Here is a 54995-nt window from a genome sequence, read left to right on the forward strand (position 1 = left end):
TCCTATCTTGCAACCCCGCCGCTTTTGCTTTCGCGCTAGCTTTGGCCCTGAATTCAGGGGCTGGTTACTGCTCAGGTGGCTAGCAATTCGATCCGGGTAAACCCTTGATCAACATCACCAGCCAAGCCCAAGACTATAGCACGATTTTTGCAGATTGTGCAACTGGCTTTTGCCTAATTTGCTGCAATCCTTGCAATAACCGCTTGGCTCTCATTTCTGATCGCTTTGCGGCAGACCTGGCTCGTTTCTCCTTTTGGAGACCCTCGTTCGGCCTGTTGCGCTTGCCTTGCCTTCGCGGTTCAAACTGTCTGAACTGCGAAGGAGCGAGACTATAGCACGGAAATTTTCCGTGTGCGCCCAAGATGACACCCTTTTTGCAGAAAGATGAAGTTTTTAGGGGACGCACCGGAGCCGGCACCCGCAACCTCAGCCGCATTGCCTATCAGCACGCCCTTCCCACAGGGCACGCCGACGTTTGCCGGGGGTTCTTCTCCACTCTATATATAGGAGGGTGCCAATTAAGTAGGCGCTAGGTAGGCGCGCACTAAAAGTGAGGCTACTCCCCCTGCCGAAACGCATCCGTTAGGCCCGCCTTATAGACCCTCTATATATAGAGAGATGGCAAAAACCCTTCACAGCCTGAGCTCGGTGGTCTCCTTGATCTGCTGCAGCGCGAAGAAAGATCGCATGTCGATGACCGCAGGGTGGCGCATCAACGTGTCCATCGCGAATTTGGAGAAATGCGCCAAGTCAGCCACCTGAATGCGCAGCAGGTAGTCCATATCCCCCGACATGGCATAGCACTCAACCACTTCCGGCCAAAGCTGCACGTCGCGGGCAAAGTCGCTCATGGGCGCATGGCTGGAGCCGCTATGTTTGTTCAATCGGATGTTCACGTAGGCAAGCAACCCCAGCCCGACCTTTTCTGCGTCGATCAGAGCCACGTACTTCTTGATGAAGCCTTTCTCTTCCAGGCGGCGAACCCGGCGCAGACAAGGGCTGGGCGAGAGCGAAACCCGGTCAGCCAGCTCCTGGTTACTGAGCCTGCCATCCCTCTGCAACTCAGCCAAAATCCTTAGATCTGTCCGATCCAGCTCGATGTCAGACATTTTTAGCCCCAAATTACTTATTGACGGCAATATTATTGCTCAATGGCGCATGTATTGAGCCATCTTTGCAATTGTCTGCCTGAGCTTCCTTCCTACAATCTCCGTCTAGACTTGAAGAACAAGTCGTCCTGAAAAATGATGCAAGGGAGCAGACCTATGAGCAGCGCTTTCCAACCCTGGGACAACCCGATGGGCACCGCCGGGTTCGAATTCATCGAGTACGCCGCGCCGGACCCCGCCGCGCTGCGCAAGGTGTTCGAGCTGCTGGGCTTCAAAGCCATCGCCAAACATCGCCACAAGGATGTGACGCTATACCGCCAAGGCGGTGTCAACTTCCTGATCAACGCCGAACCGGATTCTTTCGCTCAACGCTTCGCGCGCCTGCATGGCCCGTCGATCTGTGCGATTGGCTTCCGCGTGCAAGACGCCAATGCCGCGTATAAGCGCGCGCTCGAACTGGGCGCCTGGGGTTTCGACTCGCATAGCGGCCCGATGGAACTGAACATTCCCGCCATCAAGGGCATTGGCGATTCGCTGATCTATCTGGTTGATCGCTGGACAGGCAAGGAAGGCCACGGCGGTATCGGCGATATCAGTATCTATGACGTCGACTTCGTGCCGGTGGACCCGGGCAACGCGCAAGCTGACCTGAACCATCGCGGCGCCGGCTTGACGCTGGTGGACCACTTGACGCACAACGTCCACAAGGGCCGCATGGCCGAGTGGTCGGAGTTCTACGAACGCCTGTTCAATTTCCGCGAAGTGCGCTATTTCGATATCGAAGGCAAGGTAACGGGCGTCAAGTCGAAGGCCATGACCTCGCCGTGCGGCAACATCCGCATTCCGATCAACGAAGAAGGCACGGAAGAGAAAGGCCAGATCCAGGAGTATCTGGACCTGTACCGCGGCGAAGGCATTCAGCACATCGCCATGGCAACGGATGACATCTACAGCACGATTGAAGCCCTGCGCGAATCGGGCGTGGTGTTCCTGGACACGCCGGAAACGTACTACGAGCTGCTGGATCGCCGCTTGCCTAACCATGGCGAAGACGTGGCGCGCTTGCAGAAGAACCGCATCCTGCTGGATGGCGCCCCCGGCGGCGGACTGCTCTTGCAGATCTTCACTGAAAATCAGATCGGGCCGATCTTCTTTGAGATCATCCAGCGCAAGGGCAACGACGGCTTTGGTGAAGGTAACTTCAAGGCGCTGTTCGAGTCGATCGAACTGGACCAGATGCGCCGCGGCGTCGTGAAGACGGTCGAGTAAGGACTTCCCCCGCCAGCGCTCGGTGCTCGGGCATCGGCGCTGGCTTTGACACCTCACCTGGTGGTGAGGTTTTTTTTGCCCGCTCGAAACCGAACGAGCAAACCGGACTCAACGCGTCAGGCGGTCCTGGAATTGCTTGCGAAACTTGGCGACCTTGGGCGCGATCACGAACTGGCAGTAGCCCTGCTCGGGATGCAGCGCGAAGTAGTTGCTGTGATAGTCCTCGGCCTGCCAGAACTTGGCGGGCGCCAGCAGCTTCGTGACGATCGGCGCGTCGTAAACCTGTTGCGCCTCGACCTCGGCAATGACCGCTTCCGCTTGCTCGCGCTGCGACTCGTTCTGCCAGAAGATCGCCGACTCGTACTGCGGGCCGATGTCATTGCCTTGACGACCCGGCGTGGTGGGGTCGTGCGTGGCGAAGAAGACCCGCAGCAGATCGCTGAACGACAACTCGGCAGGATCGAATTCCACACGGGCGACTTCGATGTGGCCGGTGTCCTTGCCGCATACCTGTTCGTAGCTGGGATTGTCGACGTGCCCGCCGCTATAGCCGGGCAGCACGCTTTTGACGCCCCGCAGATCAGTGAAGACCGCTTCAACGCACCAGAAGCAGCCGCCGCCAAGAACGGCGACTTCGTTGCCCGGAGAGGGTTGTTCTGCCATGACGATTCMTTTCTTGTAGTCGGCCGCTACCTGCGGCCGGCGCCCCGGCTTCATGCACGGGGCATAGAGAATAAGGCTACTGCTTGGGCGGTGCCAGCGACAAGATCCATTCGGCTAACAGCCGGGCGTCTTCCTGGCTGACGTGCGTCTGGGCGGGCATGGGCACGGCGCCCCACGCGCCCCGGCCGCCCCCTCGGATTTTGCCCGCCAGGTAGTCCACCATGGCGTCGCCCTGCCCTGCATAACGTTCCGCCACGCCCTTCAACGGCGGACCCACGCGCTTGATTTCCACTTGGTGGCAGGCCATACAGGCTTTGCTCTTGGCCAGATCCAGGCCAGTGGTTTGCGCATGGACCGCGCCAGCGCTCATGACGCCGGCCACTGCCAGCCACACACTAATCTTCAAATGCATCGGTTACTGCCCCACGGCTCGCGGTGCTGGCGAGCTTGCCGAATTTGGCGAGCACACCGCGTGTATAACGCGGCTTGGGCTGGACCCAGGCCTGTCGACGAGCCGCCAGGTCTTCGTCGCTGATATTGAGCTGCAACAACAGCTTGTGGGCATCGATGGTAACCGAATCGCCCTCTTGAATCAGAGCGATCGGGCCGCCAACAAATGCCTCGGGTGCGACGTGACCCACCACCATGCCCCACGTGCCGCCGGAAAAGCGGCCGTCGGTGATGAGCCCAACGGTTTCGCCCAAGCCCTGCCCCACCAGCGCCGACGTGGGCGCCAGCATTTCGCGCATGCCAGGTCCGCCCTTGGGGCCTTCATAGCGGATGACCACCACGTCGCCATCCTTGATCTGCTGGGCCATGATGGCAGTCATCGCGTCGTCTTCGGAATCAAAGACGCGCGCGGGGCCGGTCATGACGGGGTTCTTCAGCCCGGTAATCTTAGCCACACAGCCTTCGGGCGACAGATTCCCCTTAAGGATGGCCAGGTGCCCTTGCGGATACAGCGCGCGGTCGATCGGCATGATGACGTCCTGATCCGCGCGCGGTGCGTCCGGCACGTGTGCCAGGGTTTCAGCAATGGTCTTGCCGCTGATGGTGATGCAGTCGCCATGCAGCAGCCCTGCGTTGAGCAACAGCTTCATGACCTGGGGAATCCCGCCCGCGCGATGCAGATCGGTGGCGACATACTTGCCCGAGGGTTTCAAATTGCACAACACCGGCACGCGTTTGCGGATGCGTTCGAAGTCATCAATCGTCCACGGCACTTCGGCTGCATGCGCGATCGCCAGGAAGTGCAGCACGGCATTGGTGGAGCCGCCCGTGGCCATGATGACGGACACGGCGTTCTCGATGGACTCGCGCGTGATGATGTCGCGCGGCCGCAAGTTGCGCCTGACCGCGTCGACCAGCACGCGTGCCGATTCCGCGGCGGACACGACTTTCTCGTCGTCTTCGTTGGCCATCGTGCTGGAGTACGGCAAGCTCATGCCCATGGCCTCGAAGGCGGAGCTCATGGTGTTGGCGGTATACATGCCGCCACAGGAACCGGACCCCGGAATCGCGCATTTCTCGATCTGCTTGAAGTCGGCTTCGGGCATGCGGCCCATCGTGTATTCGCCCACGGCTTCGAACACCGAAACGATGGTCAGGTCATTGCCTTTGTAATGCCCGGGCTTGATGGTGCCGCCATAGACGTAGATGCCCGGCACGTTGGTGCGAGCCAGCGCGATCATGCCGCCCGGCATGTTTTTGTCGCAGCCGCCGATCACCACCACGCCGTCCATCCACTGGCCCTGCGCGGCGGTTTCAATACAGTCCGCAATGACTTCGCGCGAGACCAGCGAATATTTCATGCCCTCGGTGCCCATGGACATACCGTCCGAGATAGTCGGCGTGCCGAACACCTGAGGGTTGGCGCTGGACGCGCGGATGGCGTCGATGGCGGCGTCGGCCAGACGCTGCAAGCCGCTGTTGCACGGGGTGATGGTGGAATGGCCATTGGCCACGCCGATCATCGGGTTGTCGAAGTCGGCTTCCTTGTAGCCCAGCGCGTAGTACATGGCGCGGTTGGGCGCGCGCGCGACGCCGTGGGTGATGTGGCGGGAACGTTCGTTGTTCGGCATGGTCTGTCTCTCCTGTCGGCCGTCGGGGCGCGGACATGGCGAACGCACCCGGGAAGCTGGCTCGCTTGCATGCATGCGAATCTTCAGTGCTCGCCGGTTATTATCATTCAACTTTATTGTGTCGGGCAGAACATGCTGCAATATCCAAAATTCGACCCCGTAGCCTTGCAGATCGGGCCACTGGCCATCCACTGGTACGGGCTGATGTATCTGGCGGGATTCGCCCTGGTGTACGTGCTGGGCCGCCGTCGCATCACCAGCGGCCACACCACTTCACTGAACGTGAAGGATCTTGAAGACCTGATCTTCTATAGCGTGCTGGGCGTGGTGTTGGGCGGCCGGCTGGGCTATGTGCTGTTCTACAAGCCGTCGTATTACCTGGCCCATCCGCTGGAAGTCGCGTATTTGTGGCAAGGCGGGATGTCGTTCCATGGCGGCCTGATCGGTGTGATCGTCGTCATGCTGCTGTTCGCACGCAAGAAGAAGCTGCCCTTTTTTGCAATCAGCGATTTCATTGCGCCGCTGATTCCGCTGGGCTTGGGATTCGGCCGTCTGGGCAACTTCATCAACGGTGAACTGTGGGGCCGCCCCACCGACGTGCCGTGGGCAATGGTGTTCCCGGACAGCGGCGACGGGCTCGCGCGCCATCCGTCTCAGCTGTATGAGCTGGGCCTGGAAGGCATTGTGCTGTTTGTGCTGCTGTGGTGGTTTTCGAGCAAGCCGCGTCCGCTGGGACAAGTGAGCGGGCTTTTCCTGATGGGATACGGAACGTTCCGCTTCCTGGTGGAATTCACCCGCGAGCCCGACAACTTCCTGGGTCTGCTCGCGGGTGGTTTGAGCATGGGACAGTGGCTGTCCCTGCCGATGGTCGCCTTGGGCGCCATCATGTTCAGTCTTACTGCAAAACGATCGTCCCGTTGACGGCGATGCTGACCGTGACGTCTCCCGCTTCCAGCGGGACGTCCGGGCTGTAGCCGCCAGAGGCGTCCTTGGCCATGGCTGCGGCGCCCATCATGCGCGGCATCGGCATCGGGCCGCCCGAACCGCCGAGTTCCAATTTGGACAAGCGGTAGCCTGAAAAACCGAACGCATTGGCTGCGGCCAGTGCGCGGTCCTTGAAGGCCTGCGCGGCTTCTTTCAGCAGCTTGCGTTCTTCGGCTTCGCGCGCTTCGCGCGACAGCGAGAAGCTGATGTTCGAAATGGCGGTCTTGTCCGACAGTTTGGACGCCAGCGCGGCGGCCGCTTCGAAGTCCTTCGATTCCAGAACGATTTCGCCCTGACCACGCCAGGAGCTGATCTTCCCCTTGCTATTGGTGTTCGGCCAGACGTTGTAGCCGCCGGTGCGAACCTCCACGCCCTTGGTGTCGCGCGCGCGCTTGACGGCGTCGTCCAGTGCGGCCGTCAACTTCTTGCCTGCGGCCGGCTGATCCGGCGCCTCGACTTCCGCCGACAGCGAAATACGGACGGTGTCCTGCTTGACCTCGGACGACGCAGTCGCCTGCAACGTCATTTCGGGTGAGCGGTTCGTGGACGACTCCGTGGCGGCTGGCGCGGTGGCGGGCGTTTGCGCATAGACGGGTTGAACGGCGGCAATGGCGGCCACGGCTGCGCACGCTGCGCCGAGTTTCGTCAGCGAAAAAACAGGGTGTTTGAACATGGACTGGTCCTAGGAGGGAGGACTAAAGGAAAAAACCAGGGGGGAGGAAGAGCGGAGGGAGAGATGAGGTGCCCGGCGCGGACCTGCGCTAATGGCAGGCCCGCTGGGTAAATGCCCCGCCTGTGCCGTCAAGGCCGGCATCTCGAACCCTAGGGTAAGAGGTGGTCGCGTTCCGCGGAGCGTCGGGTTCGTCTACGAGAGACGATCACTCCAGCTCCACACTCCCGCAACCATATGCCGAAAGCATAGGTTCAGAGAATGTATGGCCTAGTCACGAACACGGCAGGGACAAACTGAAAATTCTTGAATACAGCTTATGAACGGTCAGAGCAGTTTTTCCTGACCCGACAAGGCGTCATCGAGTACTGCGTTCATGTCCTCAATTCTACGCTTGAAGTCGCCGACCGCCAAACCGCCTAGCGGACCGTCGGGTGCTTTCATGGCAAGAAGCTCGCCTGCGACCTGCAAAGCAGCCATCACGGCGATGCGTTCGTTGCTGGAAATCTTGCCGGTGCCTTGAATGCGCAACATCAGTTGATCGACGTGGCGCACGGCGGCCATCAGCGTGGGCTTCTCTTCAGCKGAGCAGGCCAGGGAATAGTCGCGCCCCAGGATGGTGACATCTACGCGTTCCATTAGTGTTGCTCTCCAGACGGTGCGCCCGGCAGACGGGCCAGCACGGCGTCGATGCGCTCGCGGGCTGCGGCGGCGGCCACGCGCAAGCGCTGTAATTCGGTGTCGCGGGATTGCAGGTTGCCCTGCAACTCGGTTTCTCGTGCCGAGAAACGCGATTCAAGCGATTGACGTTCAGTGGCTTCGCGAGCGAGCTGTTCACGCAGGGCGACTTCGGCCTGCTGTGCCTGCTCGAGCATCGCGGTGACCGCGCCGTCGTGATCTTGAAGCTTGCTTTTCAGCGTGACGATTTCAGCCTCGCGCTCGGCGGCGCGCTGCTTGAGCACGCGCTGCTCAGCTTCGAAGTCATTCAGGCGGAGGCGCAACGCGTCACGCTCTGCGTGGAGTTGGCGGGTGCGTTGCACCAGTTGCCCGATTCGGGCGGCGAGTTGGTCTAGATCTTGCAGCATGGGCGCTATCGTAAACCATCCTGAGTTGAACCGGGCCTCTTCACGCAAGGTGAGAAACCCGGCAATATTCAGTAGGAAATACGGTTGTGATTTCGGGCGGCGCGAGGCTAACCGATTACGGCCCCTGAAGAAAAGTCCCCCTCCTCCAAATTCCCCGCATCCGGCCGATCTGGCTTTCGCATTTCTTTCTATAAACTTTCACTTAGCTTTCAAAAAACCCTCAAACCCGCTGCGAGGTTACATCTGGGGGTCGGGAGTTCCCGAATTCTAGGGAAAACCCCAGCCTTTCACCGAGCTTACAGGGTTTGCAGCGTGGCAGGCGTCCATTACCATTCGCCCTTTCAAGAAACCACGCCGTCGCTTTCAGAATAACTAATGGCACCCCGAAGTGCCTTTTTTGTGCCTGTCACTCGCCTTTCGGCGGGTCCCATCCGGCTACAAACTTTTTTATCTACATGCTGTAAACAGGAGCCAACCAATCATGCAGCTACGCAATCGACAGGACTTCTGGTCTGGGGTGATGTTCATCGCCCTTGGACTGGGATTCGCCTGGCAAGCCAGCAGCTACCAAATGGGTACTGCCGCCCGAATGGGCCCAGGGTACTTTCCTTTCTGGCTAGGCATTGTTCTGGCTTTGCTGGGCGCCATCGTGCTGCTTGGCTCGCTTTCCAAGAAAGCGCACGAAACGCACGTCGACAAGTTCGACTGGCGCATTGTTTTTCTCGTCGTGGGTTCGGTGGTGTTGTACGGCTTCATCCTCAAGCCGCTGGGCATCTACCTTTCGGTATTCATCCTGGTTGTCGTAAGCAGCCTGGCCAGCCATGAGTTCAGCCTGAAGGTCGCCGTCGCCAACGCGATCTTCCTGGTGGTGTTCTCGTATCTGGCATTCGTCAAGGGGCTGGGGCTGATCTTCCCGCTGTGGCCGTCCTTTCTGGGCATGAACTAAGGAGCAACCGGTCATGGAATTGTTTGACAACCTGATGTTGGGCTTTTCGGTAGCGTTTACGCCCGAGAACTTGGCCTACGCACTGCTGGGCTGCATCCTGGGTACGCTGATTGGCGTGTTGCCGGGTATTGGCCCGGTCCCGACTATCGCGATGCTGCTTCCGATCACGTATGTGTTGCCCCCGATTGCCGGCTTGATCATGCTTGCAGGCATCTATTACGGCGCGCAATACGGCGGCTCGACCACGGCAATTCTTGTGGCGCTGCCAGGGGAAACGTCCGCGGTGGTGACCGTGCTGGACGGTCACCAGATGGCCCGTAATGGCCGTGCTGGCGCCGCGCTGGCTATCGCCGCTCTGGGCTCGTTCTTCGCCGGTTGCGTCGCCACGCTGCTGTTGGCTGCGTTTGCGCCCCCGCTGGCTGAAGTCGCCTTCAAGTTCGGCCCCGCCGAGTACTTCTCGCTGATGTGCCTGGGCCTGGTTGGCGCCGTGGTGCTGGCTTCGGGCTCGCTGCCCAAGGCGATCTCGATGATCATCCTGGGCCTGCTGCTCGGCATGGTCGGCACCGACGTCAACTCTGGCGTTGCCCGCTTCGACTTCGGCATTCCCGAACTGCAAGACGGTATCGACTTCGCCATCGTGGCCATGGGCGTGTTCGGCTTTGCCGAAATCATGACCAACCTCGAGCAGAAGGAAAACCGCGTCGACATCACCGACAAGATCGGCTCGCTGTACCCGAACAAGCAGGAATTCAAGGAAGCGTACCCGGCAGTGCTGCGCGGTACCGCCCTGGGTTCGGCCCTGGGTATCTTGCCCGGTGGTGGCGCCGTGCTGTCGTCGTTTGCTTCCTACACGCTGGAAAAGAAGATCTCGCGGAATCCGGAACGCTTCGGCAAGGGCCACCCGGCCGGCCTGGCAGGCCCGGAATCGGCGAACAACGCTGCAGCCCAAACGTCGTTCATTCCGCTGCTGACGCTCGGTATCCCGGGTAACGCCGTGATGGCGCTGATGGTTGGCGCAATGACGATTCACAACATCCAGCCCGGCCCGCAAGTCATGACGAGCCACCCGGAGCTGTTCTGGGGCCTGATCGCCTCGATGTGGATCGGCAACCTGATGCTGGTGGTGCTGAACCTGCCGCTGATCGGCCTGTGGGTCAAACTGCTGAAGGTGCCTTACCGCATCCTGTTCCCGGCGATTTTGGTGTTCTGCACGATCGGTGTGTATTCGTTGAACTACAACTCGTTCGACATCTTCACAACGGCAATCTTCGGTGTGATCGGCTACGTGTGGTCGAAGCTGAAGTGCGAAGGCGCACCGCTGCTGCTGGGCCTGGTTCTGGGCCCCATGATGGAAGAGAACTTCCGCCGTGCATTGCTGCTGTCGCGTGGCGATTTCACCACCTTCGTGACCCGTCCTCTGTCGGCTTCCCTGCTGGCCGTGGCCGCGATCCTGGTGATCCTGGTGGCTCTGCCCGCCATTCGCAAGAAGCGCGAAGAGACCTTCGTCGAAGAAGAGTAAAGCCCGATTTGCCGTCCTTGCGGCGGCAGTCCTGCTCTCAAAGAACCCCCGGCACCGTCCGGGGGTTTTTCTTTGCGCGCTCAAAATGCACACCCGCCAAAAGCTACTAATAAATTCCACTTACTACTGACTGTGTTTGATTGCGATTTATCTACGGTAAGCTACGGGTTTACCCCACGCGATGATTCGGCATGAATTTCGACTGGCACAACCCCTACTCCACCACCCGGACTCCGGTGTTCGCCCGCAACGTGGTCGCCACTTCGCAACCCTTGGCCGCCCAGGCGGGATTGCGGATACTTGCCCAAGGCGGCAATGCCGTTGATGCCGCCATCGCCGCTGCCGCGACGCTGGCATTGACCGAACCGGTCAGTAACGGACTGGGTTCCGATTGCTTCGCTATCGTCTGGGATGGTTCGAAGCTGCATGGATTGAACGCATCAGGCACCGCCCCTGCCGCCTGGAACGTCGATTACTTCCGCCGCAAGCATCAAGGCGTGATCCCGATGCGGGGATGGGACAGCGTCACCGTGCCGGGTTGCGTGGCGGGATGGGCCGCATTGCATGAAAAGTTGGGCTCGCTGGCGTTCGCGGACGTGCTGGCGCCGGCCATCGAATACGCTGAACGCGGCTACGCCGTGTCGCCCATGGTGCAAGAAAAGTGGGCGGCGCAGGCCGACGTGCTGCATCCCCAGCCCGGATTCGCGGATCACTTTCTACCCCGAGGCCGCCCGCCCCACATCGGCGAACATTTCGTGCTGCAAGGCGCCGCGGCAACCCTCAAGCGCATTGCCGCAACCGGCGGACGTGACTTCTACGAAGGCGAAACCGCGCATAAGCTCGTGGCGCACGCGCAAGCCCACGACGCCGCGCTGACGCTGGCCGACCTGCGGGACTACGCGCCGGAATGGGTCGCCCCCATCAGCCAGCMGTATCGCGGCCATACGCTGCATCAGATTCCGCCCAACGGCCAGGGCATCGCAGCGCTGATTGCCCTGGGCATCTTGCAGAACTTTGATCTGGCGGCCCGCCCGATCGACCACCCCGACACCCAGCACCTGCTGATCGAAGCCATGAAACTGGCATTCGCCGATGTCTACGCCCATGTGGCCGACGCGCGCCACATGCGCATGACGCCCGAGCAGATGCTGCGCCCCGATTATCTGGCCGAGCGCGCGGGGCTGATCGACCCCAATGTGGCTCAGGCCTTCGCCTCGGGCCATGCGCCGCAGGGCGGTACCGTCTACCTGACCGCGGCCGACAAGCGCGGCATGATGGTGAGCTTCATCCAATCGAACTACATGGGCTTCGGCTCAGGCGTGGTGGTGCCGGGTACGGGTGTCAGCCTGCAAAACCGTGGACACTGCTTCAGCACCCAGCCCGATCACCCCAATGTGGTGGCGGGCGGCAAGCGGCCCTTCCACACGATCATCCCCGGGTTCCTGATGCGTAACGGGGCGCCGGTGATGAGCTTTGGCGTCATGGGCGGCAATATGCAGCCGCAGGGGCAGGTGCAGACGCTCGTGCGCATGCTGGACTATGGCCAGCAGCCGCAGGCCGCCTGCGACGCGCCTCGCTGGAAATGGAACCATGGGCTGGCCGTAGACGCCGAAGCCGGCCTTGCGCCTGCCGTGGCCCAAGGGCTGCGCGCGCGTGGCCATGTGCTGGAAGGCATCGACGACCCCTACATGGACTTCGGATCGGGCCAATTCATCTGGCGGCTGGGCGACCCCGCTGTGGACGGGTATGTCAGCGCCAGCGATAGCCGTCGAGATGGACTCGCCGCCGGCTTTTGATTGCGTTAAGGTTACTGTCCTCAGACTGACCTTACCTACCTAGCGTGGAGTCCCCTGCATGGCAACGATCGGTACCAAGAGCTACGACGCGGTCGTAGCACAGAAAGTCGCTTTTCTCGGCTTGGGCGTCATGGGCTTGCCCATGGCCGGCCACCTGGCCCGCGCCGGGCACGACGTGACCGTCTACAACCGCACGCCCGCCAAAGCGCAAGCCTGGGTCGCCGAGTTCGGTGGCCGCCATGCCGCGACGCCGCGTGAAGCCGTTGCTGGCGCACAAATCGTCTTCGCCTGCGTGGGCAATGACGATGACCTGCGCAGCGTGGTGCTGGGACCCGACGGCGCGTTCGCTGGCATGGCGCCGGGCGCCGTGTTCGTCGACCACACCACCGCGTCCGCCGATGTTGCGCGCGAACTCTACGCTCAAGCCAAGGGCCTGGGCCTGAATTTCGTGGACGCGCCCGTCTCGGGCGGACAGGCCGGCGCCGTCAATGGCGCGCTGACCATCATGTGCGGCGGTGAACAAGCCGTGTTCGACGCCATCAAGCCGGTGGCGCAGAGCTTTGGCCGCGCAGTCACGCTGGTGGGCGCATCGGGCGCCGGACAGCTGGCCAAGATGGTCAACCAGATCTGCATCGCCGGCCTCGTGCAGGGCTTGTCCGAAGCCGTGGCCTTTGGCCAGGCGGCGGATCTGGACATGAAGCTGGTGCTGGATGTGATCAGCAAGGGCGCGGCACAAAGCTGGCAGATGGAAAACCGGGGCGGCACCATGGTCGACGACAAGTTCGACTTCGGCTTCGCGGTGGATTGGATGCGCAAGGACCTGGGCCTGGTACTGGCCGAGGCGCGCAACAACGGCGCGCGCGTGCCGGTGACGGCGCTGGTGGATCAGTTTTATGGCGACGTCCAAAAGATGGGCGGCGGCCGCTGGGATACGTCCAGCCTGATCAAGCGTTTGCGCGACTAAGCCGCGCGGCGTGTTCTTAGCCTTAGCCGCGTAGCAGCGGCCATGAAAAAGGCGAGCCCTGCGGCTCGCCTTTTTACTTTGGCACGTCGGCAGCGCAATGCTGCTTGCGCGGCACCCGATTACGCGGCCAGGTCCGCTTCTGCGGCATCCAGCAGCAGCGCGTCGATGCGTTGCTTGGCCAGCGTCACGCCTTCCAGCGCGGCCACTTCGCCCATCGCCATGCCTTCAGCGGCGATGAACGTGACGTCGTTCATGCCCAGGAAGCTCAGCATCTGGCGCAGGTACGGCGTCATCGTGTCCGACGGCGTGCCTTCAGCCTTGCCGCCGCGTGCCGTCAACACAAACACCTGTTTACCCTTGACGAGGCCTTCCGGCACGCCTTCGGGCGTATAACGGAACGTGACGCCGGCGCGGGCCAGGTAGTCCAGATAGCTCTTGAACTGGGCCGGCAGGTTGAAGTTGTAGACCGGCACGGCAAACACAATGCGGTCGGCTTCCATCACTTCGGCGACCAGCGTATCGCTAAGTTCAACAATGCGCTGTTGCTCAACGCTGCGAGCATCGGCCGGCGTGAACAGGGCGCCAGCGGTATTGCCATCGAAGTAAGGAATGGGTTGCGCGCCGATGTCGCGCACCTTCACGGCCGCGGCCGGGTTGGCGTTTTTGACGCGCGCAATCAGGTGATCGGCCAATTGCTTGCTGTTGGAACGGTCGCCGAGAATCGAGGAAAGGATAACGAGGGTTTTCATTGCAAATTTCTCCAGGGATGGTCCGCCTTGGGCGGACGGCCAGGATCTGTCAGCGCCACGCCCGATGCTTGAAAGCGTTTTGGACTAGGGCTTGACGCCGAATGGCGTTGGCAGATCCCGAATGCATGGCGTCACTGTAGATCCGTTCATTGTTCGCATAAACCCAGGTATGATGAACTGTTCGTTCCAGGAATAGAACAATCATGCAAGATCTAAACGACCTCTACTATTTCTCTCAAGTCGTCGAGCAAGGCGGCTTCAGCGCTGCGGCTCGCGCGCTGGATATTCCCAAATCCCGATTGTCACGCCGGATTTCCCATCTGGAGGAAAGCCTTGGCGTGCGCCTGCTGCAACGCACGACACGCCGGCTGCGCCTGACATCAGCGGGGGAACGTTATCTGCATTACTGCCGCGAGATGGCGGCCTCCGCGCGTGCTGCGGACGACGCCATGCGGCAATTGCAGTCAGAGCCCGCCGGCCCGGTAATCGTGAGTTGCCCCGTATCCATTGCGCAGGACGTGCTGGCGCCGCTGCTGCCGGAATTCCTGGATGCGTGGCCAGCGATATCGGTGCAGTTGCTGGTGACGAACCGGCGCGTGGACCTGATCCGCGAAGGCGTCGACCTGGCGCTGCGCGTGCGAACGAAGCTGGATACCGACGCAGAACTGGTCGTGCGTCATCTGGGCACGGCGCGTGGCACGCTCGTCGCCAGCCCCGGTTATCTGCAACGTCACGGCACGCCCGACACGCCGCAAGATCTGGCGTCGCACACGACGCTGAGCTTTTCTGATCCGCAAAACGAAGTGCGTTGGCCGTTGCGCAACGACAAGGGCGAAGAGGTGCAGATTGAGCTCAAGCCACAACTGTCCTGCAATGACTTCATCGTGCTGACGGAAGCAGCGGTACGCGGCCGGGGCATTGCGCTGCTGCCGTCAATTGCGACGCAAGAGGAATTGCGCCGCGGTCAGTTGGTGCCAGTGCTGCCGCAATGGCAATCACCAGAGGGGATCGTGCATTGCATTTATCCGTCGCGGCGGGGCATGATGCCCGCCGTCCGGACCTTGCTGGATTTTCTGTCGCAACGGCTGCCGTCGATGTACCAACGGCTGGAAAAGGCCGTGGTCCCCGTTGCAGCTGCCGCTCAGTAAACGGTTAGTAACCCCGCGTGCGTTCGACGACACCGGTGATGGCTTCGCCGCGCATCAGCTGCGCAACCTTGCCCGCGATCTGGGCGATGCTTTCATCACGCAGTGTGCGCGCTGCAATATGCGGCGTGACGTGGACGCGCGGGTCGCGCCAAAACGGGTGATCCTGGGGCAAGGGCTCGGTGTGGAACACATCAAGCGTGGCGCCCGCGATCTCGCCTTCTTCCAGCATCTGCACCAGATCGTCTTCCACCAGATGCTCGCCGCGGCCCACGTTGACCAGGTGCGCATTGGGCAGCAGTTGGGACAGCGTGTCGCGGTTCAGAATGCCACGCGTATCGGGCGTTAGCGGCAGCACATTCACCAGGAAGCGGGTCCGCGCCAGGAACGCCGGCAGCGCGGCTTCGCCAGCAAAGGATTCGACGCCGGGAATATCGCGCGGCGAACGCGACCACCCGGCAACCGGATAACCGAATTCAGCCAGCGTCTGCGCCACACGCGCACCGACCTGACCCAGCCCCAGCACGCCCACGGGCCAATCCGATTGCGCCGTGCCTTCACGCGTATCCCAATGCTGACGGGCCTGCGCCTGATCGAACGCTTCAAAATCGCGCGACACACGCAACAGCGCATACAAGGCGTACTCGGCCATCTGCACCGACATGCCCGCGTCTTCCAAGCGCACGATGCGCACGTGCTCGGGGATCTCGGGCATCTTCAACAACGCATCAACGCCCGCACCAAGGTTGAACAGGGTCGTGATGCCCGTCTCGTGCTTGAAGAGCTCCGCCGGCGGACGCCAGACCAGGGCGACTTCCGCGCCCGAAGGCGGGCCGTCAGGGTTCCATACCGAAATGCGGCAACCGGGCATGGAGGCTTCCAGGCGCGGCACCCAGACGTCGGGATCGTGATGGGGGCAGGCAAAGAGAATGTGCATGGTGTCGGGTTCAGGGCTTTCGGAAACCTCAAGCATGCAGGATGGCGACTCACAAATCAAACGGCCCGGCATGAAGCCGGGCCGTTGCCACGCAAGCGTAAGTACCGCTTAGCCAGTACCGCTTAAACCGTTTGCGGCACTTCAGGCTTGTTCTTGCCTTTGCCCTTGCCGCGGCGCAGGAACGCCCACACTTGCAGCAGGATCAGCAAGGCGCTGGCTGCGATAAACCAGGCGCTGATCGGGCGTTGCACGAACACCGCCAGATCCCCACGCGACAGCAGCAGTGCGCGGCGGAAGTTCTCTTCCACCATCGGCCCCAGCACGAAGCCGAGCAAGATGGGGGCCACCGAGAATTCCAGCGTCATCAAGACGGCGCCGATCACACCGAAGGCCAGCACTTCCCAAATCTGGAAGAGGCTGTTCTGCGTGCTGTACACGCCCACCGCGATAAAGAACAAAGCGGACGGGAACAGGTAGCGGTACGGCACTTGCAGCAGCTTGACCCACACGCCGATCAGCGGCACGTTCAGCACCATCAGCAGCACGTTACCCACCCAGAAGCTGGCGATCAGGCCCCAGAAGATGTCCGGATGCTCGGTAATCAGCTGCGGGCCTGGCTGAATGCCCTGGATCAGCAGCGCGCCCAGAATCAGCGCCATCACCGCGTCGCCGGGGATGCCCAGGCTCATCGTGGGGATGAAGTCGACCTGCGTCTTCGAGTGCGACGACGCTTCCGGCGAAGCCACGCCTGCGATCATGCCGGTGCCGAATTTTTCCGGCGTCTTCGAGATCTTGCGTTCCAACGCGTAGGCCACGAACGTGGTGATGGTCGGGCCGGTGCCGGGCATGGCGCCGAACAACGTGCCAACCGCGGTGCCGCGCACCATGGGCCAGAACGCCGTCTTCAATTCCTGCTTCGTCGGCCGCATGTCGCGAATGCGCAGCTTGGCGCCGCTGCCGATGATGGTCATGCGGTTCACGCTCATCAGGAAGTCGGCCACGCCGAACAGACCCATCGAGATCGCTACCAGCTCCAGGCCGTCGGACAAGTCCAGCAGGCCGAACGAGAAACGGATGGTGCCGGTGTTCACGTCCGTGCCCACCACGCCGCACATCAAGCCGAAGAGCGTCATCGCCACGCCCTTGAGCGGCGAGCCGCGCGACATCGTGGCGCCTGCCAGCAAGCCCAGCAGCATGATCGAGAAGATCTCGGTCGGGCCAAACTTGAACGCCACTTCGACCAGCAAGGGCGACGCGAAGATCATGACGATAATGCCGACCGATGCCGCGAAGAACGAGCAGATCATCGTGATGCCCAGCGCCGTTCCGCCCTTGCCTTGTTTGGTCAATGGATAACCATCAAGGCAGGTGACCGCGTGCGGCGGATGCGAAGGCAGGTTGAGCAAGATGGCGCCGATGGCGCCGCCGTATTGCGAACCGTAGAAAATACCGGCCAGCATCAGAATGGCAGGCACGGGCTGCATGACGTAGGTCAGCGGCAGCAGAATGGAAATCGCCGACAAGGCGCCCATGCCGGGCAGCACGCCAATGAGGTTACCCACCAGCACGCCAAAGAACGACCACATCAGGTTGTGCCACTGGAACGCGACACCGAAGCCGTACCAAAGGTCCATCAAAGATTGAGAGATCATGGCGCGTCAACCCCAACGAAACAGCGGCAGCTGCAGTTGCAGCGCCCACCAGAAAACGACGACCGCAATCGCGGACATTCCGACCGACAGCAGGATGGCTTGCTTGATGGTGTTCTTGCGGTCACCGAGTGCCGAGATGAACACGATGGCGAACGTCGCCGGCAGCAGGCCGCCGTAATGCCCCAACAGCAAGAAGGCCAGAATGCCCAGCAAGATGCAGATGCTGCCGCGCATGTCCGGCAAGCCGTGCGGATGGCCTTCGGCCGGCGCGGGCGCCGACGGTTCGCCCGACCGCGCAGAGATTGCAATCAGCACGCCCGTCAGCGCCAGCAAGCCGCCAAGTGCGGCGGGAAAAAATCCCGGGCCCATGTGGCTCAGCGACCCGATGTGATAGTCGGTGCCGCCGTATATCGCCCCCAACCCGATCAGGACCATCAGCGCGCCGCCGTAGTAGTCCTTTCTGTTGATATTTTTTTGCACTTCCATCCTCCTTCCTGGTGCAGGACCGTGCCGGCCCTTGATGCGGCGCTCGACACGAGCCTCGCCCGGCCCTTTAACAACGAGCCGGAGCGCAGATTACGGAGGGAAGCTGCTAATCCGCTTTCTATGCGCTGTCGCATTCCTGAATTCAGGGGTTATCCCTGAGTGGATGCGGCGTAAGAAAGGGGGAAAAGAGAAAAAAATTTGAAAGCCGGGGGGTGAAAGCAGCGATGTTGCCGGCATTGATGCCTGCTTTGATGCCTGCTTTGTGACCTGCTTTGTGACCTGCTTTGATGCCTGCTTTGTGGCCTGCTTTGTGGCCTGCTTTGTGACCTGCTTTGATGCCTGCTTTGTGACCTGCGTCGATGCCTGCTCTGCTGCCTGCTTTATTGCCTGCTTTGATGCTCGCTTTATTGCTCGCCTTTCAGCTCGACATCAAGCGGCCGCGGGTACTGAGACACGGTGGGTGCCAGCGGCAGCCACAGCACCGACGCCAGGCCGACTCCGCCTTGCGCATTGGGCTCGCCATCGCGCAGTTCAATGTCGCCATCATTTCGGCGCGCATAGGCGCGCGCGATGGCCAACCCCAGACCAGACCCGCTGGAGGTGACGGGTTTATCCGTGCCCACGCGTTCGAAACGGGCGAAGGCACGGCCGCGCAAGTCGGGGTCGAGGCCGGGGCCATTGTCGGATACGGACACCTCGGCGCGATGCTCCAGCCGGTTGACCGACACGGTGATGCGCGCGCCGACCGGCGCGTAATGAATGGCGTTGTGCACTAGATTGGACAGGGCTTCGTGCAGCTCGGCCTCGTTGCCCGATACCGGCGCGGCCACTTCAAGCCCCGCTTCCGAAACAGCCTGCACCCAGCCCAGATCCTGCTGCTTCTCGTGTGCCAGCGGCAAGTACTGAAGCACGACTTCGCGCGACACGGCATTCATGTCGAGCAATTGGCGCGGCAACTGATCCGCCTGGTTGGCGTGCGCCAAAGACAGCAGCTGTTCGGTCAGGCGGCGCGTGCGGCCCAACTGGTCCACGATGGCGCGCAGCCCTTCGCGGGTACGCGCCGGGTCGCGCTCACGCAGCGCGTACTGCGCCTGCGTCAACATGATGGCCAGCGGCGTGCGCAGCTGATGCGACGCGTCCGCCAGAAAATGCGACTGCTCATCCAACACGCGGCGGTAGCGGGCGATATGGTGATTGACGGCGTCGACCAGCGGCGACACCTCGCTAGGCACGCGCGAGGCGTCCAGCGGCGTCAGGTCGTCGGGACGGCGATTGCGGATATCGGCACGCAGGCGGCGCAACGGTTTCAACGCCCACGACACGCCCCACCACACCAGCACCACCACCAGCGCCAGCATTCGCGCGTCACGCAGAATTTCCTGGCGCCGCGCATTGTTCTCCGCTTCGATCCGCTTACCCGTGCTTTCCGCCACCACAACCAGCACCTGACGATGCTGGCCCTGGTAATAGAGATCGCGCACCACCGACACGACGCGCACCGGATCGTTGCGATAAACGCCGTCGTAGAAGATGGGTTGGCCGTTGGAACGCGGCCAGGTCGGGGGACGCGGCATTTCGGGCATGCCCAAGAGCGTCTTGCCCTGGTCCGTCGGCACGGGCGAACCATCCGGCAGCGGGGGATCAATCTGTTCAATGCGGAAATACTTGCGCAGGCCCGCGCGGGATTCCAGCATCACCTGCGCATACAGCGGCGTGGCCACTTGCAAGTTGCCGTCCGGCGTGAATTCGAGGCTGCTTTCCAGCACGCGCGCGGGTTCCACCAAGGCGCTGTCATACGCCTCGTTGGTGATTTCGGCCAGGGTGCGGTAATCGTTCAGGCTGTCGATGACCAGCAATACCACCACGCCGGGCAGCAGCAGGATGATCAGCAGCGCGCGGATGCCGACGCGCGGCAGCCCCGGAATCCGCAAGCTCACTTAGGATTCCGATTCGGCGGATTCGCTGGCGACACTTTCCAGCATGTAGCCCAATCCGCGCACGGTAACGATGCGCACGTCGCTGCCGGCGAGCTTCTTGCGCAGACGGTGCAGCACGACCTCGATGGCGTCGGGGTTGGCTTCGCTGTCATGCGTGAAGACTTTGCCGAACAATTGTGACTTGTCCACGGGGTAGCCACTGCGGGTCAGCAACGCGGCCAGCGCGGCATGTTCGCGGGGCGTCAGGAACAACAAGGAACCGTCCAGCGTGAAGGCGCGGCTTTCGCTGTCGTACGAGAGCGAGCCGCATTGCAGGCGCGGATGCTGGCGGCCACGGCTGCGGCGCACCAACGCGGTCAGCCGCGCTTCCAGTTCTTCCAACGCGAAAGGCTTGGTCAGGAAATCGTCCGCACCCAGATTCAGGCCACGGACCCGATCCTGCAATGCGCCCTGGGCCGTCAACAACAGCACGGGCGTGCGGTCGTCGCGGTTGCGCATTTCACGCAAGACGACCAGCCCGTGCTTGTCGGGCAGGCGCAGGTCCATGACGATGGCGTCATATTCCGTGCCTGCCATGAATGCCTCGGCCGTGCGGGCGTCTGCCGCATGGTCCGGCACAAACCCGCTCTGGGCGAGCGCGCGCATCAACCAGGACGCCATGTCCCGTTCGTCTTCAACCAACAATATGCGCATGACCGTCCGTTCCTTCGGGCAAATTCTCTGCTGCCCGCTGCCCATGCACGCGCTGGCGCAGGTAGCGGGTTTCGTGATGACGCCGAAAGAGGATCGCCGACAACTCGTTCAACGCCTGGGTATAGACGTCACGCTTGAACTCGATCACGGCGTCCAGGGGCACCCAATACTGGCTCCAGCGCCAGGCATCGAATTCCGGATGCTGCGTCGCGCGCAAGCACACATCACTGTCACGTCCTACCAGGCGCAACAAGAACCAAATCTGTTTTTGTCCTTTATAGTGGCCACGCCACTCACGCCGGACGAAGTGATCGGGCACGTTATAACGTAACCAATCGCGTGTACGCCCCAAAATACGGACATGCTCGGGCTTCAAGCCCACCTCTTCATGGAGTTCGCGATACATGGCCTGCACCGGGCTTTCGCCATATTTGATGCCGCCCTGGGGGAACTGCCATGCATGTTCCCTGATACGCTTGCCCCAAAAGACCTCGTTTCGACTGTTGACGAGAATGATGCCGACATTGGGGCGGTAGCCTTCGCGGTCAAGCATGGGCCACCCCCACCGAATTCAATACAATTACAGTCGATTATACGTATCTGCTGCCACCTTTAAACATGCGCGCATCCAACTACCACATCAACACCCTCAAAGAAGCCCCTTCCGAAGCCGAAGTCGCCAGCCACCAGCTGATGACCCGGGCCGGGATGATCCGCAAACTCGCGGGCGGCATCTACACCTACATGCCCCTGGGCCTGAAGATCATCCGCAAGGTCGAGGCTATCGTCCGCGAGGAAATGAACGCCTCGGGCGCCATCGAGCTGCTGATGCCGGTGGTGCAACCCGCCGAACTCTGGCAGGAATCGGGCCGCTGGGAGCAGTACGGCGCTGAACTGCTGCGCATCAAAGACCGCCATCAGCGCGACTTCGTGCTGCAGCCCACGTCCGAGGAAGTCATCACGGACATCGCGCGCAACGAAATCCACAGCTATCGCCAGCTGCCGCTGAATTTCTATCACATTCAGACCAAGTTCCGTGACGAACGCCGTCCGCGCTTCGGCCTGATGCGCGGCCGCGAATTCACCATGAAGGACGCCTACTCCTTCGACCGTGACGAAGCGGGCGCGCTCAAGAGCTACGACAACATGTACGCCGCGTACATGCGGATTTTCAGCCGTCTGGGCCTGGAATTCCGCGCCGTTGCGGCCGATACGGGCTCCATTGGCGGCACGCGCAGCCATGAATTCCAGGTTATCGCCGACACCGGCGAAGATCTGTTGGTCTACAACGCCGACACCGACTACGCCGCCAACATCGAGCTGGCCGAAGCCGTGGCGCTGTACCCGACCCGCGGTGACGCCACCCAAGCCATGGCCGACGTCGCCACCCCCGGCGCGGCCAAGTGCGAAGACGTGGCCAAGCTGCTGGGCCTGCCGCTGGAAAAGACGATCAAGTCGATCGTCCTGGCCACCGACGGCGACAAGGGCAAAGTCGACATCTGGCTGCTGCTCTTGCGCGGCGACCACGAACTGAACGAGATCAAGACGGGCAAGCTGCCGGGCCTGGCGGGCTTCCGCTTCGCCACCGAAAGCGAGATCGTCGAGTATTTCGGTTGCAAGCCCGGCTACCTGGGTCCGGTCAAGACGGCCAAGCCGGTGCACGTGATTGCCGACCGTACGGTTGCCAACATGGCCGATTTCGTCTGCGGCGCGAACAAAGAAGATTTCCACATCCAGGGCGTAAACTGGGGCCGCGACCTGCCCGAGCCCGAGCTCGTGGCCGATCTGCGCAACGTGGTCGCGGGCGACCCGTCGCCGGATGGCAAGGGCACGCTTTCCATCCAGCGCGGCATCGAAGTAGGACACGTTTTCTACCTGGGCAAGAAGTACTCCGAAGCCCTGAAAGCCACCTTCCTGGACGAAACCGGCAAGCCGGCCACGCTGGAAATGGGCTGCTACGGCATCGGCGTGACCCGTATCGTGGGCGCCGCCATCGAGCAGAACCACGACGCCCGCGGCATCATCTGGCCCCGCGCCATTGCCCCGTTCGAAGTGGTGATTTGCCCGGTGGGCTGGGGCAAAAGTGAAACGGTGCGTGACACTGCCCTGAAGCTCTATGAATCGCTGCTGGCGCGCGGCGTGGACGTCATTCTGGACGACCGCGATGCCCGCCCCGGCGTCATGTTTGCCGAGTGGGAACTGATTGGCGCCCCGCTGCGTGTAACAGTTGGAGAACGCGGCCTGAACGATGGTGTGGTGGAATTACAAGCGCGTCGGGAAACCGAAGCGGCCAAGATTCCGGTAGAGTCCGCGCTTGAAGCGGTGCTGACGAAACTCGACACCCTTTAAACCCCATAGTAGCTACGGACTTCCCGCGTCCCGACCCCGCTTCATTGCCTATCCGTACCGTGACCGATCCGAAGTCTGCCGAATCCCTCCTGCAAGTCCGTGTCTATTACGAAGACACGGATGCGGGCGGGGTGGTTTTCTACGCTAACTACTTGAAATTCCTGGAACGCGCACGCACCGAGTGGCTGCGCAACCTGGGAGTCAACCAGTCCAGCCTGGCCGCCAGCGAACAACGCTTATTTGTTGTCCGCTCCTTGGACATGTCTTACCGGAAACCGGCCAAGCTAGACGATTTGCTTACCATACGCAGCCGAATCACCAAACTCGGCCGCGCTTCGATACACTTCGCGCAGCGCGCGGAACGCGACGGGGAACTGCTTGCCGAAGGCAACATCCAAGTCTGCTGTGTCGACGCCATTCACATGCGGCCGGCGGAGATGCCGGCTGACGTTCGCGCAAAACTGGAATTCATTCAGGAATAACCATGCAAGTCACCAACGACATGTCGTTGCTTTCGCTGATTTCGCACGCCAGCGTGCCGGTCCAGCTGATCATGCTGATGCTGTTGGGCATTTCGATCATGTCCTGGACCTATATTTTCGCCAAACGCCTGGCCATCAAGCGCGCGCATACCCAGACGCGCCGCTTTGAAGACGACTTCTGGTCGGGCGGCGACCTGTCCATGCTGCAACAGGCCGTGGCCTCGCGCCGCGATGAACAGGGCGCCCTCGCCCGCATCTTCGATGCCGGCATGACCGAATTCCTGAAGGCCCGCCGCGGTAACTCCGCCGGTGACGCCACCGCCCTGCTCGACGGCCCGCGCCGCGCCATGCGCGCCGCCTACCAACGCGAAATGGATTCGCTGGAATCGCACCTGAACTTCCTGGCTTCGGCCGGTTCGGTGTCGCCGTACATCGGCCTGCTGGGTACGGTCTGGGGCATCATGCACGCCTTCATCGGCCTGTCGAACATGCAGCAAGCCACGCTGGCTTCGGTGGCGCCCGGTATCGCGGAAGCGCTGATCGCTACCGCCATCGGCCTGTTCGCCGCCATCCCCGCCGTGGTCGCCTACAACCGCTTCACGAATGACATCGACCGCATCTCGATCCGTTTCGACAGCTTCGTCGATGAATTCCTGAACATTCTGCAACGGCAGGTGCGCTAATGCCCTCGGTAAGCTCACGCGGCAGGTCCGGCCGCCGCATGAAGGCCGACATCAACGTGGTGCCGTACATCGACGTGATGCTGGTGCTGCTGGTCATCTTCATGGTGACCGCGCCCCTGATCACGCCGGGCCTGATCCAGTTGCCCTCGGTCGGGGCGGCCTCGGACGTGCCCGTGAAGCCGCTGGAAGTCCAGATTTCGGAAGATGGCAAGATCGCCCTGCGCATGCGCGAACCCGGCGCAACCCTGCAGGACATCGCGCGCCCCGAACTGGTGGCGCAAGTGCGTTCGCGTATTACCGCGGAAACGCCGGTGGTCATCGCCGCCGACGGCAAGGTGCCCTACGAGACGGTCGTGAAGGTGATGGACGAACTGCGCACCAACGGCATCACCCGCCTGGGCCTGCTGGTGGATCAGTCCGCCGCCGGTTCCTCCCAGCCCGCATCCGCGAAAAAACGCTAACGTGCCGCCTTCCGCCGGCATGTCCGGCACGCAACGCCCATGACGCCACCCATAATTCGACACCGCAGCGGCCCACCCGCCACCCCGCCTAACAACGACAACCGGAATGCGCTCATTCTGGCTGTGGCGGTGCACTTGCTGCTGCTGGTCGCCTTGATCTTTGGCGTGAACTGGCGCACGGAGGCCCCCGGCCCCGTCGAGGTCCAACTCTGGGCTGACGGCAATTCGCCCGTCGCCCCGCCGCCCACGCCCCAACCCGAACCGCCCAAGCCGCAACCCAAGCCCGAGCCGCAGCCGGAGCCTGAAAAGGCGCCCGAGCCGCCGCCACCGCCTCCTCCCCCTCCTCCGCCCAAGCCTGAACCCCAGGTTCAGCCGAAGACCGAGGAAGTGGACCCCGAGATCGCCATTCAGGAAGCCAAGAAGAAGCGCGAGCAGGAAGAGAAGGCTCGCCAGGCGGCGGAAGCCAAGGAAAAGGCGCGCCTCGAAGAGGAACGCAAGCAGGCTGAACTGAAAGAGAAGAAGCGCCTGGAGCAAGAACGCCAGGCTGCGGAAAAGGCTGCCGCCGAGAAAGCGGCCGAGAAGGCTGCGGCTGAAAAGGCCGCTGCTGACAAGGCTGCCGCCGAGAAGGCCGCTGCCGACAAGGCCGCTGCTGAAAAGAAGGCCAAGGACGACGCCGCCAAGAAGGCTGCCGCTGAAAAGGCGGCTACCGAAAAGGCGGCGGCAGAGAAGGCCGCTGCGGAGAAGGCTGCTGCTGAAAAAGCGGCCGCCGAGAAGGCCGCTGCCGCGAAGAAGGCGGCTGCCGACAAGGCGTTGAAGGACGCATTCCGCAACGACGCCCTGGGCGCAGCCGGCATCCCCGGCGGCACGGCTGACCGCAATCAGGCGGGCGGTGGACGCGATAACGGCTATGCCGCAAAGGTGCGCGCTTGCATCCTGCCGGGCGTGGCATATCAGCCTCCGCCGCGGGCCGGCAGCACCAATCCGACGGCACAATACCGGGTACAGTTAGGCACTGACGGGAAGGTGAACGGCGTGTCGCTGACCGAATCGTCGGGCAATCCGGCATTCGACCGCGCGGTCGAAACCGGCATCCGCCGTTGCAACCCCTTCCCGAAGCCCTCCACGGGCGGCTACGACAAGTTCATTGACGTAGTGCACAAAATGTATGATTGACAGGAGATTGATGAATATGACTCCCGCTTATAGCCGACGAGGCTCGCTCCTCGCTCTCTGGCGATCGTATGGGCTCGGCTTGCTGATGCTCGCGCTCTGCCTGATGGCAGTGAAACCCGCCCATGCGCAATTGCGTGTTGATATTTCTGGCACTGGCGCGACGCAGTATCCCGTCGCCATCGCCGATTTCGCCGTTGATGACACCCACGGCCGCGCCCTGGCCGAAGTGATCCGCGCTGACTTGACCCGCACGGGCCAGTTCCGCCTGATCAACGCCGCCGGCTCCGGCCTGAACGTCGACTCCCCCATCGCCCATGACGATTGGCGCGGTAAAGGCGCCGACTTCCTGGCTTACGGCAGCATCACCCGTGGCGCCGATGGCCGCTACGACGTGCGCTACCGCTTGGCCGACACGGTCAAGAAGGGCCAACTGGATGGCGTGGCGTTCTCGGGCACCGAGCAAGAACTGCGCCGCGTTGCCCACCAGATTGCTGACCGCATCTACGAGAAGATCACCGGCGTTCGCGGCGTGTTCTCGACGCGCATCGCCTACGTGCTGAAGAAGGGCGCGACCTACGAACTGCAAGTGGCCGACGCTGACGGGCAAAACCCGCAAGTGGCCCTGCGTTCGCGCGAGCCCATCATTTCGCCGTCCTGGTCGCCCGATGGCGCCAAGCTGGCCTACGTGAGCTTCGAGTCCGGCAAGCCGGTTGTCTACGTGCACACATTGGCCACCAGCGCCCGCGTTCCCGTTGCCAACTTCAAGGGCAACAACAGCGCCCCCGCCTGGTCGCCCGATGGCTCCAAGCTTGCCGTGGCGTTGACGCGTGATGGTTTGTCGCAAATTTACATCGTTGGCGCGTCCGACGGGTCGAATCCCACGCGAGTTACGCGTTCTCCCGGGATTGACACCGAACCGACCTTTACGCCAGACGGTGCTTCCATTATCTTTACGAGTGACCGCAGCGGCGGGCCGCAAATCTACCAGACCGGCTCGACAGGTGGCGACGCACGCCGCCTCACGTTTAATGGTGGTTACAACATATCACCCCGAATTTCCCCCGATGGATCGACGCTGCTGTACGTTGCAAGACGCGACGGCGCGTTTCGAATCGCGTCGTTGAACCTGTCCTCAGGCTCCGAATCCTTGATCACTGATGGTCGTGACGATCAGTCGCCAAGTTTCGCGCCGAATGGCATGCAAGTCCTTTACGCCGCTATCCAAAATGGCCGTAGCGTACTTGCGGGTGTCTCGAGCGATGGCCGCGTACGGCAGACGCTTTCGGTACTGAACGGGGAAATACGTGAACCGACTTGGGGCCCATTTACCCGATAACACGTGTGACTCTCTTTGCAAAGGAACTATCATGAAGTCGCGCATTGCCAAAAGCCTGACCATTGCCGCTCTGGCTGCCACGCTGGCAGCTTGCAGCTCCGTCCCTCTCGACGATAAAGCGGGTCAGGGCGGAGGCGCTGGCCAAGGATCTTCGGCCTCTGGCCAAATCCTTGATCCCTTTAACCCCCAAAGCATCCTGGCGCAACAGCGCTCGGTGTACTTTGATTTCGACAGCTACACCGTGTCGGACCAGTACCGCGGCTTGGTCGAAACCCACGCCCGCTACCTGGCTTCGCACCAGCAGCAGAAGGTCAAGATCGAAGGCAACACCGACGAACGCGGCGGTGCTGAGTACAACCTGGCCCTGGGCCAGCGTCGTGCAGACGCCGTGCGTCGCATGATGACCCTGCTGGGCGTCAGCGACAACCAGATCGAAACCATCAGCTTCGGTAAAGAAAAGCCGAAGTCGACGGGTACGTCGGAAGCCGACTTTGCTGAAAACCGCCGCGCCGATATCAACTATCTGCGTTAAGCTTTTCGCTTAGTCCAAGAGCCCTACCACGCGTCGGGACGGTCAGCCGGCCGTCCCGACGTTTGTTTTTATACCCGGGAATATTCATGCGCGATAACGTTCTGTCTCTGCGTCCTCTGATGGTGGCCACTGGCCTGGTGCTTGCGGCCCTGACGGCGCCCGCTCACGCTTTTTCCGATGACGAGGCTCGTAAGGCCATTCTGGATTTGCGTCAGCAGGTTCAGCAGCAGAACGAGCAAAGCCAGCGCGCCAAGCTGCAATTGGCCGACCAGATTCAATCCCTGCAACAGGAAGTCGCCCAATTGCGCGACCAGCTGGAACTGGTGTCCCGCCAACAGCCCAGCGCCAAGCCGGGCGCACCCAGCGGCACGAACCCGCCGGGCACCGCTGCGGGCGACCCGCAAGAACAAGCCGCCTATGACGGCGCCATGGACCTGTTCCGCAAAGGCCAGTACAAGGACGCCGCCGAATCGCTGGCCGCCTTTACCGCCCTCTACCCGAACAGCCAGCTGGCTCCCAGCGCACAGTTCTACCTGGGCAGCAGCCGCTACGGCATGAAGGACTTCAAGGGCGCCATCGAACAGCTGACCGCCATGGTGCAGAAGTCGCCCGACAACGCGCGCGCGCCGGACGCCCTGCTGATCATCGCCGGCGGCCAGATCGAACTGAACAACCGCGCCGGCGCCAAGGCGTCGCTGCAGCGCATCGTTCGCGACTACCCGAACTCGCCCGCGGCAAGCACGGCCAAGAGCCGCCTGCAACTGCTGCAGTAATGCGCCACGCCGCTAGCGCGGTCAGCGCGTACCGGCACATCCTGCGCCGCCGCGCAGGGCTTATCGCCCTGCTGCTGGCGGCGATTTTCATAGCGCTGCTGATCGACTTCACCATCGGCCCAACGGGCCTGCCTTGGCGCGAGCTGTGGCGAACGTTGAGCGCGCCGGAAGCCGCCGACGCCACCTACCGCGTCATCGTGTGGGACATCCGACTGCCTTCCGCCTTGATGGCCGCCCTGGTGGGCATGGCCTTGGGGCTGGCAGGCGCCGAAATGCAGACCATCCTGAACAACCCGCTGGCCAGCCCTTACACGCTGGGCGTGTCGTCGGCCGCCGCCTTGGGCGCGTCGCTGGCGATCGTCTTGCAATTTGGCATTCCAGGCGTGCCCAGTGGTTGGCTGATCGGAGGCAACGCCTTCGTGTTTGCAATCGGGGCGGCATTGTTGCTGGACACCGTCGCCCGATGGAGCGGCATGAACACGTCGGGCGTCGTGCTGTTCGGCATTGCGATGGTGTTCACGTTCAATGCACTGGTGTCGCTGGTGCAGTTCCTGGCCAGCGCGGAAGCGTTGCAGAGCCTGGTGTTCTGGACCATGGGCAGCCTGGCGCGGTCCAGCTGGACGAGCGTGGGCGTGATGGTGACGGCAATCGTGCTGACGCTGCCGGTGGCGATGCGCCAATCCTGGAAGCTGACCGCGCTGCGCTTGGGCGAAGACCGCGCCGCCAGTTTCGGCGTGGACGTGCGCCGGGTGCGTGTCGCGGCGCTGGCGCGCGTCAGCCTGCTGTCGGCGTTGGCCGTGGCTTTTGTCGGCACGATTGGTTTCATCGGATTGGTGGCCCCGCACATTGCGCGCCGCCTGTTCGGTGAAGACCATCGTTTTTATCTGCCGGGCAGCGCGCTGGTGGGCGCGCTGATTTTGTCCCTGGCTTCCGTCGTCTCGAAAAATCTGCTGCCAGATGTGGTCGTGCCCGTGGGCATCGTGACAGCGTTGGTCGGCATTCCCTTTTTCGTGGCGGTGGTGCTGCGCCGGCAACTGCCATGACGCGCGGAGCCCCCCTGGATATCGATCAACTAAGCGCGGGCTATGGCCGCGAGGACGTGTTGCACGCGCTATCGATTCCAGCCTTGGCGGCGGGGGAAGTCACCGCCCTGCTCGGCCCGAACGGCAGCGGCAAATCCACCTTGCTCAAGGCGCTGGCCGGGCTCGTTCGTACCCGCCACGGGCGCGTCTTGCTGAACGGCCAAGACTTGAACCGGCTGGGCGTCGGTGAACGCGCCCAGCACATGGTTTATCTGCCGCAGAGCCTGCCGGCCGCCGTGCACCTGCGCGTCTTTGAATCGGTGCTGGTCGCGGCCAATGCCAGCCACAATGCGTTGGCGCCCCCCGTGGACATGGCCGCTATCGAGCGGCTGCTGGATCGGCTGGGCATCGCGCACTTGGCGATGCATTACCTGGATGCGCTGTCAGGCGGACAGAAGCAGTTGGTCGGGCTGGCGCAAGCGCTGATCCGCCATCCGCGCGTGCTGCTGCTGGACGAACCCCTGTCTGCCCTGGACTTGAATTACCAATTCCACGTGATGCGCCTGCTGAAGCAGGAAACGCAGGAACACCGGCTGATCAGCATCATCGTGCTGCACGACTTGAACGTGGCCTTACAGCACGCCGACCGCGCCGTGATGATTCAGGCAGGCCGGCTGCACGCGCAAGGCAAGCCGGCGGACGTCATCACGCCTGCATCGCTTGCGGCCGTGTATGGCGTGCAAGCGCGGGTCGAGGCCTGCTCGCGAGGCTTGCGGCAAGTACTGATCGACGGGCTGGACGAGCACCCGCGCTGAAGCAGGCGCCCCACAAGCGCTGGGACCCGCGTGCTGGCTCAGTCGCAGAAAGTCAGCCGCTAGGGCTCAAGTACTGAATTCAGGCGCGCTGAGCCACATCCACCACCGGCGCGCCGGTCATGTCAGCCAACTGCTGCGGGGTCAGATTGAACACGGCGTGCGGATGGCCGGCCGCAGCCCACAGGCTGTCGTAATTGAACAAGTCAGCGTCCAACAGCATCACCGGTTTAACGGCATGGCCGATGGGGCAGACGCCGCCAATCGCGTAACCCGTGTTGTCGCGCACGAACTTGGCGTCGGCCTTGGCCAATGCGCCGACCTGCTCGGCGACCTTGGCCTCGTCCACGCGGTTGGCGCCGCTGGCGATGACGAGCACCGGCGCATTGTCGGCAGCGCGCCGGAAGATGATTGACTTCGCAATCTGCGCCACCTCACACCCTAGCCCCGCCGCGGCTTCCGCCGATGTCTTGCCGGTTTGCGGCAGGACCACGACGGGTTTGTCGTGACCAATTTCCAGCAACAGACGGGCCACGCGTTGGGCCGATTCGGGCAAGGCGGCAAGAGACTCAGGGGACATCGTGATGGGCTCCGTGTAAGACTGCGAACGAGTTTATCAGCGGCGGCGCGCACTGGCGTCACGCCGTGCCGGGCTAGAATGCGGACCTGGCTTTCCCCTTCCTGCCCCTCATGCGTTCCGAACCCGTCTTGCCCCTGCAAACCGCCCTGATCGGCGGCTACGCCATGTCCTACACCGAATACGGCAGCGGCGCGCCCATGGTGCTGGTGCACGGTTCCCTGTCTGACTGCCGCTACTGGAAGTCGCAGATGGCGCCGCTGGGCAAATCGTTCCGCGTGCTGGCGGTGTGCCTGCGCCGCTACTGGCCGGAATCCTGGGACGGCGAAGGCGATGGATTTTCCATCGATCAGCACGCAGACGATGTGTTGGAATTCATTGATACCGTCGCAGGCGGCCCCGCCCATCTGGTGGGCCATTCGCGCGGCGGCCGCGTGGCGCTGGAAGTGGCCTTGCGCCAGCCCGATGCGCTGCGCAGCCTGACGCTGGCCGATCCCGGCCTGCCCTTGCCCGGTGGCGATGATGCGCGGGGCGGCTTTCGCCAGCGCGCCTTGGCGTTGATCCGGCAAGGCGAAATCGAGGAAGGCCTGGCGTTGTTCGTGGACACCGTGACGGGGCCAGACACCTGGCAACGCATGGTGCCGTGGTTCAAAGAGATGGTGCGCGACAACGTGGGCACGCTCTTTGGCCAGGCCGACGAAAAGCCGGAAACCCTGACGCCGCAGCAGATCGCCACGCTGAAGTTACCCACGCTGTTGATCGGCGGCGCGCTCAGCCCCGCGCCCTACCCTGCCGTGCTGGATGCGCTGTCGCAATGGCTGCCGCACGCGCATCGGGTCACCGTCGTGGGGTCGTCGCACGGCATGAACCTGGGCAATCCGCGCGCCTTCAACGGCGCGATCCAGGAATTCCTGGGGGGCTGAACGCCCCGGTGCTCACGGTTCGACCGAAGGCGTGTGCTTCAAGCGGCGCAGCACAAATGTAGACCGGCTGTGGCGCACGCCGCGCAGCTTGTACAGGCGCTTGCGCAGGAATTCCTCGTAGCCTTCGGTACCGGCCACGGCCACCTTGATCAGGTAGTCATATTCGCCTGTGACAAGAAAGGCTTCGACCACTTCGGGCAGCCGGGTGATTTCTTCGCCGAACCGCGCCAGCGTCTCGTCGTCGTGGTGCTCCAGCGTCACTTCGATCATCACCGTATCCGGCAAGCCCAACGCTTTCTGGTTCAGCAGGGCCGCGTAGCCCTCAATCACCCCCGCCTCTTCCAACGCCTTCACGCGGTTCCAACAGGGTGTGGGCGACAAGCCCACCTGCTCGGCCAGCTTCAGGTTCGTCAGCCGGCCATCCAAGCGCAGCGCGCGCAGGATCTTGCGGTCGGTATCGTCGATTTTGGGAGGAGTGGACATGGACGGCGCACCTGCAAAGAGAATATCTCTGTAAAAATAAATTCTACAAGATAGATATTTTCCATAAAGCACCAAACTGGCGTGAATCAGGAAACCTATTTTGTTTCCCTGGCCGTAGACTTTCCAGCAAGACGGGCATCTATCCCGCCCGTCGGATTTCGGCGCTTTCGCTGCGGCACAACCCGGCAGAAGTGCCGGCAGTTCCCACGCAGCAACCCGCGCGCCGATCCGCGCGGCTGGAAACCATGTCTCACGCAGCAGCAGTCCCCGCAAGAACCGGTCTGGGCCTATCCGGCGCCGCCATGCTTTTGACCGCCCCGGCGCTATTCGCCTCGAATATGGTCGCCGCCCGCTGGGCGCACGACGCCAGCCTTCCCCCTGTTTTCCTTGCCTTCGGCCGTTGGCTGCTGGCCTTGCTGATCCTGTTGCCCTTGGCCGCCCCCGCATTGCGCACGCATCGCCGCGCGTTGTGGCGCGGCTTGCCCGCCCTGCTGCCGCTGGCCGTGCTGGGCATGGGCGTGGCCGTGGCGCCGCAATACATCGGCGCGCAGACCACCAGCGCCACCAATATCGCCCTGATCTTTTCGTGCAGCCCCATCCTGGTGGCGCTGCTGGAAGCGCTGATCTGGCGCAAGCCGCTGTCGGCGCTGCGTGCGGCCGGCTTGGCGTTGGCCTTGGGCGGCGTGCTGGTCGTGCTGGCGCGCGGTGATGCCCAGGCGTTGGCCCGATTGGCGTTCGGCCAGGGTGACTTGTGGGTGCTGCTGGCCGCCACCGGCTGGGCGTTCTACACCGTGCTGCAAAAGCGGCTGCCCTTGCCGGCCGTGCCGGCCAGCGCCCGGCTGGCGGTGATGATGCTGGGTGGTGTGTTGGCGCTGGCGCCGTTTGCTGGCATCGAAGCAGCGGCGGGCGCGACGCCCCCGTGGACCGATCCCCGGCTGGCGGCCGTGCTGCTGTTCCTGGCGGTGGTGCCCAGCCTGGGCGCGTACTACGTCTACGGGCGGCTGATCAGCCAGGCGGGTCCGGCAACCGCCGGGCTGTCGATGTTCCTGGTGCCGGTTTACGCCGCGCTGCTCGCGTGGCCCTTGCTGGGTGAAGCCCCGCAGTTGTTCCATGCGTATGGCTTCGTGATGATCTTGATCGGCGTAAAACTGGCCTCGTCGCGCATGCGTGCAAACGAGGCCATCGCGCCGACGGCGGCCACCGCCGCCGCCCGCGCCTGACACTGCCCGATCAGCGGCCCGAGCCTTGGGCCGCGATCACTTCCTGCGCCACTTGTCGCGGCGCTTCGGCGTAGTGCTTGAACTCCATCGTGTAGGTCGCGCGCCCTTGGGTCAGCGACCGCAGCGATGTCGAATAGCCGAACATCTCGGCCAGCGGCACTTCGGCGCGTACCACCTTGCCGCCCCCGCCCGCGATGTCTTCCATGCCCTGCACCATGCCGCGCCGTGACGACAAGTCGCCCATGACGTTGCCGGTGAAGTCTTCCGGCGTTTCCACCTCGACCTGCATCATCGGCTCAAGCAGCACCGGGTCCGCGCGCCGCATGCCTTCCTTGAACGCCATCGAGCCCGCCATCTTGAAGGCGTTTTCGTTGGAGTCCACGTCGTGGTACGAACCGAAGAACAAGGTCGCCTTGATATCCACCACCGGATAGCCCGCCAGCACGCCATTGTTCAGCGATTCGCGGATGCCCTTGTCGACCGCCGGAATGAACTCGCGCGGCACCACGCCGCCCTTGATGGCGTCAACAAACTCGTAGCCCTTGCCCGGCTCTTGCGGCTCAAGCTTGAGCACCACGTGGCCGTACTGGCCGCGCCCGCCCGACTGCTTGACGAACTTGCCTTCGACCTCGTTGCAGGCCTTGCGGATGGTTTCGCGATACGCCACCTGCGGCTTGCCCACCGTGGCTTCGACGTTGAACTCGCGCTTCATGCGGTCAACCAGAATTTCCAGGTGCAGCTCGCCCATGCCCGAGATGATGGTCTGGCCCGATTCCTCGTCCGTACGCACGCGGAATGACGGGTCTTCCTGAGCCAGCCGGTTCAAGGCGATACCCATCTTTTCCTGGTCGGCCTTGGTCTTGGGTTCCACCGCCTGCGAGATCACGGGTTCGGGGAAGACCATGCGTTCAAGAATGATGATGTGCGCCGGGTCTGATAGCGTGTCGCCGGTGGTGACGTCCTTGATGCCGACGGCCGCCGCAATATCACCCGCATACACCTCGGTGATCTCGCGCCGCTCGTTGGCGTGCATCTGCAGGATGCGGCCCAGCCGTTCCTTCTTGCCCTTGATCGGGTTGTAGACCGAGTCGCCGGATTTCACCACGCCGGAGTACACGCGGAAGAACACCAGCTGCCCGACAAACGGGTCCGTCATGATCTTGAAGGCCAGCGCCGAGAACGGTTCGTTGTCGGTGGGATGGCGCTCGATTTCGCGGTCACGTTCGTCGTGGCCGTTGATGGCCGGCACGTCCACCGGCGACGGCATGTAATCAATGACGGCGTCCAGCATCGCCTGCACGCCCTTGTTCTTGAACGCGCTGCCGCACAGCATGGGCACGATCTCGTTGGCAATGGTGCGCGTGCGCAACCCCAGCTTGATCTCGTCTTCCGTCAGGGTTTCGCCAGACAGGTATTTTTCAAGCAGCGTCTCGTTGGCTTCGGCCGCTTTCTCGACCATCTTGTCGTGCCATTTCTGCGCCTCGGCCTGCAATTTTTCAGGGATGTCCACATACGTGAACTTCACGCCCTGGCTAGCGTCGTCCCACAGAATGGCCTTCATCTTGACCAGGTCGATCACGCCTTCGAAATGATCTTCGGCGCCGACAGGCAACTGGATAGGCACGGCGTCGCCCTTCAGGCGTTCGGCGATCTGGCGCTGCACGCGCAAGAAATCAGCGCCGACGCGGTCCATCTTGTTCACGAAGGCCAGACGCGGCACCTTGTACTTGTTGGCCTGCCGCCAGACGGTTTCAGACTGCGGCTGCACGCCGCCCACCGCGTCGTACACCATGACAGCGCCATCCAGCACGCGCATGGACCGTTCGACTTCAATGGTGAAGTCCACGTGGCCCGGGGTGTCGATGATGTTGATGCGGTGTTCGGGGTAGTTGCCCGCCATGCCTTTCCAGAAGGCGGTAGTGGCGGCCGACGTGATGGTGATGCCGCGTTCCTGCTCTTGCTCCATCCAGTCCATCACGGCGGCGCCGTCATGGACTTCGCCGATTTTGTGGGTGATACCGGTGTAGAAGAGGATGCGCTCGGTGGTCGTCGTTTTGCCCGCGTCGATATGGGCGCTGATGCCAATATTGCGGTAAAGCTCGATACGCGTCTTGCGGGTCATGGCCTCTTCCTTGCAGGGAACCACTATGCAAAACGGCAAGCCCGACCGGGCGTTGCCGCGGCGGGCGCCATGCCGCGTGTCGTGATGGGGTGAAGCGTCACTGCGCCCGCACTGATGCGTAAATATTACGCGCCGCGCGTCAAGATACAAGCTTTGCCACTACCTTTGACGAGGGAACCTGCGCGTCATTGGTTTGCCCAGGTCATACCGGGGTATGCCCTGCCCGGCGCGCGCCATAAAAAAAGCCCCTCCGAAGAGGGGCTGTTGCGTTGGCCTGCGGCCGCACGCTTACTTCTTTTCTTCCTTCACGCGATACACCAGCACGGCGGTGGTGGCCAGCGACAGCACCTTGGCGGTGACGCTGCCCAGCAGCAGACGCGACAGGCCGCTGCGGCCGTGGCTGCCAATGAAGATCAGATCGCAACCGGAATCGGCGGCGGCTTGCACGATACCGTCGGCCACGTTGAAGTTGGACACGGCGCGCGCTTCGGATTTGACTCCGCCGGTGTCGGCGCGGTCGGTAATCTGTTTCAGGTACTTGTCGGCTTGTTCGGCCGATGCCTTTTCGTAGTCTTCGTCGGTGATGGCGTAGGCGGCAGCCATGCCGTCAAAACCGATCGTGGCCGCAAAGGGTTGCGTCACGTAGAGGGCGACGACTTCGGCGCCAACCGAGCGTGCAAAGGAAATGCCCGCGTTGGCGGCTTGTGCCGACAGCGGCGAACCGTCGGTGGGAATCAGGATCTTCTTGAACATCTTGCCTGCTCCTGTTTGAGAGGAATCTTTATGCTACTGGAAAGCCGTCAGGTTCACATCAAGCGAACCCTGCGGGCTTGATGCGCGTCAAACGCCGCGTCAGCCCAATTGCTGGGCGGCGGCGAACAAATTGGTGCAGCGGGTGCCGGTGCGGCAATAGGCCAGCACGGGGCCCGGCAGGGTCTTCAGCAGTTCGGCGAAGCGCACCACGTCCGAAACGGTCATGGCGCTGCCCACCACGGGCTGGTATTCGATCTTCAGGCCAGCGGCTTCGGCGGCCTTGGACACGTCAGCGGCGGTGGGCTGGTCGGGGCCGCCTTCGAAGTCGGGGCGGTTGATGATGACGCTCTTGTAGCCGGCGGCGGCCACATCGGCCATGTCGTCAGGGCCCAGTTGCGGCGCGACGGCGAAGTTTTCGGTCAGGGGTTTGATCGGTGCGGACATGGCGGTTCCTTCAAATATTCAGCTGCGTATTATTGATTGTAGGAGCCGTTTTGCGCGAAGAGTTTTTCCAATTGGGTCCAGATTCCGCGGTCATCAGCAATGGAAACCGAAAAGCGCAGCATCGTCGACGGCGCCTGCGACGGTGAAAACAAGGTACCCGGGGCCAGCAGCACCCCCTGGTCGGCCGCTACGCGCGCCAGCACTTCGGTGTCGCGGCCACAATCGGCCCAGACGAACATGCCCGCATTCGGCTCGTGCGGCACGGTCAGGCCCAGCTTCAGCAGCCCTTTCAGGCATCGCTCCCGCGCGGCGTCCACCCGCGTCCGGACGCGTTCAATGTGGCGCCGGTACTGCCCTTCCATCAGCACCCGATGGACGACACGTTCGCCCAGTTCGGGCGAGGTCAGCCCCGCCAGCATTTTCAAGTCGGCCAGTTTTTGCAGGATCTCGGGATTGGCGGCCACATAGCCCACACGCAGGCTCGCGGCCAGCATCTTGGAGTAGCCGCTGACCAGGATGACGCGGTTCAGCCGGTCCAGCACCGCCAGCTTCATGGCGCCGCCGGGGTGCAGTTCACCATAGGTGTCGTCTTCGACCACCATGAAATCGTGGCGCTCGGCGATGCGCAGGATGTCGTAGGCGACACCCGCCGACAGCGTATGGCCCGTGGGGTTATGCACGGCGCTGTTGATGATGAAAAGCTTGGGCTTATGCTGGGCCGCCAACTGTTCCAACAGGGCGATGTCGGGGCCATCCGGCCCACGCGGCACGCCGATCAGGCGCGCGCCAAATGCCGCCAGCCGGCCAAAGATAACGAACCACGCCGGGTCTTCCACCAACACCGTGTCGCCGGGCTTCACCAAGTGGCGGGCGATCAGGTCCAGGCCGTGGGTGACGCCGTTGGTGGTCAACAGATTCAGTTCGGGGTGGGCCGGCACGCCGTCGTTCTGCAAGGACGCGGCGATCTGCTGGCGCAGCGGCGCAAAGCCTTGGGGATGGCCATAGCTGACCAGGTTCGCCCGCACCGAGCGCCCCACGGCGCGCACGGCAGCGGCCACCATGTCGGGGTCCAGCCAATCGGCCGGCAGCAAGCCCGCGCCACCGGGCATGCCCGGGCCGGTGGTTTCGCGGAACATGCTGCGCAGCAGCCAGGCGATGTCTACGCGCGCGGTGGGCGACAAGGGGGACGACGGGGCCGTCGCCACCGCCGCCAGCGGACCACTGCGCGCGCGGACGAAAAAGCCTGCCCCGCGGCGGGACTGCACCAGTCCCCGGGCCACCAGCCGGTCATACGCCTCAACCACCGTGAAGCGGCTGACGCCAGACTGTTCGGCCATTTTGCGAATGGACGGCAGGCGGGTGCCGGGCCGCAACCCTTGTTCGTCGATGCGGCGCGCCAGGCCGTCGGCCAATTGGCTGACAAGCGAGGCGTCGGCTTGGCGCACGGGCATCCAGGGCAAGGACGCTGCGGGGGACGGGGCGGGAGTAGACCCAGGGGAAGGAGCAACTGTCATGGGGAATGGACCAGGCCAGTGATTAAAGTGACATGTAGAAGTGTATCGGTACTGTACCGATAACTATGCGTAGAGTGACAGCAATACGGCAAGCCCGCAATAGCAGATTCTTCCGCCCCGCCTCCTTCTTTCGCAGCCATCATGACGCGCTCATCGCTTTACCCTTCGGCCCAGACCGCACCGGCCACGCCGCCGTCCGTATGGGAAGGCTATGGCTATGGTTTTCTGGGGGTGCTGGTCTTTTCGCTGACGCTGCCCATGACGCGCCTGGCCGTGGCTGAACTGGCCCCATTGCTGGTGGGCCTGGGACGCGCGTTGGTGGCTGCGGTGCCCGCGGTGGCGTTGCTGTGGATCACGCGCAGCCGGCTGCCGACGCGCACAGAGTGGCCTGGCGTGATTCTGGCTGCGCTGGGCATCGTGGTGGGCTGGCCGCTGGCGTCGTCACTGGCCATGCAGACCGTGCCGTCTGCCAACGGCGCCGTGTTCAACGGGCTGCTGCCGCTATCGACGGCCGCGTTCGCCGCGCTGCGTAGCGGTGAACGGCCGTCCGCCGTATTCTGGGGGTGGGCCGTGGCCGGCGCCGCGCTGGTGACGGCCTACGCGCTGCGGCAAGGCGACGGCGTATTGACCACCGGCTATCTCTGGCTGCTGGTGGCGGTGGTGTTGGGCGGCATGGGCTATGCGGAAGGCGCACGCGCCGCACGCACGCTGGGCGGTTCGCGCACCATTTGCTGGGCGCTGGCGATCAGTGCCCCGGTCGTTGTGGCGCCCGTCGGCTGGATGGCCGCGCACGCCCACTGGCCCAGCGCCGCAGTCGTTTCAGCCTGCGCCTACCTGGCGTTCGGCTCCATGTTTCTGGGCTTTTTTGCCTGGTATCGCGGCCTGGCCGTGGGCGGAATCGCCCGGGTGGGACAGGTGCAGTTGTTGCAGCCTTTCCTGACCGTCGTGTCGGCCGCATTGTTATTTGACGAATCCGTGGAGCCGGCAACCTTCGTGTTCGCCGTCGCCGTGATCGCCGTTATTGCCGGCGGACGCCGTGCCATCGTAAGGACCAAAAAATGAATCTGTTCCCGACCAACTGGGCCGACGTGCCCCTGGCTTCCGCCTCGCTGCTGGGCCCGCTGGCCCTGTTCGCGCTGGTCAGCTCGATTACGCCGGGACCCAACAATGTGATGCTGGCGTCCTCTGGCCTGAACTTCGGCTTTCGCCGCAGCATGCCGCACCTGCTGGGCGTGAACCTGGGCTTTACGCTGATGATTTTTTTGGTGGGCATCGGGCTGGGCTCGGTGTTCCAGCAAGTGCCGCAGCTCTACACCATCCTGAAATACGCCGGCGCCGCCTACCTGCTGTATCTGGCCTGGAAGATCGCCAACTCCGGCGGCCTGGAAGATGGCGAAGCGCGTGGCAAACCGTTCACGTTCCTGCAAGCGGCGGCCTTTCAATGGGTCAATCCGAAAGCGTGGGTGATGGCGGTGGGGGTGGTGGCCACCTACACGCCGCAAAACGGCTTCTTCGCCAACCTGGTCATCGCCACGATTGTCTGCGGCGTGGTCAACCTGCCCAGCATTGGCGTGTGGGTGACGTTCGGCACCGCGCTGCGCCGCGTGCTGCACAAGCCCTGGGCGATTCGGGCCTTCAATGTGGGCATGGCCTTGCTATTGGTGGCGTCGTTGTATCCGGTGGCGCTGGACTTGGTGCATTGATCGCCAGCGTCAGGCGGCCAACAATCCCACGACGACGGCGGGCGTCACCAGGACGTTGAACAGCCCCGCCATCACCATCACCAGGCCCGCCACCGCGCCCTCGTCGGCCGCGAGTTCGCGGGCCTTTGCTGTGCCGGCGCCGTGTGCGCCCATGCCAAACAAGGCGCCGCGCGCCAGCGCCGAACGCAGCGGCAACCAGCGCCGCATCAACTGGCCGATGGCCGCGCCGAACACACCCGTCACGATCACGAACACGGCGGTCAGGTCGGGCACGCCGCCCACATGGGACGACACCGCCAGCGCGAACGGCGTGGCGACTGAACGCGGCAATAAGCTCAGGCGCAAGCCGGGCGGCAAATCCAGCAAGCTGCCCAGCATCCAGGCGCTGACGCCCGCAATCAAACTACCCACCGCCACGCCCGCCACCAGCACCGGCCAGTAGCGCCGGATCAGCGCGCGCTGCTCGTACAGCGGCAGCGCAAACGCCACGATCACGGGCCCCAGCATGGCCATCAGCCAATGCGAGCCAGACATGTAGTCGCGGTATCCGGTGTGCAGCGCAATCGCCAAGCCCAGCAGCAAGGCCGGCGCTACGACCAGCGTCGACGTCCACCAGTACGCATAGCGGCGATAAAACAGGCGCGCGCACACGTAGGCCAGCACCGTCGCCAGCGGCCAGAACACCAGGTTGAATTCAAACGGCACGGCGGTTCATCCAGCGATAGCAAAGGTCGATCGTCAACGCCGTGCCGGTCATGACCAAGGCGGTGCCAAGCAGGATGACGGCCAGCAGCTTCAAGCCCAGCACCCCCAGGAATTCGCGGTGGTCCAACAGCGACATCACGGCCGGCACAAAGAACAGCAGCATCTCGCCCAGCAGCCAGCTCGCGCCGCGATGGACGTTGCGCACGCGCAGCCGGCGGGTGGCCAGCAGCAACAGCACCAGCGCCATGCCGATGACGCCGCCCGGAACGGGCAAACCCAGCGCGTCGGCCACGGCCTGGCCCAGCAAAGAAAACACGACGATCAGCGCAATTTGCAGCACGCGGCTGCGGCGCAGGGCAACGCGCAGCATGCGGACGGGAGTAAGGAGGCGACGAGGGCGAGGGCGAGACATGGAGGGGCAGACAGGTACCAGCGGCAAGCTGATGTTTTACGCCCGCCCTGCCCATAGATAAAATGAATTCGATGAATACTCCCTATTCCGGATAGGCATAGCCATGGACCTGCGCCCCTTGCGCGCCCTGGTGGAAGTGGTCCGCCAGGGCGGCTTTTCCCAGGCAGCCAAAGTGATCTACGCCACGCAGCCCACCGTCAGCAAGGCGGTTCGCCAGCTTGAAGACGAGCTGGGCATGCCGCTCCTGGATCGCCACGCACAGCCCCTGCGGCTGACCGAAGCGGGCGAAATTGTGTACCGGCGGGCGCTGACGATGCTGGCCGAACGCGATGATCTGTACGCCGAGCTGGACGAACTCAAGGGCCTGAAGCGCGGTGTGCTGCGGCTGGGGCTGCCGCCGCTTGGCAGCAGTTCGCTTTTCGCGCCGATGTTTGCGCGGTTCCGCAGCCGGTATCCGCACATCGAAATCAGCCTGGTGGAACACGGCAGCCGCCGGCTGGAAGAAATGGTGATGGCGGGTGAAATCGAATTGGCGGCCTCGTTGAAACCCGTGCCGGATCATGTGGACTGGCAGCCGGTGGCGCGCGAACCGCTGGTGGCGCTGATGCCCGCCGACCATCCGCACGCGCACGCGGCATCTGTCGGCCTGCATGAGCTGGGTGAATCGCCGTTCATCCTGTTCGAATCGGGCTTTGCGCTGAACCGCATCATCCATGAAGCCTGCCAGCGTGCGGGCTTTGCGCCCACCATCGCCGCACGCAGCGGCCAAATCGATTTCATCGTGGCGCTGGTGGCGGCCGGCTTGGGCGTGGCGTTCCTGCCGCGCATCACGGCTCGCGAAGAACTGCACGCAGGCGTGTGCCGCGTGCCCCTGCGCGACCCGGGCACGGACTGGGAAATGGTGCTGGTCTGGCGGCGCGGCGGCTATCTGTCGCACGCGGCGCAGGCGTGGCTGGCATTGACGCGCGAGGTGCATCCCGGAGTATTCTGATGCGGAACCCAGCCGGCCCGATCGGGTCATATTTTTCATGCCCGCCCTGCCCCGTCCTTCCCCTCGCAGCCTTTCCGCCCGGCGTCTCCCCATCCGCCGGCTCGTTGCCGTAGCCGTCGTCACCGCCGCCAGCGTCGTCGGCTGCTCGCACCTGGACTCCTGGCAACGCCAGACCATCTTTTCGCCCCAATCCGAACCCCAAACCTGGTGGCGCGAACCCTCCGCCGGCACCGAGGTCTACGATCTGGCGCTAGCCAACGGCGATAAGGTGCGCGCCTGGTACTGGCAAAGCCCCAAGGCCGATGCACCCACGGTGCTGTACCTGCATGGCGCGCGCTGGAACCTGAACGGCAGCGCCTTCCGCATCGACGGCTGGACCCGCATGGGTTATTCGGTGCTGGCCATCGATTACCGCGGCTTTGGCGCATCTACCCCGCGCCTGCCGTCGGAAGAAAGCGCGCTGGAAGACGCGATGGCTGGGCTGAAGGAGCTGGCCCGCCTGCAACCCGACCCGGCACGCCGCTTCGTCTACGGCCACAGCCTGGGCGGGGCGATCGCCATCGATCTGGCCGCCCGGCCCGAACAGCCGGAATTCGCGGGTTTGATCGTGGAATCCAGCTTCACCAGCATCGGCGCCATGCTCGGCACCCTGCGCTGGGGCAAGGTGCCGGGCGCCAGCCTGTTGGTGACGCAGCCATTTGCCTCCGTCGACAAGCTGGCCCAGATGCACACGCCCATGTTGTTCATGCACGGCACCGCTGACCGCGTGGTGCCGCACACCATGAGCGATGAACTATTCGCCGCCGCCCGCAACGTGGCGCCGGATCTGAAGCGGCTGGTGAAGATCGAAGGCGCGTCGCACTCGGGCGCTTTCCGCAGCGGGCCGCAATACGACGCCGCCGTGAAGACCTTCATGCAAGACGCCTCACGCGCCTACAAACGCAAGTCCGGCTAACGCTGGCGCGGCCTTCTCCCCCTGCTTGTTCTGACCGCCGGGAAAACCCGTTCTCGGGAAACTCCTATATAAAAATATCTACTAAATATATTTAACGAATATTAGACTTTGCTCCTGCTCGCCGCGCCGCTTTGGCAGCGACGGCATCTTCAGGAGAAGCCAGTTGAGTAACGTGCGTTGGCAGGGCGTATTTCCTGCCGTTACCAGTAAGTTCCATGCCGACGAAACCCTCGACTTCGAAGCGATGCGCAAGCACTTCGCCTTCCTGATCGACAACGGCGTTCACGGCTTTGTCACCTGCGGCTCGCTGGGCGAAGCCAGCACCCTGACGTTGGAAGAAAAGCTCGAGGTCACGCGCTGCGCCATCGAAGTCAGCGCCGGCCGTATTCCCGTGCTGGCCAACGTGTCCGAAACCAGCACCCGCGAAGCGCTGCGCTTCATCAAGGGCGCGGTCGAGCTGGGCGTGGACGGCTTCATGCTGATGCCATCGCTGATCTACGTGGCCGACGCGCGTGAAGCCATGCAAAGCATCCGCACCATGGCGGAAGCGGCGCAAAAGCCCTGCATGATCTACAACAACCCGGTCGCTTACCGCGTGGACCTGAAGCCCGAGCACATGGTCGAACTGGCCGACTGCCCGTGGCTTGTCGCCATCAAGGAAAGCAGCGACGACATCCGCCGCGTGACCGATCTGCGCAATGCGCTGGGCACCCGTTATCAGTTGTTCATCGGTGTGGACGACCTGTCGTTCGAAGCGCTGGCGTTGGGCGCAGACGGCCTGCTGGCAGGCCTTGTCACCGCTTTCCCGCGTGAAACCGTGGCGCTGTATGACCTGATGAAAGCCGGCAAGTGGCAAGAGGCGCTGGCGCTGTATCAGTGGTTCACGCCGCTCTTGCACCTGGATGTTTCCACCAAGCTGGTGCAGAACATCAAGCTGGCCGAAACGCTGGCCGGTGTGGGCAACGAACACGTGCGCCGTCCGCGTCTGCCGCTGGTCGGCGCCGAACGCGAGCGTTGCACCGCCATCATCCAGGCCGCCATCGCCAAGCGCCCCAAGCAATACCAATCGACGTAAGCGGCCGGCTCCGGCTGAGCCAACCGCAGCACGAACGCGTTGGCGCGCGGCTTAGCCGCCGCGCGCCAGGCCCTGTCCCACGCACGCCTATCGGACACCATGCAAAGCGACATCATCCTTCAGACACGTGGCCTGACCAAGGAATTCCGCGGATTCGTGGCAGTCAACAACGTCGACCTGAGCGTGCGGCGCGGCGCCATCCATGCGCTGATCGGCCCCAATGGCGCCGGCAAGACGACGTTCTTCAATCTGCTGACCAAGTTCCACATTCCGACGCGCGGCGAAATCCTGTACGACGGCGTGGACATCACGCAGGAGCGCCCCGCGCAAACCGCGCGCCGCGGCATCGTGCGGTCGTTCCAGATTTCGGCGGTGTTCCCCCAGCTGTCCGTGCGCGAAAACGTGCGTGTGGCCTTGCAGCGCAAACTGGGCGTGGACTATTGCTTCTGGCGATCCGAAAGCACGCTGGAAAGCCTGCATCACCGCGTTGAGGAATTGCTGGACCAGGTGGGCCTGCGCACGCATCTGGACGTGGCGGCGGGTGACCTGCCCTATGGCCGCAAACGCACCTTGGAAATCGCCACCACGCTGGCGCTGGAGCCCGAGCTGCTGCTGCTGGACGAACCCACGCAGGGCATGGGCCACGAGGACGTGGACCGCGTCAAACATCTGATCAAGCAGGTGTCGGCGGGGCGCACCATCCTGATGGTGGAACACAACATGAAAGTGGTGGCGGACATCTCCGACACCATCACCGTCTTGCAGCGAGGCGAAATCCTGGCCGAAGGCCCCTACGCGACCGTGTCCGAGAACCCGGCGGTGCGTGAAGCCTACATGGGAGCCGACGATGAATGAAGCCCTGGCCGGCGCGTCCGGCAACATGCTTGAAATCCGCAACCTGCACGCCTGGTATGGCGAATCGCACATCCTGCATGGCATCGATCTGGACGTGAAGCCCGGCGAATGCGTCACGCTGCTGGGCCGCAACGGCGCGGGCCGCAGCTCAACATTGAAATCCATCCTTGGCCTCGTCGGCCGCCGCAGCGGCTCCATCAAGGTCGAAGGCCAGGAAACGGTGGGCATGCCCACTCACAAGATCGCGCGCCGGGGCATCGGTTATTGCCCGGAAGAGCGCGGCATCTACGCGTCGCTGACCGCGGAGGAAAACCTCATGCTGCTGCCCTCGGTGGGGCCAGGCGGCATGTCGGTGGAAGAGATCTACACGATGTTCCCCAACCTGAAAGAACGTGCGCACAGCCCCGGCACGCGGCTATCAGGCGGCGAACAGCAGATGCTGGCGATGGCGCGCATCCTGCGCACCGGCGCCCGCTTGCTGTTGCTGGATGAAATCACCGAAGGCCTGGCGCCCGTCATCGTGCAATCGCTGGGCCGCGTGATCCGGCAACTGAAAGAGCGCGGCTACACCACCGTGCTGGTCGAACAGAATTTCCGCTTCGCCCAGCACCTGGCCGACCGTCATTACGTCATTGAGCACGGTCAGGTGGTAGCCGTGATAGACCGCGCCGAGGTCCAGCAATCGCAAGACAAGCTGAACGCCTTGCTCGGCATTTGAGATTTCCGCCGTACTCCTTCCGACCGCAGTCCCCCATTCCTCCACGGAGCGTAGTCAGATGAAATTGAATCGAATCGCAGCAGCGTTGTTCGTCCTGGGCTTCACCGGCGCGGTGCCTGCGGGCGCCGCGCACGCGCAAGCCAAGATCAGCGACGACGTCGTCAAGGTCGGCGTGCTGACCGACCTGTCCGGCGTGTATTCCGACCTGGCCGGCAACGGCTCGGTGATAGCCGCGCGCCTGGCCGCCGAAGAGATGGGCAACAAGGTGCTGGGCAAGCCGGTTGAAGTGATTGCCGCCGACCACCAGAACAAGCCCGACGTCGCCGCCAACCTGGCGCGTGAATGGTTCGACCAGGGCAAGGTCGACATGATCACCGACTTCCCCACCGCGTCCACCGCGCTGGCCGTGATGGAAATTGCCAAGCAGAAGAACCGCGTGACGATGCCGTCGGCGGGCTTGTCCACCGCGATCCTGGGCGAAAAATGTTCGCCGTTGAATGCGCAATGGACGACCAACACCTATGCGCTGGCAGCCGGCACGGCGCGCGCACTGGTGAAGGAAGGCAAGAAGACCTGGTACTTCATCACCGCTGACTACACCTTTGGCCACTCGCTGGAAAAGGACGCCACCGAAGTCATCCAGGAAAATGGCGGCACCGTGGTGGGCGTGTCGCGCCACCCGTTCCCGGGCAACGATTTCTCGTCGTTCCTGCTGAAGGCGCAGGCCTCGAAGGCGGACGTGATTGCGCTGGCCAACGCCGGCAACGACACCGTCAACGCCGTGAAGCAAGCCAACGAGTTCGGCATCAACAAGAAGCAGATCGTCGCGCCGCTGTTGACCTATATCTCGGACGTGCACAGCATGGGCCTGCCCAAAGCGCAGGGCATGTACCTGACCGAAGCGTTCTACTGGGACTACGACGACGCCTCGCGCGCCTGGGCCAAGAAGTTCTTCGAGAAAGCCAAGAAGATGCCAACGGCGTCGCAAGCCGGTGTGTATTCGGCCACGCTGTCCTACCTGAAGGCAATTGAATCGGCCGGCACTGACGACGCGCCCGCCGTGATGGCCAAGCTGCGCGAAATGACCATCAACGACGCCGTGATCCGCAACGGAAAGCTGCGCGCCGACGGCGCCCTGGTGCACGACATGCTGCTGTTGCAGGTGAAGACGCCCGCCGAATCCAAGGCCCCGTGGGACTACTACAACGTGAAATCCGTGCTCAAGGGCGACGAGGTATTCCCCAAGCCCCAGGCCGCCTGCCCGCTGAACAAGTCGTAAGCCCATCATGTTCGACATCTCGCTTCCCGCGCTGCTGGCCCAACTGTTGGTGGGGCTGATCAACGGCTGCTTCTACGCCATCCTGAGCATGGGCCTGGCCATCATTTTCGGCCTGCTCAACATCGTCAACTTCACGCACGGTGCGCAGTTCATGATGGCGGCGTTCCTGGCGTGGATCGGCTTCACCCAGCTGCCGCAACTGCTTGGCCCCGGCGTGCAGATCAACTTCTGGGCGGCGCTGATTCTTGCGCCGCTGGTCGTGGGCGCGGTGGGCGTCGTGATCGAAAAGACGCTGCTCAAACGGCTCTATCACCTGGACCACCTGTACGGGCTGCTGCTGACCTTCGGCATTGCACTGATGATGGAAGGCGGCTTTCGCTACTTCTACGGCATATCCGGCGTGGGGTACGAGCCGCCCGAGATCCTGCAAGGGGGTTTCGATCTGGGCTTCATGTTCCTGCCCGCGTATCGGGGCTTCGTGGTGGTGGCGTCGCTGACGCTATGCATCGCCACCTGGTATCTGTTCGAGCGCACCCGGCTGGGCGCGATGCTGCGCGCAGGCACTGAAAACCCCAAGCTGCTGCAGGCGTTTGGCGTGAACGTGCCGGTGATGATCACGCTGACCTATGGCTTCGGCGTGGCGCTGGCGGGCGTGGCGGGCGTGTTGGCCGCGCCCGTCATGCAGATCAACCCGCTGATGGGATCGAACCTGTTGAACATCGTGTTCGCAGTGGTGGTGATTGGCGGACTGGGTTCCATCATGGGCGCCATCGTCACGGGCCTGGCGCTGGGCCTGTTGGAAGGGCTGACCAAGGTGTTCTACCCGGAAGCGTCCACCGTTGTCGTGTTCATCGTGATGGCCGTTGTGCTGCTGATGCGCCCCGCGGGCCTGTTCGGCAAGGAGAAATAAGGTGTCGCGCATTCCATTTTCCATCCGCATCCTGGCCTTGCTGCTGGTGCCTGCCTTGCTGGTGCCGTTCTTTCCCCAGATCGTCTACCCCGTGTTTGTCATGAAGGTGCTGTGCTTCGCGTTGTTTGCGCTGGCCTTCAACCTGCTCACGGGCTTCACCGGCCTGGTGTCGTTCGGCCACGCGGCGTTTTTCGGCTGGGCAGGCTACGCCGCGGGCGAAATGATGATCTTGTTCGGCGCGCGCGGCCTGCCGCCCGAGATCGCCATCCTCTGCGGCGTGGCGATGGCGGCCGCCATTGGCTATGCCATCGGCTGGCTGGCCATCCGGCGCACGGGCATCTATTTCGCGATGATCACGCTGGCGCTGTCGCAGGTGGCGTACTTCATGGCGGTGCAGGTGGGCTGGACGCGCGGTGAAGACGGCATGCAGGGCATTCCGCGCGGCAAGTTCCTGGGGCTGGTGGACCTGAGCATCGACACCAACATGTATTACTTCGCGCTGGGCGTCTTCGTGCTGGGCTTTCTGTTCGTCTACCGGGTGATTCATTCGCCGTTCGGCCAGGTGCTCAAGACCATCCGGGACAACGCGCCGCGCGCGATTTCGCTAGGTTACGATACGGATCGGTGCAAGCTGCTGGCCTTTGTGCTGTCGGCCTCGGTCGCCGGTCTTGCCGGCTCGCTGAAGGCGCTGGTGCTGCAACTGGTAGCGCTGAATGATGTGTCCCTTGCTACCTCCACCGAAGTGCTGCTGATGACCCTGTTGGGCGGCATCGGCACCGTGTGGGGCCCGGTGGTCGGCGCGACGCTGGTCGTCAGCTTGCAGAACTACCTTGCCACCCTGGGCGATGTCGTCACCATCGTCATCGGGCTGATATTCGTGTTGTGCGTGTCGTTCTTCCGACGCGGGTTCGTCGGCGAATGGCTGGCCTACACGCAGTGGCGCAAAACGAAGGAAAACAATAATTGATGGCAGGAGCAGAACCCAAACGACGCGCCGCGGATGTCGCGTACGACCAGATCGAAAGCATGATCGCCACGTTGCAATTGCAGCCTGGCAGTGCGGTCGTGGAAGCGGATCTGGTGGAGAAAACCGGCCTGGGGCGCACGCCCCTGCGGGAGGCGCTGCTGCGCATGGTCGCGGCCGGCTTGATCCGCCAGGAACCCCGGCGCGGCCTGCGCGTATCGATGATCCAGCTGGCGGACCACATGGACTTGATCCAGACCCGCCGCGCGCTGGAGCAGTTGATTGCCGCCAGCGCCGCGCGCCGCGCCACGCCCGCGCAACGCACCCAGATCGTGGATTGCGCGGCTCAGATGATCCGGGCTTCCGAAGGCGGCAACCTGGACGACTACATGCATGCCGACCAGCTGCTCGACTACGTCTGCCATGAAGCCAGCCGCAATGTGTCCGCCGTGAACGCGGTGGAACCGTTGATCATTCAGTGCCGGCGCTTTTGGTACGCCTACCAGCACGAGGGCGATATTGCCGAAGGCGCCCGCCGCCACATGCTGATGGCGCAGGGCATCGCCACAGGCAACGAATCCGCGGCCATCAAGGGCGCGGATTCGTTAATGGACTACCTGGAGATGTTTACGCGCAAGGTGATTGACGCGTAGCGGCCGGTGCGACCTCTGGCGTGCCAAGGGTGGCAGCCGCAGGCGCAACGGCGTCCGCGCGGCCCCGCTTCAGCCACGCCATCACGCGAGGGCGCGAACGGTCGTAGGCCAGGTTGTACAGGAAGGCGTAGGGCAGATAGAACAGCACCAGCGCAATGTCCAGCACAAAGGCTTCCCACAGGCTGATGCTGAGCCACCACGCCGCCAGCGGAATCACGATCAGGATCAGGCCAAGTTCAAAGCCGAAGGCGTGAACGACGCGCACGCGCATCGTGCGCTTGAAGCCGAACCGGTTTTCAACGCGGTCGAAGCCGGCGTTGTAGATCATGTTCCAGACGAGCGCGATCCAGGCGATGACGGCCGTGAGGACGCCCATTTCAAACAGGGATTTGCCCATGGCCCAGGCTGCGGCAGGCGCGCACAGACCGATGGCGAGAATTTCAAACAAAAATGCGTGGAAAAAGCGTTCTTTCAGGGTTTTCTTGGCTTGCGTCATGACCCACCGAGGTCGTTTCAATAAAGTGGGAGCGATTTTCGTCGATATTTCCGGTACGATAAAGATACTATCCATCGGAAAAACCGATACCAATGCGCCACTCGCTTGAATCCTTGGCGGCCTTTGCCCAAGTGGCCTCTGAAGGCTCGTTTTCAGCTGCCGCCCGCAAGCTGGGTAAAAGCCAGTCCACCATCAGCGAAACCATCGCCAATCTGGAAGTGGACCTGAACGTGGCGCTGTTTGACCGCAGCCAGCGCCAGCCGTCATTGACCGAAGCCGGCCAGGTGTTGCTGGGTCAGGCGTTGCAGGTGCTGGCGGCCAACGACCGCTTCAACCGCAGCGCCAACCAGTTGGCCGAAGGGCTGGAGCCCCGCCTGACCGTGGTGCTGTCGGACACCTTCCAGTCAAAAACGTTTGAGAACATGCTCAGCCAGATCGACCAGCGCTACCCCGCGCTGCGCTTCGAATGCCTGATCGCCGAATACGAAGACGTGGTGGCGCTGGTGCAGCAAGGCCGCGCGCATCTGGGCCTGATGGCCGCGCAAGACACCTACCCGCCGGATGTGGGATACGCGACGCTGGCCGAGCGGTCCGAAATTGTGTTGTGCGTGGGGCGCAGCCATCCGCTGGCGGGCCGCCCGTGCGTCACCACCGATGAGCTGCGAACCGAACGCGAATTGCGCCTGAGCACTTTTGAACTCAACGACAAAGACACCGCGCCGCCGCACGCAACGTGGTCGGCGCCGGGTTATCTGATGCTGCTGGAAATGGCCAGCCTGGGATTTGGCTGGACGGAATTGCCGCGTTGGATGATCCAACGTTTCGGGCGCGACCAATTGGTCGAGCTGACGGTGCCGGGCTGGCCTCGCCACATCCGCGTAGACGCGGTGTGGTCCACCCGCCGCGCGTTGGGCCCTGCAGGCGCGTGGCTGCTGGAAAGCCTGGCTCGCGGTTAGACATTAAACGGCCGGTCCCCGTATCACCGCGCCATATCAACGCGCCATACCAACGCCCCGTATCAACGCACGATATCAACGCGCTGTGGCCGGCAAGCGCGAGATGCGCACGCCGTTGGCGCTTATCCACTCACCCAGCTTGGGGCTGGCCAGCACGTCGAACTCGGCGCGGCGCTGGCGCGACATGGGGCTGCCGTCCTTGCAATCCATGGCGGGGTGGCACATCAACAAGTCCCCGTCGCGCGCGTTGAACAGCCAGTTCTGCAACAGGTCAGCGTAACGGCGCTTGCCGCCTTCGAATCCATACACGCCCAGCAGCCGGCGATTGGTGCGCAACCCATCCTGTTGCGCCTGGCGGGCCAACGCGCCTGAACCCAAGGCGCCGATGATGCGCGCCTTGATCGATTCTTTCAGGGGGATACCGCAAAGTGCGCCCGGCGCGGTCTGGCGCAACCACGGCATGGCGTCGCCATAACGGCGCTTCAATTGCGCCAGCACCTGTTCACGGATGCCGGGCAATTGATGCACGTGTTGGTGGCCATCCACGTAATCGGGCGCGCGGCCGAATGCGGCCTCGAAGGCGTCAAACTGAAGATTCAGCTGCGCATCGATCCACGCCGGATCAAGCCGGCCGGCATAGGCGCTGAAGATCAGCTTGCGCAGCGACGGCATCGGCGCAGCATCGGCGCTGAGGTTTTCCGAGAAATTCACGTGCAGGCCAATGTCCACATTTTGCGCCGCCAGACGGCCCGCATTCTGCGCAAATGTGGGGCCCAACGACAAGCCGCTTACCGCGCTGATACGGCCCATGCCGGCCAGCGCGATCATGCCTTCATCGATATCGGCATTCATGCCAAAATCGTCACCGCAGACCACGATATGTTTGCTCATCGCTGCACCTCGCATTCCCATTTCACCACGGCACCCATGCGCGCCTTTCTTCAGCAGATCAGCCTTTTCATTGCGGTGGGTTGCGCCGCCGCCGCCACCCACTGGGCCGTTGCCGTGGGCTGTGTCGAACTGCTTGGCCTTCCACCACTGGCGGCCAACCTGGTCGGCTGGCTGATCGCCTTCGTCGTTTCTTTTGCCGGACACTACCGGCTTACCTTCAGACATTCTCAAACACCCTGGACAATAGCCGTCCGTCGTTTCTTTCTGATTTCAGCCGTGGGCTTCGCCATCAATGAATCCGCCTACGCGCTGTTGCTGCATACCACCGCCATTCCGTACGACCTGTTGCTAGCCCTGATTCTGATCGGGCTGGCGTTTGCGACCTTCATCGCTAGCCGGCTTTGGGCGTTCCGCCACAAGCCCGCTGTCTGAACGCGTCGTCAATGTCCACGCGCCACATCACGGTCTTCACACCGCTTGCTATTGGGTCCAGCCCCCGCAATGGCGCGTAAACCGGGCCGTCAGATCGGCTGCCCCAGACCCAATAGCGCGCGCCGTCCGGTGCGGCGCAGAGCCGCGAGCTGAATTCCGCGGAGCTGACCAGCAGCTCCTTGCCCAACGCCGGATCAAACGTTGCGGCATCGTAGAGTTCCTTGCGCCAGTTATCACGCACCGGCACGTCCTGATCCAGCCAGTCGTCCACCACCCACATGGGGCGCGGCGCTTGGGCGTAGAGCGCCAGGTCGAAGGGATAGGTATGCAGGGCGACAAAGGTATCGTCCGGGCGGGCGTGCTCACGCACTACCGTGGCCAGGGGCCCGGCGCTGCCTCGCGCATTGTGGGCGGCAACCCCGACGGCGACGACGCAGATCGCAGCCGCGACGCCCGCGCTAAGTTTGACCAGACGCGGCGCGGTGGCGTCGCCGCCTTCCTCGCGCCATGCGCCCAGGATGACTTCGGCCAGCAAAAACGCCAGCGGCGCCAAGGCCGGCAGCACATAGCCGACAAGCTTGGATTGCGGCACGGAAAAAAAGGCGATCACCACCGCAAACCAGACCAACGCCAAACGGCGCAAGTCTCGCGTGGCGTCGTCCTGCCAAAACACCTTGCGCATGATGCCGCCGCCCCACAGCGACCACGGCAGGCTCAAACCCGCCACGACCGGCAAGTAGAACCAGAACGGCTGCGCATTGTTGAAGCCGCTTGCCGCAAAGCGCTGAAAATGCTGATAGACGAAAAAGTAATGGTAGAAGCCCGGAAAGCGCAGCTGCATCAGCACGAACCACGGCACCGCCACGATGGCGAAGAGCAACAGCGCTGGCGGCCACATCACCGCTGCCAGACCTGCCCAACGGCGGCGCCATGCCATCCAGATCAACAGGATGACGCCGGGCAACACCAATCCGATCAAGCCCTTGGCCAACACCGCCAACGCGGCCAGCGCGGCGGCGGCCAACGACATGGCGCGATAGGGCTGCCCGCGCTCTTGCCGCAGAATGGTGTCCACCGCGGCCAGCACGCACAGCGTGATCATGCCGGCGACCAGCATGTCCAGATTTGCAAACTGCGCGCCGCCATAGAAGAACGGAATCGTGCACAGGATCAGGACGGTCAGCGTGGCCGCCGCGTGATTGCGATAGCGGCGCACAAAGGCGTACAGCGCCGCCGATGACGCCCAGGCGGCCAGCCATGACGGCAGCCGCGCCACCCAGGGATGCGCGCCGAATACCGTGAATGACAGTTCTGTCAGCCAGTAATAGAGCGGGGGTTTGTGAAAGTAAGGCATGCCGTCCAGCAACGGCACGGCGTGCGAACCGCTGCGAAGCATGTCCCACGCCACGCCTGCGTAACGGCCTTCGTCAGGCAGCGTCAACGGCCGAATCCAAGCCAGCAATGCCAGCCACACGCCAACGACAAGCAGGAATCGGCCCGCGGGCGGGGTCCATTCGAAGCGCGCCACGGACACGGGGCCGACGGCCATGCTCAGCCTGTAGCCGAGTCCGCGTTCGACGCCTTGCCTTGACGGCGGCGCACGACGTACAACGGCCGGCCCTTCACTTCATCAAAGATACGGGCGACGTATTCACCCACCACGCCCAGCGAGATCAGGTTCACGCCCGCAAAGAACAACACCGCGGTGACGATAGTCGTCCAGCCGGAAACGGGGTTGCCCGACATCAGGTAGTCACCCACCAGATAGGCCGCGTACGACATCGCCACCAATGCAAAGGCCACGCCCACCAGGCTGACCAGACGCAGAGGCCACGTCGTGAATGCCGTCAGCCCGTCCAGAGCCAGGCGGAACAATCGCATCCCGCTGAAGCGGCTATTGCCGTGCATGCGTTCGTCGGGGGTATAGGGCAGTGCTTCACCTTTGAAGCCCACCCATGCGTACAGGCCTTTCATGAAACGAGTGCGTTCGGGCAACGCGATCAGCGCGTCCACCACCTTGCGGTCCATCAGGCGGAAATCACCAGCATGCGCGGGCACATCGACGCCACGCGCGCTGCTCAGCAGCTTGTAAAACCAACGGGCGCCAGAACGCTTCAACCACGACTCATCTTCACGGGTTTCGCGCACGGCATACACCATCTCGGCGCCGGCGGCCCAGCGGGCAAGCATTTGTTCGATCAGGGCGGGAGGATGCTGCAAATCGGCGTCCAGGCAGATCACCGCGTTGCCGGTGGCCGCTTCCAGGCCAGCGCTAAGCGCCGCTTCCTTGCCGAAATTACGCGACAGCTGCACGTAGCGAAAACCCTCGTGCTGCGTCCATTCCGCCATCAGCGCCTCGGTACCGTCAGTGCTGCCATCATCGGCAACGATGATTTCCCAGCCCGTGCACAGCGCCGACAGACGCACGCGCAACAAGGGCAGCAAGACGCGCAGGTTCTCGGCCTCGTTCAGGCAGGGAATGACGCACGTCACGCAGGTGTCATACGGCACGGCCGCAACTCGAGATGACCAGAGCGACTCCAGGGGATACGCTTTGGTCAGCACTTGCTGAGGAATCGGGTCGGACCGGAATTGGATGTGCATAAGACGCTTTGATCGAAATACAGGACGCTATGCCGAGCAGTATGCGCAGCGC

At 63.0% G+C, this 54995-nt stretch carries 58 protein-coding genes and 1 other RNA gene; 32 read left to right on the forward strand and 27 right to left on the reverse strand.

Translation table 11 applies throughout. The features are described from left to right. Positions 1–632: 632 nt before the first annotated feature. On the reverse strand, positions 633–1109 hold the full coding sequence (locus AC1DB0_RS26145; protein ID WP_054427370.1) for an Lrp/AsnC family transcriptional regulator: 477 nt from the start codon (positions 1107–1109) through the stop codon (positions 633–635). 156 nt (positions 1110–1265) lie between these two features. On the opposite strand from AC1DB0_RS26145, the gene hppD reads away from it, so the two are divergent. Beyond that, positions 1266–2378, forward strand: coding sequence for a 4-hydroxyphenylpyruvate dioxygenase (gene hppD, locus AC1DB0_RS26150; RefSeq protein WP_175171617.1), 1113 nt, complete (start codon positions 1266–1268; stop codon positions 2376–2378). Between the two features lie 108 nt (positions 2379–2486). On the opposite strand, the gene msrA is transcribed toward hppD, so the two are convergent. From msrA to ilvD, 3 genes are all read right to left on the reverse strand, one after another. Beyond that, the gene (msrA, locus tag AC1DB0_RS26155; RefSeq protein ID WP_054427368.1) at positions 2487–3041 is read right to left on the reverse strand and encodes a peptide-methionine (S)-S-oxide reductase MsrA; all 555 of its coding nucleotides are present in this window, start codon (positions 3039–3041) and stop codon (positions 2487–2489) included. A gap of 76 nt (positions 3042–3117) precedes the next feature. Then, complete coding sequence (locus tag AC1DB0_RS26160; protein ID WP_175171618.1) at positions 3118–3453, reverse strand: c-type cytochrome; 336 nt, start codon at positions 3451–3453, stop codon at positions 3118–3120. Continuing rightward, positions 3437–5122 carry a dihydroxy-acid dehydratase gene (gene ilvD / locus AC1DB0_RS26165; protein WP_476758281.1) on the reverse strand — a complete coding sequence of 562 codons (1686 nt, stop codon included), beginning with the start codon at positions 5120–5122 and terminating at the stop codon, positions 3437–3439. The genes AC1DB0_RS26160 and ilvD overlap by 17 nt, the downstream gene beginning before the upstream one ends. Before the next feature lie 132 nt (positions 5123–5254). Between ilvD and lgt the strand changes: the two genes are divergently transcribed. After that, positions 5255–6043, forward strand: a complete 789-nt coding sequence (lgt, locus tag AC1DB0_RS26170) for a prolipoprotein diacylglyceryl transferase (RefSeq protein ID WP_054427366.1) — start codon at positions 5255–5257, stop codon at positions 6041–6043. On the opposite strand, the gene AC1DB0_RS26175 is transcribed toward lgt, so the two are convergent. The 4 genes from AC1DB0_RS26175 to AC1DB0_RS26190 form a co-directional block, all read right to left on the reverse strand. Next, positions 6018–6779, reverse strand: a complete 762-nt coding sequence (locus tag AC1DB0_RS26175) for an SIMPL domain-containing protein (protein ID WP_054427365.1) — start codon at positions 6777–6779, stop codon at positions 6018–6020. The two genes, lgt and AC1DB0_RS26175, sit on opposite strands and share 26 nt — an antisense overlap. Before the next feature lie 109 nt (positions 6780–6888). Continuing rightward, a non-coding RNA gene (gene ssrS, locus AC1DB0_RS26180) (6S RNA) lies at positions 6889–7071 on the reverse strand. A gap of 32 nt (positions 7072–7103) precedes the next feature. After that, positions 7104–7415, reverse strand: coding sequence for a cell division protein ZapA (locus tag AC1DB0_RS26185; protein WP_006217444.1), 312 nt, complete (start codon positions 7413–7415; stop codon positions 7104–7106). After that, a complete protein-coding gene (locus AC1DB0_RS26190; protein WP_054427364.1) occupies positions 7415–7861 on the reverse strand; it encodes a hypothetical protein in 447 nt (148 codons plus the stop codon). The genes AC1DB0_RS26185 and AC1DB0_RS26190 overlap by 1 nt, the downstream gene beginning before the upstream one ends. A 481-nt stretch (positions 7862–8342) precedes the next feature. On the opposite strand from AC1DB0_RS26190, the gene AC1DB0_RS26195 reads away from it, so the two are divergent. The 4 genes from AC1DB0_RS26195 (at position 8343) to AC1DB0_RS26210 (ending at position 13086) form a co-directional block, all read left to right on the forward strand. Further along, a complete protein-coding gene (locus AC1DB0_RS26195; protein ID WP_054427363.1) occupies positions 8343–8807 on the forward strand; it encodes a tripartite tricarboxylate transporter TctB family protein in 465 nt (154 codons plus the stop codon). 13 nt (positions 8808–8820) lie between these two features. Continuing rightward, entirely contained in the window at positions 8821–10326 is a 1506-nt protein-coding gene (locus tag AC1DB0_RS26200) for a tripartite tricarboxylate transporter permease (RefSeq protein WP_054427362.1), read from the forward strand. A gap of 191 nt (positions 10327–10517) precedes the next feature. Further along, entirely contained in the window at positions 10518–12122 is a 1605-nt protein-coding gene (locus AC1DB0_RS26205; protein ID WP_476758779.1) for a gamma-glutamyltransferase family protein, read from the forward strand. Positions 12123–12180: 58 nt separating this feature from the next. Next, positions 12181–13086, forward strand: coding sequence for an NAD(P)-dependent oxidoreductase (locus AC1DB0_RS26210; protein WP_054427360.1), 906 nt, complete (start codon positions 12181–12183; stop codon positions 13084–13086). A gap of 119 nt (positions 13087–13205) precedes the next feature. On the opposite strand, the gene AC1DB0_RS26215 is transcribed toward AC1DB0_RS26210, so the two are convergent. Next, positions 13206–13835 (reverse strand): FMN-dependent NADH-azoreductase, encoded by a 630-nt coding sequence (locus AC1DB0_RS26215; RefSeq protein ID WP_175171621.1) that lies wholly within the window; start codon positions 13833–13835, stop codon positions 13206–13208. 203 nt (positions 13836–14038) lie between these two features. On the opposite strand from AC1DB0_RS26215, the gene AC1DB0_RS26220 reads away from it, so the two are divergent. Continuing rightward, positions 14039–14983, forward strand: a complete 945-nt coding sequence (locus tag AC1DB0_RS26220) for a LysR family transcriptional regulator (RefSeq protein ID WP_054427358.1) — start codon at positions 14039–14041, stop codon at positions 14981–14983. Positions 14984–14987: 4 nt separating this feature from the next. On the opposite strand, the gene AC1DB0_RS26225 is transcribed toward AC1DB0_RS26220, so the two are convergent. The 6 genes from AC1DB0_RS26225 to AC1DB0_RS26250 all read right to left on the reverse strand — a co-directional run bounded on the left by AC1DB0_RS26225 (position 14988) and on the right by AC1DB0_RS26250 (position 21238). Further along, a complete protein-coding gene (locus AC1DB0_RS26225; protein WP_427945027.1) occupies positions 14988–15917 on the reverse strand; it encodes a 2-hydroxyacid dehydrogenase in 930 nt (309 codons plus the stop codon). A 122-nt stretch (positions 15918–16039) separates the two neighbouring features. Beyond that, complete coding sequence (locus tag AC1DB0_RS26230; RefSeq protein ID WP_054427357.1) at positions 16040–17569, reverse strand: tripartite tricarboxylate transporter permease; 1530 nt, start codon at positions 17567–17569, stop codon at positions 16040–16042. A gap of 6 nt (positions 17570–17575) precedes the next feature. Beyond that, positions 17576–18055: a tripartite tricarboxylate transporter TctB family protein gene (locus AC1DB0_RS26235; protein WP_082387271.1), complete on the reverse strand. Its 480-nt coding sequence runs from the start codon at positions 18053–18055 to the stop codon at positions 17576–17578. A gap of 404 nt (positions 18056–18459) precedes the next feature. Next, on the reverse strand, positions 18460–19992 hold the full coding sequence (locus tag AC1DB0_RS26240) for a sensor histidine kinase (RefSeq protein WP_245636468.1): 1533 nt from the start codon (positions 19990–19992) through the stop codon (positions 18460–18462). Beyond that, positions 19993–20685 (reverse strand): response regulator, encoded by a 693-nt coding sequence (locus AC1DB0_RS26245; RefSeq protein WP_054427356.1) that lies wholly within the window; start codon positions 20683–20685, stop codon positions 19993–19995. Then, entirely contained in the window at positions 20666–21238 is a 573-nt protein-coding gene (locus AC1DB0_RS26250; protein WP_006217428.1) for an RNA pyrophosphohydrolase, read from the reverse strand. Before AC1DB0_RS26250 ends, AC1DB0_RS26245 begins: the two co-directional genes overlap by 20 nt. Positions 21239–21303: 65 nt before the next feature. Here AC1DB0_RS26250 and AC1DB0_RS26255 point away from each other — a divergent pair, with 65 nt between their 5' ends. The 10 genes from AC1DB0_RS26255 (at position 21304) to AC1DB0_RS26300 (ending at position 30311) form a co-directional block, all read left to right on the forward strand. After that, positions 21304–23034 carry a proline--tRNA ligase gene (locus AC1DB0_RS26255; protein WP_447577045.1) on the forward strand — a complete coding sequence of 577 codons (1731 nt, stop codon included), beginning with the start codon at positions 21304–21306 and terminating at the stop codon, positions 23032–23034. Positions 23035–23093: 59 nt separating this feature from the next. After that, positions 23094–23516, forward strand: a complete 423-nt coding sequence (ybgC, locus tag AC1DB0_RS26260) for a tol-pal system-associated acyl-CoA thioesterase (protein ID WP_447981016.1) — start codon at positions 23094–23096, stop codon at positions 23514–23516. 2 nt (positions 23517–23518) lie between these two features. Further along, on the forward strand, positions 23519–24199 hold the full coding sequence (gene tolQ, locus AC1DB0_RS26265; RefSeq protein ID WP_054427353.1) for a protein TolQ: 681 nt from the start codon (positions 23519–23521) through the stop codon (positions 24197–24199). After that, positions 24199–24660, forward strand: a complete 462-nt coding sequence (locus AC1DB0_RS26270; protein ID WP_054427352.1) for an ExbD/TolR family protein — start codon at positions 24199–24201, stop codon at positions 24658–24660. The genes tolQ and AC1DB0_RS26270 overlap by 1 nt, the downstream gene beginning before the upstream one ends. A 39-nt stretch (positions 24661–24699) precedes the next feature. Further along, on the forward strand, positions 24700–25833 hold the full coding sequence (gene tolA / locus AC1DB0_RS26275) for a cell envelope integrity protein TolA (RefSeq protein ID WP_054427351.1): 1134 nt from the start codon (positions 24700–24702) through the stop codon (positions 25831–25833). Positions 25834–25849: 16 nt separating this feature from the next. After that, positions 25850–27169, forward strand: a complete 1320-nt coding sequence (gene tolB, locus AC1DB0_RS26280) for a Tol-Pal system beta propeller repeat protein TolB (protein WP_054427381.1) — start codon at positions 25850–25852, stop codon at positions 27167–27169. Positions 27170–27200: 31 nt separating this feature from the next. Then, positions 27201–27701 carry a peptidoglycan-associated lipoprotein Pal gene (gene pal / locus AC1DB0_RS26285; protein WP_006217420.1) on the forward strand — a complete coding sequence of 167 codons (501 nt, stop codon included), beginning with the start codon at positions 27201–27203 and terminating at the stop codon, positions 27699–27701. An 86-nt stretch (positions 27702–27787) separates the two neighbouring features. Further along, on the forward strand, positions 27788–28474 hold the full coding sequence (gene ybgF / locus AC1DB0_RS26290) for a tol-pal system protein YbgF (RefSeq protein ID WP_054427350.1): 687 nt from the start codon (positions 27788–27790) through the stop codon (positions 28472–28474). Then, positions 28474–29517 carry a FecCD family ABC transporter permease gene (locus tag AC1DB0_RS26295; RefSeq protein ID WP_346553293.1) on the forward strand — a complete coding sequence of 348 codons (1044 nt, stop codon included), beginning with the start codon at positions 28474–28476 and terminating at the stop codon, positions 29515–29517. Before ybgF ends, AC1DB0_RS26295 begins: the two co-directional genes overlap by 1 nt. Then, complete coding sequence (locus AC1DB0_RS26300; protein WP_346553294.1) at positions 29514–30311, forward strand: ABC transporter ATP-binding protein; 798 nt, start codon at positions 29514–29516, stop codon at positions 30309–30311. Before AC1DB0_RS26295 ends, AC1DB0_RS26300 begins: the two co-directional genes overlap by 4 nt. A 79-nt stretch (positions 30312–30390) precedes the next feature. On the opposite strand, the gene AC1DB0_RS26305 is transcribed toward AC1DB0_RS26300, so the two are convergent. Then, on the reverse strand, positions 30391–30888 hold the full coding sequence (locus AC1DB0_RS26305; protein WP_054427380.1) for a YbaK/EbsC family protein: 498 nt from the start codon (positions 30886–30888) through the stop codon (positions 30391–30393). A 110-nt stretch (positions 30889–30998) separates the two neighbouring features. Between AC1DB0_RS26305 and AC1DB0_RS26310 the strand changes: the two genes are divergently transcribed. Continuing rightward, complete coding sequence (locus tag AC1DB0_RS26310) at positions 30999–31808, forward strand: alpha/beta fold hydrolase (RefSeq protein ID WP_054427347.1); 810 nt, start codon at positions 30999–31001, stop codon at positions 31806–31808. Positions 31809–31820: 12 nt separating this feature from the next. On the opposite strand, the gene AC1DB0_RS26315 is transcribed toward AC1DB0_RS26310, so the two are convergent. Continuing rightward, positions 31821–32291, reverse strand: a complete 471-nt coding sequence (locus AC1DB0_RS26315) for an Lrp/AsnC family transcriptional regulator (protein WP_054427346.1) — start codon at positions 32289–32291, stop codon at positions 31821–31823. Between the two features lie 302 nt (positions 32292–32593). On the opposite strand from AC1DB0_RS26315, the gene AC1DB0_RS26320 reads away from it, so the two are divergent. Beyond that, a complete protein-coding gene (locus AC1DB0_RS26320; RefSeq protein ID WP_054427345.1) occupies positions 32594–33511 on the forward strand; it encodes a DMT family transporter in 918 nt (305 codons plus the stop codon). Positions 33512–33521: 10 nt separating this feature from the next. On the opposite strand, the gene fusA is transcribed toward AC1DB0_RS26320, so the two are convergent. The 4 genes from fusA to AC1DB0_RS26340 form a co-directional block, all read right to left on the reverse strand. Beyond that, positions 33522–35633, reverse strand: coding sequence for an elongation factor G (gene fusA / locus AC1DB0_RS26325; protein WP_054427344.1), 2112 nt, complete (start codon positions 35631–35633; stop codon positions 33522–33524). 288 nt (positions 35634–35921) lie between these two features. Then, positions 35922–36386 carry a universal stress protein gene (locus tag AC1DB0_RS26330; RefSeq protein WP_054427343.1) on the reverse strand — a complete coding sequence of 155 codons (465 nt, stop codon included), beginning with the start codon at positions 36384–36386 and terminating at the stop codon, positions 35922–35924. A gap of 99 nt (positions 36387–36485) precedes the next feature. Beyond that, on the reverse strand, positions 36486–36830 hold the full coding sequence (locus AC1DB0_RS26335) for a protein tyrosine phosphatase family protein (RefSeq protein WP_054427342.1): 345 nt from the start codon (positions 36828–36830) through the stop codon (positions 36486–36488). 29 nt (positions 36831–36859) lie between these two features. Beyond that, positions 36860–38275, reverse strand: a complete 1416-nt coding sequence (locus tag AC1DB0_RS26340; protein ID WP_156337011.1) for an aminotransferase-like domain-containing protein — start codon at positions 38273–38275, stop codon at positions 36860–36862. A gap of 210 nt (positions 38276–38485) precedes the next feature. Between AC1DB0_RS26340 and AC1DB0_RS26345 the strand changes: the two genes are divergently transcribed. After that, positions 38486–39406: a DMT family transporter gene (locus AC1DB0_RS26345; protein WP_476758285.1), complete on the forward strand. Its 921-nt coding sequence runs from the start codon at positions 38486–38488 to the stop codon at positions 39404–39406. Next, complete coding sequence (locus tag AC1DB0_RS26350; RefSeq protein WP_054427339.1) at positions 39403–40047, forward strand: LysE family translocator; 645 nt, start codon at positions 39403–39405, stop codon at positions 40045–40047. Before AC1DB0_RS26345 ends, AC1DB0_RS26350 begins: the two co-directional genes overlap by 4 nt. 9 nt (positions 40048–40056) lie before the next feature. Here AC1DB0_RS26350 and AC1DB0_RS26355 read toward each other — a convergent pair whose 3' ends face one another. Both AC1DB0_RS26355 and AC1DB0_RS26360 read right to left on the reverse strand, forming a co-directional pair. Continuing rightward, a complete protein-coding gene (locus AC1DB0_RS26355; protein ID WP_175171628.1) occupies positions 40057–40752 on the reverse strand; it encodes an LrgB family protein in 696 nt (231 codons plus the stop codon). Further along, positions 40742–41164 carry a CidA/LrgA family protein gene (locus tag AC1DB0_RS26360; protein WP_342067448.1) on the reverse strand — a complete coding sequence of 141 codons (423 nt, stop codon included), beginning with the start codon at positions 41162–41164 and terminating at the stop codon, positions 40742–40744. Before AC1DB0_RS26360 ends, AC1DB0_RS26355 begins: the two co-directional genes overlap by 11 nt. A 103-nt stretch (positions 41165–41267) precedes the next feature. Here AC1DB0_RS26360 and AC1DB0_RS26365 point away from each other — a divergent pair, with 103 nt between their 5' ends. The 9 genes from AC1DB0_RS26365 to AC1DB0_RS26405 all read left to right on the forward strand — a co-directional run bounded on the left by AC1DB0_RS26365 (position 41268) and on the right by AC1DB0_RS26405 (position 49564). Continuing rightward, positions 41268–42155 carry a LysR family transcriptional regulator gene (locus AC1DB0_RS26365; RefSeq protein ID WP_054427336.1) on the forward strand — a complete coding sequence of 296 codons (888 nt, stop codon included), beginning with the start codon at positions 41268–41270 and terminating at the stop codon, positions 42153–42155. 37 nt (positions 42156–42192) lie between these two features. Further along, entirely contained in the window at positions 42193–43110 is a 918-nt protein-coding gene (locus AC1DB0_RS26370; RefSeq protein ID WP_342067449.1) for an alpha/beta hydrolase, read from the forward strand. Positions 43111–43273: 163 nt separating this feature from the next. Further along, the gene (locus AC1DB0_RS26375) at positions 43274–44185 is read left to right on the forward strand and encodes a dihydrodipicolinate synthase family protein (RefSeq protein ID WP_054427334.1); all 912 of its coding nucleotides are present in this window, start codon (positions 43274–43276) and stop codon (positions 44183–44185) included. Positions 44186–44284: 99 nt separating this feature from the next. After that, complete coding sequence (locus AC1DB0_RS26380; protein ID WP_054427379.1) at positions 44285–45040, forward strand: ABC transporter ATP-binding protein; 756 nt, start codon at positions 44285–44287, stop codon at positions 45038–45040. Further along, positions 45033–45758, forward strand: a complete 726-nt coding sequence (locus AC1DB0_RS26385) for an ABC transporter ATP-binding protein (RefSeq protein ID WP_054427333.1) — start codon at positions 45033–45035, stop codon at positions 45756–45758. Before AC1DB0_RS26380 ends, AC1DB0_RS26385 begins: the two co-directional genes overlap by 8 nt. Positions 45759–45816: 58 nt before the next feature. Next, the gene (locus tag AC1DB0_RS26390) at positions 45817–47037 is read left to right on the forward strand and encodes an ABC transporter substrate-binding protein (RefSeq protein WP_454668262.1); all 1221 of its coding nucleotides are present in this window, start codon (positions 45817–45819) and stop codon (positions 47035–47037) included. Between the two features lie 7 nt (positions 47038–47044). Beyond that, positions 47045–47947 carry a branched-chain amino acid ABC transporter permease gene (locus AC1DB0_RS26395; protein ID WP_054427331.1) on the forward strand — a complete coding sequence of 301 codons (903 nt, stop codon included), beginning with the start codon at positions 47045–47047 and terminating at the stop codon, positions 47945–47947. Between the two features lies 1 nt (position 47948). Further along, positions 47949–48914 carry a branched-chain amino acid ABC transporter permease gene (locus tag AC1DB0_RS26400; RefSeq protein WP_476758286.1) on the forward strand — a complete coding sequence of 322 codons (966 nt, stop codon included), beginning with the start codon at positions 47949–47951 and terminating at the stop codon, positions 48912–48914. Further along, entirely contained in the window at positions 48914–49564 is a 651-nt protein-coding gene (locus AC1DB0_RS26405) for a GntR family transcriptional regulator (protein WP_054427329.1), read from the forward strand. Before AC1DB0_RS26400 ends, AC1DB0_RS26405 begins: the two co-directional genes overlap by 1 nt. On the opposite strand, the gene AC1DB0_RS26410 is transcribed toward AC1DB0_RS26405, so the two are convergent. Continuing rightward, positions 49539–50060, reverse strand: coding sequence for a multidrug/biocide efflux PACE transporter (locus AC1DB0_RS26410; RefSeq protein WP_054427328.1), 522 nt, complete (start codon positions 50058–50060; stop codon positions 49539–49541). The two genes, AC1DB0_RS26405 and AC1DB0_RS26410, sit on opposite strands and share 26 nt — an antisense overlap. A 92-nt stretch (positions 50061–50152) precedes the next feature. On the opposite strand from AC1DB0_RS26410, the gene AC1DB0_RS26415 reads away from it, so the two are divergent. Then, entirely contained in the window at positions 50153–51016 is an 864-nt protein-coding gene (locus AC1DB0_RS26415) for a LysR family transcriptional regulator (RefSeq protein WP_054427327.1), read from the forward strand. A 75-nt stretch (positions 51017–51091) separates the two neighbouring features. Here AC1DB0_RS26415 and AC1DB0_RS26420 read toward each other — a convergent pair whose 3' ends face one another. Further along, positions 51092–51907 carry a ChbG/HpnK family deacetylase gene (locus AC1DB0_RS26420; protein WP_054427378.1) on the reverse strand — a complete coding sequence of 272 codons (816 nt, stop codon included), beginning with the start codon at positions 51905–51907 and terminating at the stop codon, positions 51092–51094. A 36-nt stretch (positions 51908–51943) separates the two neighbouring features. Between AC1DB0_RS26420 and AC1DB0_RS26425 the strand changes: the two genes are divergently transcribed. Further along, positions 51944–52339 (forward strand): GtrA family protein, encoded by a 396-nt coding sequence (locus AC1DB0_RS26425; RefSeq protein WP_441372305.1) that lies wholly within the window; start codon positions 51944–51946, stop codon positions 52337–52339. Here AC1DB0_RS26425 and AC1DB0_RS26430 read toward each other — a convergent pair. Beyond that, positions 52299–53888 carry an ArnT family glycosyltransferase gene (locus AC1DB0_RS26430; RefSeq protein WP_476758287.1) on the reverse strand — a complete coding sequence of 530 codons (1590 nt, stop codon included), beginning with the start codon at positions 53886–53888 and terminating at the stop codon, positions 52299–52301. The genes AC1DB0_RS26425 and AC1DB0_RS26430 overlap by 41 nt on opposite strands. A gap of 2 nt (positions 53889–53890) precedes the next feature. Next, positions 53891–54943, reverse strand: coding sequence for a glycosyltransferase family 2 protein (locus tag AC1DB0_RS26435; protein WP_054427325.1), 1053 nt, complete (start codon positions 54941–54943; stop codon positions 53891–53893). Between the last annotated feature and the right edge of the window lie 52 nt (positions 54944–54995).

The sequence above is a fragment of the Achromobacter sp. 10T422 genome, from assembly GCF_056394065.1.

Coding starts and splice junctions, on each gene's coding strand:
- AC1DB0_RS26245 (WP_054427356.1), bottom strand. CDS start 20,685: ATGCGCATATTGTTGGTTGAAGACGAACGGGACATGGCGTCCTGGTTG.
- AC1DB0_RS26405 (WP_054427329.1), top strand. CDS start 48,914: ATGGCAGGAGCAGAACCCAAACGACGCGCCGCGGATGTCGCGTACGAC.
- AC1DB0_RS26390 (WP_454668262.1), top strand. CDS start 45,817: ATGAAATTGAATCGAATCGCAGCAGCGTTGTTCGTCCTGGGCTTCACC.
- tolQ (WP_054427353.1), top strand. CDS start 23,519: ATGCAAGTCACCAACGACATGTCGTTGCTTTCGCTGATTTCGCACGCC.
- tolA (WP_054427351.1), top strand. CDS start 24,700: ATGACGCCACCCATAATTCGACACCGCAGCGGCCCACCCGCCACCCCG.
- AC1DB0_RS26230 (WP_054427357.1), bottom strand. CDS start 17,569: ATGATCTCTCAATCTTTGATGGACCTTTGGTACGGCTTCGGTGTCGCG.
- AC1DB0_RS26360 (WP_342067448.1), bottom strand. CDS start 41,164: ATGTCTCGCCCTCGCCCTCGTCGCCTCCTTACTCCCGTCCGCATGCTG.
- AC1DB0_RS26195 (WP_054427363.1), top strand. CDS start 8,343: ATGCAGCTACGCAATCGACAGGACTTCTGGTCTGGGGTGATGTTCATC.
- ilvD (WP_476758281.1), bottom strand. CDS start 5,122: ATGCCGAACAACGAACGTTCCCGCCACATCACCCACGGCGTCGCGCGC.
- AC1DB0_RS26365 (WP_054427336.1), top strand. CDS start 41,268: ATGGACCTGCGCCCCTTGCGCGCCCTGGTGGAAGTGGTCCGCCAGGGC.
- AC1DB0_RS26430 (WP_476758287.1), bottom strand. CDS start 53,888: ATGGCCGTCGGCCCCGTGTCCGTGGCGCGCTTCGAATGGACCCCGCCC.
- AC1DB0_RS26425 (WP_441372305.1), top strand. CDS start 51,944: ATGCGCGCCTTTCTTCAGCAGATCAGCCTTTTCATTGCGGTGGGTTGC.
- AC1DB0_RS26380 (WP_054427379.1), top strand. CDS start 44,285: ATGCAAAGCGACATCATCCTTCAGACACGTGGCCTGACCAAGGAATTC.
- AC1DB0_RS26310 (WP_054427347.1), top strand. CDS start 30,999: ATGCGTTCCGAACCCGTCTTGCCCCTGCAAACCGCCCTGATCGGCGGC.
- AC1DB0_RS26200 (WP_054427362.1), top strand. CDS start 8,821: ATGGAATTGTTTGACAACCTGATGTTGGGCTTTTCGGTAGCGTTTACG.
- AC1DB0_RS26410 (WP_054427328.1), bottom strand. CDS start 50,060: ATGACGCAAGCCAAGAAAACCCTGAAAGAACGCTTTTTCCACGCATTT.
- hppD (WP_175171617.1), top strand. CDS start 1,266: ATGAGCAGCGCTTTCCAACCCTGGGACAACCCGATGGGCACCGCCGGG.
- AC1DB0_RS26330 (WP_054427343.1), bottom strand. CDS start 36,386: ATGTTCAAGAAGATCCTGATTCCCACCGACGGTTCGCCGCTGTCGGCA.
- AC1DB0_RS26305 (WP_054427380.1), bottom strand. CDS start 30,888: ATGTCCCCTGAGTCTCTTGCCGCCTTGCCCGAATCGGCCCAACGCGTG.
- AC1DB0_RS26250 (WP_006217428.1), bottom strand. CDS start 21,238: ATGCTTGACCGCGAAGGCTACCGCCCCAATGTCGGCATCATTCTCGTC.
- AC1DB0_RS26320 (WP_054427345.1), top strand. CDS start 32,594: ATGCTTTTGACCGCCCCGGCGCTATTCGCCTCGAATATGGTCGCCGCC.
- AC1DB0_RS26420 (WP_054427378.1), bottom strand. CDS start 51,907: ATGAGCAAACATATCGTGGTCTGCGGTGACGATTTTGGCATGAATGCC.
- AC1DB0_RS26395 (WP_054427331.1), top strand. CDS start 47,045: ATGTTCGACATCTCGCTTCCCGCGCTGCTGGCCCAACTGTTGGTGGGG.
- pal (WP_006217420.1), top strand. CDS start 27,201: ATGAAGTCGCGCATTGCCAAAAGCCTGACCATTGCCGCTCTGGCTGCC.
- AC1DB0_RS26345 (WP_476758285.1), top strand. CDS start 38,486: ATGACGCGCTCATCGCTTTACCCTTCGGCCCAGACCGCACCGGCCACG.
- AC1DB0_RS26210 (WP_054427360.1), top strand. CDS start 12,181: ATGGCAACGATCGGTACCAAGAGCTACGACGCGGTCGTAGCACAGAAA.
- AC1DB0_RS26160 (WP_175171618.1), bottom strand. CDS start 3,453: ATGCATTTGAAGATTAGTGTGTGGCTGGCAGTGGCCGGCGTCATGAGC.
- AC1DB0_RS26335 (WP_054427342.1), bottom strand. CDS start 36,830: ATGTCCGCACCGATCAAACCCCTGACCGAAAACTTCGCCGTCGCGCCG.
- lgt (WP_054427366.1), top strand. CDS start 5,255: ATGCTGCAATATCCAAAATTCGACCCCGTAGCCTTGCAGATCGGGCCA.
- tolB (WP_054427381.1), top strand. CDS start 25,850: ATGACTCCCGCTTATAGCCGACGAGGCTCGCTCCTCGCTCTCTGGCGA.
- AC1DB0_RS26175 (WP_054427365.1), bottom strand. CDS start 6,779: ATGTTCAAACACCCTGTTTTTTCGCTGACGAAACTCGGCGCAGCGTGC.
- AC1DB0_RS26315 (WP_054427346.1), bottom strand. CDS start 32,291: ATGTCCACTCCTCCCAAAATCGACGATACCGACCGCAAGATCCTGCGC.
- fusA (WP_054427344.1), bottom strand. CDS start 35,633: ATGACCCGCAAGACGCGTATCGAGCTTTACCGCAATATTGGCATCAGC.
- AC1DB0_RS26415 (WP_054427327.1), top strand. CDS start 50,153: ATGCGCCACTCGCTTGAATCCTTGGCGGCCTTTGCCCAAGTGGCCTCT.
- AC1DB0_RS26385 (WP_054427333.1), top strand. CDS start 45,033: ATGAATGAAGCCCTGGCCGGCGCGTCCGGCAACATGCTTGAAATCCGC.
- AC1DB0_RS26295 (WP_346553293.1), top strand. CDS start 28,474: ATGCGCCACGCCGCTAGCGCGGTCAGCGCGTACCGGCACATCCTGCGC.
- AC1DB0_RS26370 (WP_342067449.1), top strand. CDS start 42,193: ATGCCCGCCCTGCCCCGTCCTTCCCCTCGCAGCCTTTCCGCCCGGCGT.
- AC1DB0_RS26300 (WP_346553294.1), top strand. CDS start 29,514: ATGACGCGCGGAGCCCCCCTGGATATCGATCAACTAAGCGCGGGCTAT.
- AC1DB0_RS26270 (WP_054427352.1), top strand. CDS start 24,199: ATGCCCTCGGTAAGCTCACGCGGCAGGTCCGGCCGCCGCATGAAGGCC.
- AC1DB0_RS26235 (WP_082387271.1), bottom strand. CDS start 18,055: ATGGAAGTGCAAAAAAATATCAACAGAAAGGACTACTACGGCGGCGCG.
- AC1DB0_RS26220 (WP_054427358.1), top strand. CDS start 14,039: ATGCAAGATCTAAACGACCTCTACTATTTCTCTCAAGTCGTCGAGCAA.
- AC1DB0_RS26190 (WP_054427364.1), bottom strand. CDS start 7,861: ATGCTGCAAGATCTAGACCAACTCGCCGCCCGAATCGGGCAACTGGTG.
- AC1DB0_RS26350 (WP_054427339.1), top strand. CDS start 39,403: ATGAATCTGTTCCCGACCAACTGGGCCGACGTGCCCCTGGCTTCCGCC.
- AC1DB0_RS26435 (WP_054427325.1), bottom strand. CDS start 54,943: ATGCACATCCAATTCCGGTCCGACCCGATTCCTCAGCAAGTGCTGACC.
- AC1DB0_RS26225 (WP_427945027.1), bottom strand. CDS start 15,917: ATGCACATTCTCTTTGCCTGCCCCCATCACGATCCCGACGTCTGGGTG.
- AC1DB0_RS26255 (WP_447577045.1), top strand. CDS start 21,304: ATGCGCGCATCCAACTACCACATCAACACCCTCAAAGAAGCCCCTTCC.
- AC1DB0_RS26215 (WP_175171621.1), bottom strand. CDS start 13,835: ATGAAAACCCTCGTTATCCTTTCCTCGATTCTCGGCGACCGTTCCAAC.
- AC1DB0_RS26145 (WP_054427370.1), bottom strand. CDS start 1,109: ATGTCTGACATCGAGCTGGATCGGACAGATCTAAGGATTTTGGCTGAG.
- msrA (WP_054427368.1), bottom strand. CDS start 3,041: ATGGCAGAACAACCCTCTCCGGGCAACGAAGTCGCCGTTCTTGGCGGC.
- ybgF (WP_054427350.1), top strand. CDS start 27,788: ATGCGCGATAACGTTCTGTCTCTGCGTCCTCTGATGGTGGCCACTGGC.